The sequence below is a fragment of the Amycolatopsis sp. NPDC114484 genome, from assembly GCF_055633755.1.
On sequence record NZ_JBVKDQ010000001.1, the window covers coordinates 112119 to 154140 of the forward strand.

General features: G+C 68.4%; 38 protein-coding genes, 1 tRNA gene and 1 pseudogene. 21 read left to right on the forward strand and 19 right to left on the reverse strand.

Annotated elements, in window-relative coordinates; genetic code table 11:
* Position 1 precedes the first annotated feature (1 nt).
* The gene (locus ACZ7SW_RS00555; RefSeq protein ID WP_470228312.1) at positions 2–1018 is read left to right on the forward strand and encodes a CapA family protein; all 1017 of its coding nucleotides are present in this window, start codon (positions 2–4) and stop codon (positions 1016–1018) included.
* 378 nt (positions 1019–1396) lie between these two features.
* Here ACZ7SW_RS00555 and ACZ7SW_RS00560 read toward each other — a convergent pair whose 3' ends face one another.
* Positions 1397–2104 (reverse strand): alpha/beta fold hydrolase, encoded by a 708-nt coding sequence (locus ACZ7SW_RS00560; protein WP_470228313.1) that lies wholly within the window; start codon positions 2102–2104, stop codon positions 1397–1399.
* A gap of 91 nt (positions 2105–2195) precedes the next feature.
* Between ACZ7SW_RS00560 and ACZ7SW_RS00565 the strand changes: the two genes are divergently transcribed.
* Entirely contained in the window at positions 2196–2762 is a 567-nt protein-coding gene (locus tag ACZ7SW_RS00565) for a TetR/AcrR family transcriptional regulator (protein ID WP_470228314.1), read from the forward strand.
* Here the strand turns inward: ACZ7SW_RS00565 and ACZ7SW_RS00570 are convergent, their stop codons facing one another.
* The gene (locus ACZ7SW_RS00570; RefSeq protein ID WP_470228315.1) at positions 2763–3683 is read right to left on the reverse strand and encodes a TauD/TfdA dioxygenase family protein; all 921 of its coding nucleotides are present in this window, start codon (positions 3681–3683) and stop codon (positions 2763–2765) included.
* Between the two features lie 325 nt (positions 3684–4008).
* On the opposite strand from ACZ7SW_RS00570, the gene ACZ7SW_RS00575 reads away from it, so the two are divergent.
* Positions 4009–4299, forward strand: a complete 291-nt coding sequence (locus ACZ7SW_RS00575) for a hypothetical protein (RefSeq protein ID WP_470228316.1) — start codon at positions 4009–4011, stop codon at positions 4297–4299.
* The gene (locus ACZ7SW_RS00580) at positions 4299–4868 is read left to right on the forward strand and encodes a hypothetical protein (protein ID WP_470228317.1); all 570 of its coding nucleotides are present in this window, start codon (positions 4299–4301) and stop codon (positions 4866–4868) included. The genes ACZ7SW_RS00575 and ACZ7SW_RS00580 overlap by 1 nt, the downstream gene beginning before the upstream one ends.
* Here ACZ7SW_RS00580 and ACZ7SW_RS00585 read toward each other — a convergent pair.
* The 4 genes from ACZ7SW_RS00585 to ACZ7SW_RS00600 form a co-directional block, all read right to left on the reverse strand.
* Complete coding sequence (locus ACZ7SW_RS00585; protein ID WP_470228318.1) at positions 4865–5662, reverse strand: SAM-dependent methyltransferase; 798 nt, start codon at positions 5660–5662, stop codon at positions 4865–4867. The two genes, ACZ7SW_RS00580 and ACZ7SW_RS00585, sit on opposite strands and share 4 nt — an antisense overlap.
* A 299-nt stretch (positions 5663–5961) precedes the next feature.
* Positions 5962–6048 (reverse strand) — tRNA-Ser (locus ACZ7SW_RS00590).
* A 43-nt stretch (positions 6049–6091) separates the two neighbouring features.
* On the reverse strand, positions 6092–6532 hold the full coding sequence (locus ACZ7SW_RS00595; RefSeq protein ID WP_470228319.1) for a nucleoside deaminase: 441 nt from the start codon (positions 6530–6532) through the stop codon (positions 6092–6094).
* A 23-nt stretch (positions 6533–6555) separates the two neighbouring features.
* Positions 6556–7038, reverse strand: a complete 483-nt coding sequence (locus ACZ7SW_RS00600; RefSeq protein ID WP_470228320.1) for a tRNA adenosine deaminase-associated protein — start codon at positions 7036–7038, stop codon at positions 6556–6558.
* A 76-nt stretch (positions 7039–7114) separates the two neighbouring features.
* On the opposite strand from ACZ7SW_RS00600, the gene ACZ7SW_RS00605 reads away from it, so the two are divergent.
* Positions 7115–8344 carry a M20 metallopeptidase family protein gene (locus ACZ7SW_RS00605; protein ID WP_470228321.1) on the forward strand — a complete coding sequence of 410 codons (1230 nt, stop codon included), beginning with the start codon at positions 7115–7117 and terminating at the stop codon, positions 8342–8344.
* 32 nt (positions 8345–8376) lie between these two features.
* On the opposite strand, the gene ACZ7SW_RS00610 is transcribed toward ACZ7SW_RS00605, so the two are convergent.
* Positions 8377–8580 carry a hypothetical protein gene (locus ACZ7SW_RS00610; protein WP_470228322.1) on the reverse strand — a complete coding sequence of 68 codons (204 nt, stop codon included), beginning with the start codon at positions 8578–8580 and terminating at the stop codon, positions 8377–8379.
* A 144-nt stretch (positions 8581–8724) separates the two neighbouring features.
* Between ACZ7SW_RS00610 and ACZ7SW_RS00615 the strand changes: the two genes are divergently transcribed.
* The gene (locus ACZ7SW_RS00615; protein ID WP_470228323.1) at positions 8725–9627 is read left to right on the forward strand and encodes a dihydrodipicolinate synthase family protein; all 903 of its coding nucleotides are present in this window, start codon (positions 8725–8727) and stop codon (positions 9625–9627) included.
* Between the two features lie 304 nt (positions 9628–9931).
* Positions 9932–11266: a diaminopimelate decarboxylase gene (gene lysA / locus ACZ7SW_RS00620; RefSeq protein WP_470228324.1), complete on the forward strand. Its 1335-nt coding sequence runs from the start codon at positions 9932–9934 to the stop codon at positions 11264–11266.
* Here the strand turns inward: lysA and ACZ7SW_RS00625 are convergent.
* Complete coding sequence (locus ACZ7SW_RS00625) at positions 11263–12786, reverse strand: APC family permease (RefSeq protein ID WP_470228325.1); 1524 nt, start codon at positions 12784–12786, stop codon at positions 11263–11265. The two genes, lysA and ACZ7SW_RS00625, sit on opposite strands and share 4 nt — an antisense overlap.
* Before the next feature lie 191 nt (positions 12787–12977).
* Here ACZ7SW_RS00625 and ACZ7SW_RS00630 point away from each other — a divergent pair, with 191 nt between their 5' ends.
* Positions 12978–13475 (forward strand): Lrp/AsnC family transcriptional regulator, encoded by a 498-nt coding sequence (locus ACZ7SW_RS00630; protein WP_116202834.1) that lies wholly within the window; start codon positions 12978–12980, stop codon positions 13473–13475.
* A gap of 1570 nt (positions 13476–15045) precedes the next feature.
* On the opposite strand, the gene ACZ7SW_RS00635 is transcribed toward ACZ7SW_RS00630, so the two are convergent.
* The gene (locus tag ACZ7SW_RS00635) at positions 15046–16875 is read right to left on the reverse strand and encodes a LamG-like jellyroll fold domain-containing protein (protein ID WP_470228326.1); all 1830 of its coding nucleotides are present in this window, start codon (positions 16873–16875) and stop codon (positions 15046–15048) included.
* A 113-nt stretch (positions 16876–16988) separates the two neighbouring features.
* Positions 16989–17462: pseudogene (locus tag ACZ7SW_RS00640) on the reverse strand (DUF6328 family protein); the annotation flags it as partial.
* Between the two features lie 1162 nt (positions 17463–18624).
* Between ACZ7SW_RS00640 and ACZ7SW_RS00645 the strand changes: the two are divergent.
* Positions 18625–19212: a superoxide dismutase gene (locus ACZ7SW_RS00645; protein ID WP_470228327.1), complete on the forward strand. Its 588-nt coding sequence runs from the start codon at positions 18625–18627 to the stop codon at positions 19210–19212.
* A 14-nt stretch (positions 19213–19226) separates the two neighbouring features.
* Here ACZ7SW_RS00645 and ACZ7SW_RS00650 read toward each other — a convergent pair whose 3' ends face one another.
* Entirely contained in the window at positions 19227–19628 is a 402-nt protein-coding gene (locus ACZ7SW_RS00650; RefSeq protein ID WP_470228328.1) for a TIGR03667 family PPOX class F420-dependent oxidoreductase, read from the reverse strand.
* 193 nt (positions 19629–19821) lie between these two features.
* A complete protein-coding gene (locus ACZ7SW_RS00655; protein WP_470228329.1) occupies positions 19822–22101 on the reverse strand; it encodes a DUF2339 domain-containing protein in 2280 nt (759 codons plus the stop codon).
* Between the two features lie 95 nt (positions 22102–22196).
* On the opposite strand from ACZ7SW_RS00655, the gene dusB reads away from it, so the two are divergent.
* Positions 22197–23369, forward strand: coding sequence for a tRNA dihydrouridine synthase DusB (gene dusB / locus ACZ7SW_RS00660; RefSeq protein ID WP_470228330.1), 1173 nt, complete (start codon positions 22197–22199; stop codon positions 23367–23369).
* Between the two features lie 392 nt (positions 23370–23761).
* Here the strand turns inward: dusB and ACZ7SW_RS00665 are convergent, their stop codons facing one another.
* The gene (locus ACZ7SW_RS00665) at positions 23762–24181 is read right to left on the reverse strand and encodes an Hsp20/alpha crystallin family protein (RefSeq protein ID WP_134727607.1); all 420 of its coding nucleotides are present in this window, start codon (positions 24179–24181) and stop codon (positions 23762–23764) included.
* 164 nt (positions 24182–24345) lie between these two features.
* Here ACZ7SW_RS00665 and ACZ7SW_RS00670 point away from each other — a divergent pair, with 164 nt between their 5' ends.
* The 5 genes from ACZ7SW_RS00670 to phoU all read left to right on the forward strand — a co-directional run bounded on the left by ACZ7SW_RS00670 (position 24346) and on the right by phoU (position 31984).
* On the forward strand, positions 24346–25179 hold the full coding sequence (locus ACZ7SW_RS00670; RefSeq protein ID WP_470228331.1) for an alpha/beta fold hydrolase: 834 nt from the start codon (positions 24346–24348) through the stop codon (positions 25177–25179).
* Positions 25180–25327: 148 nt separating this feature from the next.
* Positions 25328–25891: an isopentenyl-diphosphate Delta-isomerase gene (gene idi, locus ACZ7SW_RS00675; RefSeq protein ID WP_470228332.1), complete on the forward strand. Its 564-nt coding sequence runs from the start codon at positions 25328–25330 to the stop codon at positions 25889–25891.
* A 115-nt stretch (positions 25892–26006) separates the two neighbouring features.
* A complete protein-coding gene (locus ACZ7SW_RS00680) occupies positions 26007–26666 on the forward strand; it encodes a GGDEF domain-containing protein (protein ID WP_470228333.1) in 660 nt (219 codons plus the stop codon).
* Positions 26667–29834: 3168 nt separating this feature from the next.
* The gene (locus tag ACZ7SW_RS00685; RefSeq protein WP_470229215.1) at positions 29835–31226 is read left to right on the forward strand and encodes an LCP family protein; all 1392 of its coding nucleotides are present in this window, start codon (positions 29835–29837) and stop codon (positions 31224–31226) included.
* Positions 31227–31309: 83 nt separating this feature from the next.
* Positions 31310–31984, forward strand: a complete 675-nt coding sequence (gene phoU / locus ACZ7SW_RS00690) for a phosphate signaling complex protein PhoU (RefSeq protein WP_470228334.1) — start codon at positions 31310–31312, stop codon at positions 31982–31984.
* A 113-nt stretch (positions 31985–32097) separates the two neighbouring features.
* Here phoU and pstB read toward each other — a convergent pair whose 3' ends face one another.
* From pstB to ACZ7SW_RS00720, 6 genes are all read right to left on the reverse strand, one after another.
* Positions 32098–32874: a phosphate ABC transporter ATP-binding protein PstB gene (pstB, locus tag ACZ7SW_RS00695; protein ID WP_470228335.1), complete on the reverse strand. Its 777-nt coding sequence runs from the start codon at positions 32872–32874 to the stop codon at positions 32098–32100.
* Positions 32875–32877: 3 nt separating this feature from the next.
* Positions 32878–33792: a phosphate ABC transporter permease PstA gene (gene pstA / locus ACZ7SW_RS00700; RefSeq protein ID WP_470229216.1), complete on the reverse strand. Its 915-nt coding sequence runs from the start codon at positions 33790–33792 to the stop codon at positions 32878–32880.
* 2 nt (positions 33793–33794) lie between these two features.
* Positions 33795–34715 carry a phosphate ABC transporter permease subunit PstC gene (gene pstC / locus ACZ7SW_RS00705; RefSeq protein WP_470228336.1) on the reverse strand — a complete coding sequence of 307 codons (921 nt, stop codon included), beginning with the start codon at positions 34713–34715 and terminating at the stop codon, positions 33795–33797.
* A 184-nt stretch (positions 34716–34899) separates the two neighbouring features.
* Positions 34900–36030, reverse strand: coding sequence for a phosphate ABC transporter substrate-binding protein PstS (gene pstS, locus ACZ7SW_RS00710; protein ID WP_470228337.1), 1131 nt, complete (start codon positions 36028–36030; stop codon positions 34900–34902).
* A 240-nt stretch (positions 36031–36270) separates the two neighbouring features.
* The gene (gene mshD / locus ACZ7SW_RS00715; protein WP_470228338.1) at positions 36271–37170 is read right to left on the reverse strand and encodes a mycothiol synthase; all 900 of its coding nucleotides are present in this window, start codon (positions 37168–37170) and stop codon (positions 36271–36273) included.
* Positions 37171–37192: 22 nt separating this feature from the next.
* Complete coding sequence (locus ACZ7SW_RS00720) at positions 37193–37924, reverse strand: winged helix-turn-helix transcriptional regulator (protein ID WP_354745946.1); 732 nt, start codon at positions 37922–37924, stop codon at positions 37193–37195.
* A 174-nt stretch (positions 37925–38098) separates the two neighbouring features.
* Here ACZ7SW_RS00720 and ACZ7SW_RS00725 point away from each other — a divergent pair, with 174 nt between their 5' ends.
* The 6 genes from ACZ7SW_RS00725 to ACZ7SW_RS00750 all read left to right on the forward strand — a co-directional run bounded on the left by ACZ7SW_RS00725 (position 38099) and on the right by ACZ7SW_RS00750 (position 41866).
* Entirely contained in the window at positions 38099–39001 is a 903-nt protein-coding gene (locus ACZ7SW_RS00725; protein ID WP_470228339.1) for an LmeA family phospholipid-binding protein, read from the forward strand.
* Between the two features lie 5 nt (positions 39002–39006).
* On the forward strand, positions 39007–39450 hold the full coding sequence (locus ACZ7SW_RS00730) for a thioredoxin domain-containing protein (protein WP_470228340.1): 444 nt from the start codon (positions 39007–39009) through the stop codon (positions 39448–39450).
* Between the two features lie 395 nt (positions 39451–39845).
* Positions 39846–40280, forward strand: coding sequence for a DUF4395 domain-containing protein (locus ACZ7SW_RS00735; protein WP_344266159.1), 435 nt, complete (start codon positions 39846–39848; stop codon positions 40278–40280).
* 28 nt (positions 40281–40308) lie between these two features.
* A complete protein-coding gene (locus ACZ7SW_RS00740) occupies positions 40309–41145 on the forward strand; it encodes a sulfurtransferase (protein WP_470228341.1) in 837 nt (278 codons plus the stop codon).
* On the forward strand, positions 41145–41450 hold the full coding sequence (locus ACZ7SW_RS00745) for a DUF1416 domain-containing protein (RefSeq protein WP_470228342.1): 306 nt from the start codon (positions 41145–41147) through the stop codon (positions 41448–41450). The genes ACZ7SW_RS00740 and ACZ7SW_RS00745 overlap by 1 nt, the downstream gene beginning before the upstream one ends.
* A gap of 119 nt (positions 41451–41569) precedes the next feature.
* Positions 41570–41866, forward strand: coding sequence for a hypothetical protein (locus tag ACZ7SW_RS00750; protein WP_470228343.1), 297 nt, complete (start codon positions 41570–41572; stop codon positions 41864–41866).
* Positions 41867–42022: the final 156 nt, after the last annotated feature.

Here is a 42022-nt window from a genome sequence, read left to right on the forward strand (position 1 = left end):
AATGATCACGCTCGTACTCGGCGGAGACGTCAACCTGCAGGGCCGCGCGAACCCGGAAACGGCGCTGGACCCGTTGACCTCGCTGCTCACCGGTGCCGATGTGCGGTTCGTGAATCTCGAAGGACCGCTGTCCGGCTCGACCGGCATGGATATCCCACACAAGCCGAACTGGCGGCACTCGCCGCCGGAGATGGTCGCCGCGCTGACCGCCGCCGAGATCGACGTCGTCTCGGTCGCCAACAACGTCACCTACCCGCCAGCTGCGGCGATGGCGAGCCTCGCCGTGCTGGATCGCGCCGGAATCGCGCATTGCGGCGCGGGAGCGAACCTCGCCGAAGCGCACGCGCCAGCGATCCTCGAACGTCCCGGCGGCCGGATCGCGTTCCTCGCCTACACCTCGCTGTGCTGGCCGGTCGGACAAGAAGCGACGGAGGACTCCCCTGGCGTCGCCGTGGCGAGCGCTTACACGTCGTACCAACCGGATCCGCGCGTCCTGGACGTCCCCGGCCGCCCGCCGATCGTGCACACCACGCCGGTCCGCCGCGACCTGGAGCTGCTGCTCGCCGACATCCGCCGCGCCCGTGCCGAGGCCGACCACGTCGTGGTGTCGATGCATTGGGGCATTCCCGGCGAAGAACTGACCGAATACCAGGTGACCTACGCGCACGCGATCATCGACGCCGGCGCCGACCTGGTCGTCGGGCACGGGCCGCACACCGTGCAGCCGGTCGAGGTCTATCGCGGCTGCCCGATCCTCTACAGCCTGGGCAACCTCGTCTTCGACTGGCCCGCCATGCGCGACCGGCACCGCGACGGCCTGCTCGCCGGCTGCGTCGTCGGCGAGCAGATGCGGGTCGAATTGGTGCCGATCCGTCGCGACGAAAACAACGAATGCGTACCGTTGACGGGAGCCGACGCCGACGACGCGCTGCGGCGGTTTGTGGAGCTGTCCGCGCGGCGCGGAACGAACGTGACGGTCAGTGATGGCTTCGCGACCGTCGAAGGACTTCGCGGCTGACCCGCTCCTTCCGCCGTCACTCGGACGGCGCATCTGCCTTAAATGCAGCTCAAGCCCGGGGTCGACCGGTACCGGGCGGGAGTACCTTACCGATGAGCGCGGAAACTGTGGCCCAGACCACTTTCTGGCCGCACCCCGGGCTCACGGGTAGCACCCCGCGGGGGAGGCGACACGGTCACGTGGGGGTTGACCGTCGTCGAGTGCGCGGGTGCCACCACCCGGGAAAACAGCCGCGGGCGCGGGAATTTCCGCTTCGCCCGCGACCGCGGCTCCACGGATTTGCCCCGGGGAAGCCTCGCGAGTGGCGAGGCGCCGCCTTAACCGCGCGGGGGAGCGCGGGAGGGGGAGGAAGGCGGCCGGCCTCGCCACTCGTGAGCACTATCCGTTGACGAGGGCCGACGCGACGCCATCGACAACACGCGCGCACAGCTCGCCGTGCGTGAGCGGCAGGTAGTGGCCCGCTCCCGGCACGATCTGCAGCGCTCCGTCCTGGCAGGCGGCCAGAAACCGGCGTTCGCCGAGGCGGAAGTGGTCGTTGCGGCCGTTGAGCAGAAGTACCCGTCCCGGGTACTGCGCCAGGTCGGCGAGCGGATCCATCCCGGCGGCTGCTTCCATCACGGCGGGGATGACTTCGGACGCGATTCCCGCAGCGATGACCGGCTCGGCGACTTCAGCGGGAAGAACCCGGCGAAGCAGCCACGCACTGAAGGACGCGCCGTCGTCAGCAGTCCTCGCCAAGCCGCGACGCGCGAACCGGAAACCGCCGCGCAGCATCGGACTGGGCACGAGCGAACACCCGGCTCCCACCAGGGCAGCGACCCGGTCCGGATGACGGGCCGCGGTCGCGATCGAGACATAACCGCCGAGGGAATGCCCGACCAGAATCGCCCGGCCGCCGACCTCGTCGACAGCCTCGGCGACCGCGTCCACCGCGCCGTCGAGGGTGAACCGCTCCCCGCGTCGCGTCCCGTGGCCAGGCAGGTCCGGCGCGGCGATTCGACCGCGGGCCAGGCGTTTCTGCTGCTGCCAGCACGCCCCGGACAGCCGGATGCCGTGCACGAAAACCACCGGCAGAACGTCGCTCATGTCTCCACCTTCCCGCCGAATGCAACGGTCCGTCGCATTCCACGGGTGTACCAAATGCAACGCACCGTTGCAAACTGGCTAGGATCGAGCCATGGACCGGACCGCCTCCCGTCCGCGCAAGGCGGACGCCATCTTCTCCGCGACCCTCGCACTGCTGGCTGAACGCGGTTACGACGCACTGACGATCGAAGCGGTCGCGGCGCAGGCCGGGGTGCACAAAACGACGATCTACCGCACCTGGGCGACCAAGGACGAGGTCCTCGCCGACGCCCTCCTGCAGGCCCCGGAACTGACCTTCGCGATCCCGGACACCGGTTCCCTGCGCGGCGATCTCCTCGAACTGGCGACGCAGATCCACCGGCTGCTGTCCGATCCCGCGAACCGGCGCGTCATCACGGCCGTCGTCTCCGCACTGCCGGACCGTCCCGCCACCGCCGAGGCGGCCGGACGCTTTTTCGCCGACCGCTTCGGCCGCGAGCAGGCCGTCTTCGACCGCGCCCGCGACCGAGGCGAACTAGCCGATCCAGCGGATTCCGAGATGATCATGGATCTACTCGGCGGAAGCCTCTGGTTTCACACCCTGATCCGAGCGAAATCCGCCAACGCGGCCTACCTCGAACGACTTGTCGACACCGTCCTCAGCGGAGTCGCCCGCTGATCAGTACGGCCGATCCCCGACGATCGCGACGCGCTCGGCGATCCGGACGTGCGGGTGGTAGTCGTTGACCGCGTAGTGCTGGGTCGCGCGGTTGTCCCAGAACGCCACCGAATCCGGCTCCCAGCGGAACCGCACCTGGAACTCCGGCGTGTGCGCCTGCAGGAACAGATACCGCAGCAGCCGGTCGCTCTCGGCGCGGTCGAGGCCGACGATGTGCGTGGTGAACGCCTGGTTCACGAACAACGTCCGCCGTCCGGTCTCCGGATGGGTCCGCACCACCGGGTGCTCGACCGGCGGGTACGCGTCCTGCCACTGGGCCAGCAGGTCCGGGTCGGTGAACCGGTCGAAACCGGGGATGAAGTCGTGCACCGCGGTGCGGCCGTCGATCCGCTCGCGGACGTCGGCGGGCAGGTTGTCGTAGGCGGCGGCCATGTCGGCCCACATCGTGTCGCCGCCGATCGGCGGGACCTCGACCAGGCGCAGCACCGAGCCGAGCGCCGGATTCGGCCGCCAGGTGACGTCGGTGTGCCAGATGTTTTCATACCCCGGCATCCCGGCGGTGCGGGTGAACCGCACGACCTGATCGGAATCTCCCCGCGGGATGAACGGGTTGGTTTCCAGCTCGCCCCAGTTCGCGGCGAACGCGCGCTGCTGCTGCGACGTGATGTGCTGGTCGCGGAAGAACAGCACCTTCCACTCCAGCAGCGCGCGGTTCAGTTCGGCGCGCAACGGCGGCGTCACCGGCGCGCCGAGGTCCACTCCGGAGATTTCCGCGCCGATCACCCGTCCGAGCGGGCGAAGGGTGAAAAGCTCGTAGGGCGCTTCGGCATCGGAAATCCGGCGCAGCGCGCGCGGGCCTTCGAGGATTCCGTCGTCCGGCGTGGCGGACGAGCGCAGGCGGGCAGGCAGGTCTACAGACATGGCGGTACTCCCGGAAGAATAGGCGAATTCGGCTGTGACAGCGGAAAAACACCTATGCGGGAGGAGAGCCGAGACGACCGCGACGCCTCAGGAGGGCGGCGACGCCCTCTCCGTCCGACCGCGCCGGGGCACGGCCGGCTAGCGGCACTTCCCGGTTCTCTGGCATGACTCCAATTCTGGGGGTGCGGGGAACCGCCGGTCAAGGATCCCCACGATGTGGAATCGTCGCACGCCCGGCCGAGTGACCCGGGCCGTCTCGATGGGGTTAGATCTCTCCAGAGGGTGGCGGGCCGCGGTTCGCGCTCTCCCGGAAGCGGAGGTCCCGATGGCAGGTTCGACGAGCGAGCGGCTCAACGCCGCCGCGGACGCGCTCGATCGAGCGGCTGCCGACGCGGACCGCGCGGCGGGCCGGTTCGCCGAAGCCCGTCTCGAGTCGACGCCGTGGGGGATTTCCGCGCCGGCCCGGGAAATCGCCGCCCGCTGGGAAGCCGCGCTCGCCGCGCGCGACATCGACGCGCGCATGCTCGGCGACGCCACGTCCGACCTCGCCGGCCAGCTGCGGATGGCCGCCCGCGGCCACCACCGCCCGACGATCGCGACGGCGCTGCTGAGTTGATGCCGTTCCTCCACCCGGCGCTGGAAAACGCGGCCGCCGGGCTTGCTTCCTTGGGCGCCGCGGCCGCCACGATCGGCGCACCGGATCCAGTCACCGCGCTCAGGCAGATCGACTGTTCCCCGCAGACGATCCGCGAATCGGCGCGCACGCTGTCCGGCGGCCGCGACGTTTTGGTGATGGCGCGGCTGGAGTTCGAACGCGGCGCGCACAGCGCGGAACGCAAATGGGGCGGCGAACCGGCCGCGCGATTCCGGGGCAGCGCCGACGAACTGGACGCGCACTACCGGCAGGCCGCCGAAGCCGCCGCGCGCACCGCGTCAGTCGGCTTGGATCTGGCGGATCTGCTTGACCGGCTGGCAGATCAGACAGCGGCGCGGGTCATGTTGATCGCGGAAGGGGTGTCCCCAGCGGCCGTCGCGCTGCTGGCCGGAGACCGATCCGCGGAACCGGCGGTCCGAGAGGCGTGCGGAACTATCGCGGACGCGGTCGCGCGCGGTGTCGCAACCATAGGAGAGGCAACGACTTTCCTCGACGCCTTCGGCACACCAGTGCTACAGGAAGAGAATTAGCGGGTCGCGGTCACGAATCCGCCACGCGTGAGGTCCAGCGGCTCACGTCCGTACCGGACGGCAAGTTCCGCGACAGTAACGGTTTCCGGCCGCCAGCCGTGTTCGGTGAGCCACTCCGGAGCGTCTCCGGCCAGACCGCCGCGCCAGAGCGACGTGACCCCGCCGCCGACGTTGCGAGCCCGTTCCAGCAACCCGTCCTGCTCGGCGGCAGGCCGGTGCTCGAAGGAAATCCGGCTGCCCGGCACGGACAACTCGGTGACGGTTGTGAGCAGCCGCTCCGCCTCGTCCCGGCTGAGGTAGATGAGCAGGCCCTCGGCGAGCCAGACCGTCGGCTGTTCCGGGTCGAATCCCTCGTTTTTCAAAGCAGCGGCCCAGTTATCGCGCAGATCCACCGGGACGGCCGTGCGCTCACACCTTGGCCGCGCGCCTTGTTCGGCCAGCACGGATTCCTTGAACGCGAGCACGTCCGGCAGGTCGACCTCGAACACGCGCGCGCCGTCCGGCCAGTCGAGCCGGAACGCGCGAGCGTCGAGACCGGCCGCGAGAAGCACCGTCTGCGTCCCGCCGGAGACGAAGTCGTCGAAGAACCGGGTGCGGATCGCGACCTGCTGCGCGAACACCATCCCGAGATCGCGGTTGCGCTCCAGGTCGTGCTCGAAGATCGCCCGTCCGGCATGGAAGAACGCGCCGGCATACGGATCCTCGAACAGCCGATCCGGCCGCCCGCTCTCCAACGCCCGAAGCCCAGCCACCCCGACCGCGGTCTTGCCCACCGGCGGAAGCTCCTCGCTCATGAGCCCAGCCTACGGACGAAGCTGCTTCGCCATCACCGCTTCGATCAGCTGCCGCACCCGCTTTTTCCAGAAATTGGTTCGCCACAACCAAGGCACCCCAACAACACAACGCGACCACCCCGACAACGAAGGCGACCACCCCGACAACACAAGGCGACCCCCCGACAACGAAGGCGACCACCCCTCGGGGGTCCGGGGGGCGAAGCCCCTCCGGGCGGGGCCTGGGGGTTGCACCCCCAGAAACACGGCGGGCGAGCCATGTCGACGCTTTCCGTCGACATGGCTCGCCCACTCGCACGCGGTGGCGGTGGGATTTGAACCCACGGACGGGATTAACCGTCACACGATTTCGAGTCGTGCTCCTTCGGCCGCTCGGACACGCCACCGCCGAGAACAATACCGGACTGCCTCAGCGGCTTGCGGCGGGGTCTACTCGGCTCCCGGGCGGCGGTCCGCGAAGTACGCCTCAAGCAGGGCCGCGCAGTCGCTTTCGAGCACTCCGCCGAGGACTTCCGGCCGGTGGTTGAGGCGGCGGTCGCGCACGACGTCCCACAGCGACGACACCGCGCCCGTCTTGGGCTCCCAGGCCCCGAACACCAACCGCGCCACCCGGGCGAGCACAAGCGCCCCGGCGCACATCGTGCACGGCTCCAGCGTGACCGCGAGCGTGCAGCCTTCCAGCCGCCAGCCGTCGCCGAACTCGCGAGCCGCCGCGCGCAGCGCGAGGATCTCCGCGTGCGCGGTGGGGTCAGCCAGCTCGACGCGCGCGTTGCGGGCCGCGGCCAGCGGGCGCCCGTCGGGGTCGAAGACGACCGCGCCGATGGGCACGTCAGCACCAGGGGCGCGGGCCGCGTCCAGCGCGGCCCGCACGGCCTCGATGTCGTCCGGCCGTCTCAGAGCTGGTCCAGCAGTTTCGAGAACTCGGCCTCGAACCCGCACCGCTGGGCGATCATCTGGAGCTGTTCGTCGGGGTAGAGGTCGACCTCGCCGACGATCACCTCCAGCTCGCCGCTGGGAAGGCCGAGGTCGGCCAGTATTTCGAGATCGCCCTCGGGCCAGACCGCGTCGTCGTCCTCGTCGGGCGGGTCGACGCGCAGCACGTCGAGGACGTCCGCCGCGATGTCGTAGTCGAGCGCCGCGGCGGCGTCCGACAGCAGCAGCGACGGTCCCCTCGGGCTCGGCCGGACGATCACGAAGAACTCGTCGTCGACGGCCAGCAGGCCGAACGCCGCTCCGGTCGACCGGAGCTTGCTCAGCTCGGTGATCGCCGCATCCAGCTCTGTGAGCGCCGAGGAATCGAGCGCACTGCACCGCCACCGACCGTCTTCACGGACCACAGCTATCGCGAAGCCCGTGACCGGCTCTTGCACCGCCATGCGCACACCGTATTCCGCCTCGCTGGCGAACGCACGCACGGTGCGCCCGAAGCGTGCGAGGTGCCACTATCGAGCCATGACCGGACCCACCGACCTCCCCACTCTGCCCGGCAATCGGCACGCCGGGCTGCTCGACGCCGCACGGCAGCTGCAGGACCGCACTGTCGAGCTTCGCCGCGCTGTGCACCGGCACCCCGAACAGGGCTTGCAGCTGCCGCGCACCCAGGCGGCGATCCGCGCCGCACTGGCCGACCTTCCGATCGAACTCACCGACGGCCGCTCCACGACGTCGCTCACCGGCGTGCTGCGCGGAGCCCGTCCCGGACCGGCCATCCTGCTGCGGGCCGACATGGACGCGTTGCCGCTGACCGAGGACACCGGCCTGGAGTTCTCGTCCGAGATCGACGGTTCGATGCACGCCTGCGGGCACGACACGCACGTCGCGATGCTCGCCTCCGCCGCGCGGCTGCTGTCGGAGCGCGTCGACGACCTGGCCGGCTCGGTGGTGTTCATGTTCCAGCCGGGCGAAGAGGGTCTTCACGGCGCGCGGCACATGATCCACGAGGGAGTGCTGGACGCGGCCGGCACGCGCGTCACGCGAGCCTTCGGCCTCCACACGATCGCCAACAGCCCGAGCGGCGTCCTGCAGGTGCGCGGCGGGCCGATGATGGCCTCAGCCGACACGTTCAGCGTCGAGGTCACCGGCCGCGGCGGCCACGGTTCGGCTCCACACGACGCCATCGACCCAGTCCCGGCGGCGGCCGCGATGGTCGGCGCGCTGCAGACGATGGTCACGCGCCGGATCAGCGTCTTCGACCCGGCGGTGGTCTCGGTGACCCGCATCGTGGCCGGAACGACGACGAACATCATCCCCGAGACAGCGGTGCTCGAGGGGACCATTCGCACGCTGTCGGAATCGACGCGTTCCTTCGTTCGCGAGGAACTGCCGAAGGTATGCGAGGCGGTCGGAGCGGCCCACGGATGTCGCGTGTCGGCCGGAGTGGACCCGGGCTACCCGACGACAGTCAACGACCCAGGCGTGGCGGCCGAGGTGTTGGCGCTGGGCGCGGAGCTGCTGGGGGCGGAGAACGTCGAGGAGCTGACCACGCCGATCATGGGCGCGGAGGACTTCTCGTATGTGCTGCAACGAGTTCCGGGCGCGTTCGCGTTCATCGGAGCCCGGGAGCCGGGAGCGGATCCGGCGACCACGGAGGACAACCACTCGAACCGGGTGAAGTTCCACGAACCGGCGATGGCCGTCGGAGTGGCCATGTACGCCGCGTTCGCCCTGGACGCTCTGCGCTGAGTTCCGGCCCGCCCTTGACCGGGCGGGCCGCCTCACTCGGTTTGCGCGAGGAAGACGAGTCCGCGGTCTGGGCGGTCGGGTGTTTGCCGGGCCTCTGCGACTCCGCAGCCCTGCGCGGGCAGGCTCGTCTCCACCTCGTCCTGACTGCGGAACCGGAGGGTCGAGTCCGAGGCGAGGACGCTGCCGTAGGTGTAAGTCATGCGGAACGGCACGAGCGGCAGCCGGAATTCCAGCACCCGTCGAACGTGTCATAGATCGGCGCGCGGCCGCCCTTCGCCGCCGAACTAGGACGCTCATCCCAAAGATCAGGACAAACGTCCTGGATAGCCTCGTGTTACCCTCCGTCTGACGAGACATCATATATCAGATCGGATCTGCTCGTGGCGTTCGAGAAACAGCGACAGCGGCTCGCCGGCGTGGCGGCGATCCCGGTGACCCCGTTCACCGCGGCCGGGGACGTGGACGCCGAGACGTACGAGCGGCTAGTCGAACGGCTCGTGCTGAGCGGCGTCGAGGTCGTCACGCCGAACGGCAACACCGGCGAGTTCTACGCGCTGGACGAGCAAGAAACGCGACAGTGTCTCGAAGTCACCACGAAGGCCGCGCGCGAGGCGAGCGTGCTCGCTGGCGTCGGCCATGACGTGCAGACAGCCGTGAAGGCCGCGAAACACGCGCGCGCTTCCGGAGCGGACATGGTGATGATCCATCAGCCCGTGCACCCGTACGTATCGCGCGCGGGCTGGATCGACTACCACCGCGCTATCGCGAACGAAGTGCCCGAGCTCGGGGTTGTCCTGTACGTGCGCAACCCCGCCATCGAGGGTTCAGACCTGGCACAGCTCGCCGACGCCGCGCCGAACGTGCTCGGCGTGAAGTACGCGGTGCCGGACCCGGTGCGCTTCCGCACCGTCGCGCGCGACGCGGGGTACGAGCGCTTCGTGTGGATCGCCGGTCTCGCCGAACTGTCCGCGCCTGGATACTTCGCGGTCGGCGCGACGGGCTTCACCTCCGGCTTGGTGAACGTCGCCCCGCAGATCTCGCTCGACCTGTTCCGCCGCCTGCGCAACCACGATTTCGCCGGTGCGATGGAGATCTGGGACCGGATCCGCCCGTTCGAGCAGATGCGCGCCGCGGAGGGCAACGCCAACAACGTCAGCGTGGTCAAGGACGCCCTCTCCCAGCTCGGCTTGTGCCGCCCCGACGTGCGGCCGCCGAGCAGGCTGCTGACGGCCGCCGAACGGGACCAGCTGTTCGAAATCCTGTCCTCGTGGGGGCTTTCGTAACGCGTCCGGTGGAGCGCGCTGTCGGGCGCAGGCGGTAACCGCGACCTCGGGACGCGGCGCGAGGTCGGAGTCGTGCGCGACCGGCAGATCGAGCGTCGGCAGCTCGCATACGTCGCACTGCCGGGCACCCGAAAACTCAGCAAAGCCCAGCTCAGCCAGGTTGTGGCGGAGGTTACTCGCGCGTTAAGAACGCGTCAGCACGACCGCCGGGACCGTCAGGGGCTCGTTTCCGGGACGTTCCGGGCCGGGGTCGGCGCAGTGTGCTGGCGATGTTCGCCGCGATCGACATCGACCGGAGGTAACCGTGACGCTCAGCGAGCTGCTCCCGAGTCTCGGCTGCGAAGCCGCCGACCATCTAGAACCGGGACTCTGGCCGCAAGGCACGAAGCTCGGCGAAGGCGGTGAGCTGCTCTTCGCCGGCGCGCCGGTCAGCCACCTGGCCGCACGCTTCGGTACGCCCGCTTACCTCCTCGACGAGGAACAGGTGCGCGAAACAGCCCGCGCGTACCGCCGTGCTCTGCCGGAGGCCGACGTCGCCTTCGCGAGCAAGGCGCTCTGTACGCGAGCAGTGTTGCGTTGGGTCGCTGAAGAAGGACTGTCGCTCGACACGTGCTCCGCCGGTGAGATCGCCGTCGCGCGCGCTGTCGGGTTTCCCGCGGAGCGCATCCTGTTGCACGGCAACGCGAAGACGCCTGAAGACCTGAAAGCCGCGCTGCAGTACGGCGTCGGGCGCATCGTCCTCGACTCTCTCGACGAAGTCGAACAGCTCGGTGCCCTCGCACACGGCGCGCAACGCGTCCTCATCCGGGTCACGCCCGGCGTCAGCGGCGATACGCACGCTGCGATCACAACAGGCACCGAAGGACAGAAGTTCGGCTTCTCACTACGCCCCGACGTACGCGACAACGTCGATCGCGCTGTCGCAGCAGTACTTTCGCAGCCAAGCCTGCAACTGACCGGACTGCACTGTCACATCGGCTCGCAAGTGTCCCGTGTAGACCGTTACGAAGAAGCCGCGCGAAAGATGGTCGAAGTACTCGTACGCATCCGCGACCAATACGGAATCACCTTGCGCGACTTGGATCTCGGCGGTGGACACGCGGTGCCGTACGCCGACCGTGAAGCGTCCTTCGACCTCGACGGGTACGCGCGCCGCCTCCGCGTCGCACTAGGATACGAATGCTCGTCACGCGATTTCCCCTTGCCACGCCTGACAATCGAGCCCGGCCGCGCGATCGTCGGACCGGCGGGGATCACCGTGTACCGCGTGTGCGCCGTGAAACGTGGCGCGCGCACCTTCGTCGCTGTCGACGGCGGCATGAGCGACAACCCGCGCCCCGCGCTGTACGGCGCGCGCTACACCGCGCGTCTCGTCGGCCGTCGCACAAAGGCCGCACGTACGCCGATGACAGTCGTCGGACGGCACTGCGAGTCCGGTGATGTATTGGCGGACGTCTGTCTGCCCGACGACATCCACGTCGGCGATCTGCTGGCCGTACCATGCACCGGCGCGTACCACCACTCGCTGGCGTCGAACTACAACCTCGTCGGCCGCCCACCGCTCGTCGGCGTCCGCGACGGTCACGCGACGCTCCTCGTACGCCGCGAAACCGAAGAAGACCTGCTTCGCCGCTGCTAGCTCTCGATGGTCTGACCGCCGCGGGCAACGACGCCGCGCGTCAGACGTCGCCCGGCGAAGAAGTCACGGCAGGCGCGTTGCACGGCAAACATCAACGGGAAGCCCAGAAGGATCGCTACGACACCGATCACCGCGACACCGCCGATACCGAACACAGTGGTCTCTCCGGCGTCAGGCTTCGCGTACGCGATCGCCGCGAGCACCAGTACCGCCAGGAAGAACACGCCGCCAACGAACGGCAGTAGCCCGCGAAGCAGGAAGTTGCGCACGCTCGACAACAGCGTCCGGCGAAACACCCATACGCAAGCAAGCGCCGTCACCGTGAACTCGATCGCGATCGTGAGCCCGACCGCGTCGACCGAATCAGCGAGCACGTTCCGGCTCCACAACGCCAGCAACACGTACAACGCGAGCGACACCAACCCGAACGCCCAGGTGGCCGACGGCGTCTGATACTTCGGATGCACCCGGCCGAACACCTTCGGCAGCGCTCCGTGGCTGGCCATCGACAACGTCGTGCGCGCGGCGGGCATGATCGTCGCCTGGCTCGTGGCGGCACCGCTGGTCAGCACCGACACGATCAGCAGCACTCCCATAACCTTGCCGAACCCGGACGTCCCGAACACCGCGCCGCCCAATCCGGCGAGCACGTCCTCGGCGTTCGCCTCGTTGGCCAGCCCGATCCCGTGCTCGCCCACGCCCGCGAAAGCCAACGCGGCGACGGTCACCAGCAAGTAGTTGATCACCAACAGCACGGTGGACAGGATCGCCGCCCGACCCGGCGCGTGCCGCGGATCAGCCGATTCCTCGTTCACCGAAAGCGAACTCTCCCAGCCCCAGTAAATGAAAACCGCTAGCAGCACCGCCGACACCACCGTCCCGATGCTGACCCCGCTCGGCCACAGCCAGTCCCACTGCGGCGTGGTTGCTTGCGGGCCCGCAGTGCCGCTGTAGACACGGGTAAGGGCGACGACGGAGAAGATCGCCAGGACGGCGAGTTCGATGCCGAGGAGGATCCACTGCGCCCGCGCGGACACCTCGATGCCGCGGTAGCACAGCCAGCACAGCGCGAGCAGCCACGCGCACCCGATCGCAGTCGTCACCGCGCGGTTGTTGGCCAGGTCGTCTAGACCAAACAGCAGCAGCGTGTACCGGCCGGTCAGCGCGGACTGACTGCTCATCACCAGCAGCTGCTCCACCAGGACGACCCAGCCCGTCATCCAGCCGACCCGGCTGCCGAACGCGCGGGTGGCCCAGGTGAAATTGGTGCCGCAATCCGGTTCGGCCGCGTTGAGTTCCCGGAAGGCGAAAGCGACGAACAGCACCGGGACGAACGACAGCAACACGAACGCGGCGGCCTTGAACCCCGTGCCCGCGAGCACGATGAACCCGAGTGCCGCGGCGATCGAATAAGCCGGGGCGGTCGACGACATCCCGATCACCGTGGAAGACACCATGCCGAGCGCGTTCGAACGGAGCCCCTTGGCCGGCACCACAGGCGCGGCGACGGCTTCAGTCATTGGAATATTCCTCCTCAGGATCGGCGGTTCGCGACCGTACCCGCTGTTTGCCCGAGCCCGAACGGGGACGTGCGGGAGCGCGCATGTCCGCCATCTGGAGAAGAAAACGGGAAAGGGTCTCCTGCTCTCCGGCTCCTGCCGATACGCTGCGCGTCTGACGAATCACATGCCGAAACACAGGGAGGGACGGCATGGGTGACGAAAACCGTACGAAAATCGAGGAACCGCGTGCTCCGAGAGCGCTAGACGGGACCGACCGGACGCTCATCACGCTGTTACAGGAAGACGGCAGGGCGTCGTTCACCGCACTGGCCAAGGCGGTGGGTCTTTCGGAAGGCGCGGTGCGGCAGCGAGTACAACGGCTGCTGCGAGAGGAAATGGTGCAGATAGTCGCCGTGACCTCGCCAGAACACGTCGACCTGACCCGAAGGGCCATGGTCGGCATCACGGTGGACGGAGACGCCCGCGAAGTGGCCCAGCAACTGGCCAAGGTCGCCGACGTACACCAGGTGGCACTCTGCTCGGGCCGCTTCGACCTGCTGGCAGAACTGCTGTGCCGCGACGACGACCACCTCCTGTCCGTACTCGGCGACGAGGTACGGCCAATCGCGGGAGTCGTCGCGACGGAGCTGTTCGTGTACCTGAAGCTCGCGAAACAGGACTATTCGTGGGGACGGCTCACTGCCTGATCCGCGGGTGGGGTTCGTGGCTGGGTTCACGTCTGGGTTCATGGGCTGACGTGCTCAGACCGGGTTCTCGGTGGGGTTCTCGGTCTGAGGTGCACGGCTGACCGCTGGGTCCTCGGCTTGGCGCGGACGGACCGGTTGCTTGGCCGGGTTTCTCGGCCGGGCAGATGCCTGGTTGAGTTCCTGAGCTGGGCTTTTGGTCTTGACCCTTGGGCTGGAGCAGTCGGCTTGGACTGGACTTTCGGTCTTGGTCCACGGACTGGAGCACTCGGCTGAGGCCATCGGACGATGCCCTCAGGCTGGTACTGCCGGTCCGGATCGGACCGGTGCCCCGGCCGCGTCGGCTCGCCTCCGCGGACCGGATCGGGACGGTCCGCGAGGCTGGCTCGGCTGGTTCTCGAACTGGACTGGACCACCGTGCTCAGCGGGCACGGTCCTCGGACCACCGCTCCAGGCTGGCGCTCCCAGCCTGGCGTGGCTGGCCCTCGGGCTGCGGCAGGGCACTGTCCTCGGACTGCCGATCCCAGCTGGCATCCACGGGCTGGATCGGCCGAGTCCGGGGCCGGGCAAGTCGAAGATCGGTTCAGGCGCGGTCCAGGCTTCGGGTACGGACTGGCCTCGGGTACGGCACTGGCTTCGGGTACGGCACTGGCTTCGGCGTTCCGGCCAGCACCAGCGCTGGTCCCGGGCACCGGCGCTGATCCCGGCGACGAGGTTCCGTTCCGGCGATCGGATCTGGCCCAAACGCCAGTTCCGGCACGGACCCCAGCCCTGCTGCTGGCCCAGCAACGACGCTGGCCAGCACGGGTTTCCCAACCCGACGACCGTTCCAGCAACGACGCTGGCGCGGCCCCGGCTCCAGCCCGACCCTGGCTCCAGCAACAACGCTGGCCCAGCAACCAAGCAGGCTGAGCCGCCAGTTCCAGCAACGACGCTGACCCGGCGACGAAGCGGGCTCAACTCCAGTTCCGGCAACGCCGCCGGTCCCAGCACCACCCGACGTCACCGTCGAAGACGGAGACGTCGGCCCGGCAACGGGTGACAGCCCGAGCCACCGGCAACCGTGCCGGCCAGGCAACGGGACTCCGGCCAAACACCGGTTCCGGCAACGGCACCGGCCCCGGAATCCCGGCCCAGCAACGACGCTGGCCCGCCTTCAGCCGCACAACGACGTTCCCTGCCCCAGTCCCCGGCACGGGAACGCTCGCCGAGCACATCTTCCGCACCGCGAGCCAGTCCCACTCATCGGGGCAACGCTGGCCTCGAAAAAATGGCCCCGAGACCAGCGCTCACCCCCCGACCGAATTCGCGACCAGCCACTCCGAAGCCCTAGCCGGAGAACCATTACGAACCCTTCCCCGATTAGACCGACTGGCCGAAGCCATCAGTTTTGCTAATACCTCCGAACGGCCGCCCTAGTCGAATTTGCCTACTGCGCAATCGGAATAGCACCTTGGATTCCGCATCGACCTTCCGCCAACAAGTCGCTTCCGCAATCCCCAGCCGCAGCGCCCGCCTTCCGCGAACCGCGGTCGCGAACCGCGGTTGCCGAGCAGCCAATCGGCACTGCCTATCAGCCCAGCAGAAATTCCCGCGGAGCCAGCGCCCGGTCGACCACCCGAGCCTCGCCGATCTCGCCGTAGAAGCTGCGCTCCACCTTGCCCCGGTACGACGACGCGCCGACTAGCCAGCCGCCGCTCGGATTGGCCAGGCCGATCGCCGGAGTCTTGGGGTTGCGCAGCAGCGGACAGCCGTCGACGTACAACGTGCTGCGCCATCCGTCGTTGACGACCGCGACGTGCCACCATTTCGCCAGCGGCAGCTCGTGCCCCCAGTTGGTCGAGATTCCGTTCTGGTTCAACGGGAACACCGCCCACTGCAGCTCCGCGCCGTCCGAGACGCTGAACGTCGCGGCCGATTCGTTCGGGTCGTCGCCGGACTTCCCGGCCGCGCCGCCGTTGCCGAGGCGCGCGAAGATGCCGCACCAGCCGTGGGTGCCGTCGCGGAAGTCTTCGGGCAGCCGGACGAACGCTTCGACGGTGTAACCGCGTTGGAAGGTCAGGCTGTTCATCGGTGCGCTGTCGACGGTCTGGAGATACGCGCCACGACCGGGATTGCGCGCACCGTCGAAGCGAAGGCTCGCCCGCGACGGTTGACGAGGCGCGAAATCCGCCGAGTAAGTCAACGCCGTCGGGCCGCTGCCCGGCACGGTCATACGGCGCAGATCGTTGCCGCGGCCGGTGAGGTCCTTGATCACCGCGTTGCCCGGCACCGGAGCGCCCGCGCGACCGCCTTCGAACCGCCAGTACGCGACGGTTCCCGGCACGAGCTGCGGCTTCACCGGGCGAGCCGGCGGCACCGGAACGGGCGCGAAACCGGCGAACCGCTTGTCGAAGTCGATGTCGATGCTGAAGTAGTCGACGTCGGTGCTGCGCTCGGCCTCGATCCGCTCGAGCTCGGTGAGGTCACGCCGGCCGTCGAGCCATGGCGAGAAGGTGCGGACGTCGATCACGCCGCGGGCGACGTCGAACTGGTACAGGCGGATCATGCCGCTGCCGCCGTAATAGCGGTCCTGGTAGTTCGTGAGGTGGAGGTGCACGTCGTGGCCGGCGGCGTTGCGTTTCACCAGACGGCTCGGGGGCCAGTAGTGGCCGTTGAGGGTCAGGAAGATCTGGTCGCTTTCGTTGACGAACTCGTCCCAGACCCGCTGGCCGAAGTCCGACAGGAACGCCTTGCCCTGTTCGTCGGAGTTGACCAGCTCGTGGATCGTGAGGATGGCCGGCATCCGCGGGTGCTGCGCGAGAACCTGCTTCGCCCAGGCGAACCCGCTCGCCGACGGACGCCAATCCATCGCGAGCACCAGCCATTCCCGACCGGCGGCCCGGAACACGTGGTAGGTGTTGTAGCCGTCCTTCGAAGAGCCGCGGAACGTCGGCGAGTTCCGTTGCCGCTGCGGCCCGAACGCGTCGAGGTACGGCGTGCGGCCGCGTTGGTCGTCGGTGGAGCCGTCGATGTCGTGGTTGCCCGCGAGCGTGCTGTACGGGAACCGGAACCGGTCGAGCGCCTGGAACGACCGGCTGATGCCAGCGAACTCCCGCGCCTGCCCGTTCTGGGTGAGGTCGCCGAGGTGCGCGAGGAAGACAACGTTGTCGTCGTGCGCGTGGCGCAGCACGTACGACAACGACGCGTCCACCGGCGTCGAGTCGCCCCGGTCCTCGTCGAACAGGTACTGGGTGTCCGGCATGACCGCGATCGTGAACCGCGGACTGTCACCGTCCGGCCGCCGAGCGACGCTGGGATCAGCCGCGGCGATCCCGTTCAGACCAGGAAGCGCGGACACCGCCGCGCCGGCACCGAGGATTCCGGCACCACGCAGGAAGTTCCGCCGTGAAGAGTCAGTCACGAGCAGGAAGCTACGGGCCAGCCCCAACCGCCACGGCAACAATTGCCGACGGCTCGATGAACAGCTCCGTTTCTGTCCCGCGCAGGACAAACGCCAGCGCGCACCGACGCCGCTCAGTGACCGTCGCGTCGCCTTTGGTCGCCGACAAGCATGCCCGGCACCGCGAACCACAGCAGCCCGAACAGCAACACCGCCATCCCTCCGACGAGCCCCATCGCAACCGGTCCGAAGGAGACCTTCGCGATCAGCGCCACGGTTACCGTGATCGCCGCGGCAAGGCACCCGAAGCCAACGAGCACGACCCGATTGCCGGCCCGCAGGATCTCCTCCCGCCGCCCAGTCCGGAACAGCATGCGGTGCCAAGCCGCGGGCGCGATCAGCAACGCCGTCGCCGCGACGGTGAGCAGCACCGCGAGCAGGTGCAGCGTCTTCTCGAACCCGCTGGCGTCGTGGAACCGGCCCGTGAAGACCACCGACAGCAAGAATCCGAAGAGGATCTGCACGCCCGCCTGCGCGACCCGCAGCTCCTGCAACAGCTCGCCGACGTTCCGCTGCAGCATCTGGTTTCGCGTCTCGCCAGTGTGCTCGACGTCGTCGCCGACCTCAGCCGACCCAGTGCTCTGCGCCGTTTCGCCGACCTCGGCCGACCCAGTGCCCTGCGCCGTCCCGCCGACCTCAGCCGACCCAGTGCCCTGCGCCGTCCCGCCGACCTCAGCCGACCCAGTGCTCTGCGCCGTTTCGCCGACCTCAGCGAACCCGCGGCTTTCCGACGATCCGGCGACCTGCGCCGATCCACTGGCTCCTGTCGGCCCGCCGACCTCCGCCGACCCTGTGAGCTGCGACGATCCGCGGCTTTGCGCCGCCCCAGCGACCTGCGGCGACCCGCTGGTGTCCGCCGGACCGATCGACTGCACCGGCCCGATGACGGGTGACGACCCGCTGGATTGCGTCGGTCCGCCTCCAGCCGCCAGCCCACCGTCGGTCGGTCCAGCACCGCCGACCTGACTACCGTCAGCCGGTCCGGCACCACTGGCCCGTCCACCGTCAGCCGGTCCAGCACCACTGGCCCGTCCACCGTCGACCGGTCCAGCACCACTGGCCTGCCCACCACTGGCCTGCCCACCAGCGGCCGGTACGACGCCGCTGGCCTGCCCGCCGGTACCCGCAGGTCCGCCACTTTCCGGCGACCCACCGTCCGCGACCGGCCCGCTGGAACCCGCCGGTCCGTGGGCGTCCGCGCGACGGCCGTCAAACCCCATGGTGCCGTTCGGGTCGTCAGGCATGTCAGGCTCCACCGGTGCTCGCCGAAGCACCGCCGGGCAAGTCCGACGCTGCCACGCTGCCAAGTACCCACCGCGTCAACGACCGAAAACTCGCCCAGGCCAGTCGAGCGACCTCCGCCTCCGTCGAAGCCGCCACCCGAGCCGGATCCGGCCCATCGGCCTGCTCCGGTACGCACCAAGGCTCCATCGCGGCTCCACGACCAGCCCTGGCGGCAGTTGTGGTCTCACGACCCGCATCCGGACAAGGACCCGCACCCAGCCCTGACCCAGCCTGACCTGCCTACCGGCACGGCACGACATGGCCGCAATGGCCCACATCGGAATCTGGCCAATCCCAAGGCCGTCACCATCCAGCGACCCAGCGCACCCCACACCCGCCTGGAAAGCCATCCCGAGATCCGGGCGACCTCCACACGTTCGAGTGGAGAACATGGCACGGCACGCGCCGACTGGTTAGAGAAGTTTCATGCGTTTCCTCCCTAAGTTCCTTTCCGCGGCCCTCGCCGCCGGTCTCTCCGTCACGAGCCTCTCGGCCACTACCGCCGCAGCAGCTCCGGCTACGACCTCACCACTGCACTTCACTGCCGCCCACGGCACATTCGCGGCATACGCACCAGGCGGCCAAGCCGTCACCTACCGCCCGGATCTCGTGCCCGTCGGGGCCAGGGCACACGTCTCGGCCCTGTCCGCCAGTCGCGTCGGCACCACCACCGTGCTGGTGATCAGCGGCCTCCTGCCGCAGCACGAATACGGTGCGCACGCGCACGTGAACTCCTGCGGCACCACCGGTGACGCCGCGGGCGGACACTTCCAGCACGTGCCGGACCCGGTGAAGCCTTCGGTGGATCCGGCCTACGCCAACCCGCGCAACGAGATCTGGCTGGACTTCACCACCGACCGCTCAGGCATCGGTCACGCAACCTCCATTGTGGACTGGACATTCGACGGACGACGGGCGAAGTCCGTGGTGATCCACGAAACCCACACCCACACCAACCCCGGGCACGCCGGAACCGCGGGTGGACGGCTGGCCTGCCTGGACGTCGGCTTCTGAACCCGGAGCGCCCCTTAGAATCCCCAGGACTTCGCGGGCACGATCCGGATCCGAACCGAGTAGTCGGCGTCGAAGGCAGCCGGATCGGCGAAACCGATACCGGCGTAATGCCGCTGGTACTTCGCCAGGTAACCAGGTGCTTCAGAGGCTTTGGCCTCGTCGATGTGCGCACGCCCGTTGACGACGATGATGCTTCCGCCGTGTTCGTCGCTGTTCAGGTGGAAGCTCACCTCCGGATTGGCGGCGAGATGCCGGAGTTTGGCCGTACCGGGCCGGCTGAAGACCACGATCTCTTCGCCGTCGAGTACAAACCAGACCGGCCTTGGCGCGGGGCGACCGCTCGGAGTCACGGTGGTGAGCCATGCGACGGATTCGCCTGCGCGTTCGATGAGTTTCGGGTCGTGGGTGTAGGTCATGGTCGGATACCTCCTCGGTAGGTTTCCCAGGTAACCACGAGCCACCGACAGTTCCGCGCCGCCAGCCCGAACCGAGGACGTCTCAAGCCATCTCCGACCGTCGCGTCTCCAACAAGTTTTTGTTGCTAAAAAAGGGAAAACCCCCGATCCGAGGTCATTCTTGATTCCCCGGATCGGGGGACTTCTCGCAAGTTCAGCGTGACGCGACGACTCGCGCGTACCGCGCCCCCGCCACGAGCAGGATCACACCAGCGCCAAGGAACGCACCCACGCGCGCCAACCCGTCCAGCGCGGAAAGGTCGAACAACACGAGCTTCGCCACCGCAGCGGCCACCAGTACCAGCCCGGTGATCCGCAACGCGACCACCTCGATCCCGCGCAGGAGAAGGACGAACGCCACAACCGTCCACGAAACCGTGACGAGCGTGTGGCCGACCAGGAATCCGCCGCGGCCGGGGGCCACGAGCATGGCCGCGGCGAGCACCAGCCCAGCAGCGCCGTAGAGCGCGCACAATCCCGCGGGCACCCAAGGCGCAAGGCTGGCCGATTTCACCACATTGAGCCGAATTGCCGCCCATGGCAACACAATCGCGGCAGCGAGGAGAAGCGCAGCCGACACCAGTGCAGCGAGAAGAACATCCCGCGGATGCCAGTGCGGGAGAACCAGCATTCCCAGCGTCAGCTCCGACACGAGCACGGACAGCCCGCCGACCACCGCAAAGGCAAGCGAACCGCCTAGCGCGAACCGGTTCCGAGTGAACTTCGCCGCGAACGCGAGCACAACCGCTTCGCCAAGCAAGACCGCTCCGCCATCGAACTGCGTGACAGTCGCTTGCATCGCGGCTACGAGACCAGCGATTCCCGCGACAGTACCGGAATTCCCCCGCACGATGGGCCAGGTCGCGATGAGCACGACCGCCGTTCCGCCCGCCAGAAGCACGGATTCCGGCCGGTGCAGAAGAAGCGCGGCCACCAGGACCGGCAGCGGCGCAACGGCGAGCACGGACAACGAGTAGGGCTCATTGTCATTACGCCGCAACGTGATCAGCGCCGTCGCCGCGCTGATCACACCCGCGGCAATCACTGCCCACACCGGCAAGGTGCGCAGCCCGATACCGATCAACGCTGTTGTCAAGGGCGGAATGGCTGCAGTAAACGAAAGGGGCGACCATGACCGTCGAAGCTGGACAGGAACGGTCGCGATCTGGATCATGAGAAGGAACGTCACGAGTTCGTAGGTGAAGCCCCAGGTGATCAGGGGCGCACACACTCCGCATCCTCCCACCACGGCATTCGCCAGGAGAGAGGAATCCCATTTGACCGCAAGCAAAAGCCCGCCCACCGCGATCACCAAGCCGACCGCGAGCCCGGCGGGAACAGGCAGGAAATCGTACAAGGAGGTGGCAGCGACAGTGTCGAGGTAAAGCGTCGCGATCCCAGTGGCGACAAGGGCGAACGCGCCGGTGCGCGCAGTCGGCTTGCGGTGCAGCCAAGCACCCGCGCCGACAAGGATGCCGCCGAACACAGCGCCGACCGCCACCCGCGGCAATGGGGCGAGCCAGCCGCGCTGGATGGCCAGAATCAGCAGCAGGACGACCCCGAGCAACGTCACCGCACCGCCGATCCACGCCAACAGTCGCGAACCGGCACCTTCGCGACCGAGTCGTTCACGGAGCGTCGGAGATGGGGTGTACAGCGGCGGAGCATAGGGCGGCTGGCCGTACGGCGAGTTCTGGGCAGTTGCCTGCGGGTGTTGGGCTGCCTGTCCAGTGATGAACTGGTCGGCGGCGGGCTGTTCGTGGCCTGGCTGGGCGGCGAACTGTCCGGCTGCGACATCGTCGGCGGCCTGTCCGGTCCCGGGTTGCGGCATCTGCGGCTGGTTCGCACTGGCCGCGGGTTGGGCGGAATACGGTGCTGCGTATGGGTTGTACGGGTAGTAGCCCGGGTGGGGGTGGTACGCCGCACCGTGCGCGGTCGAGTAGGCCGGGTGCAGGTACTGACCCGCGCCCTGCGCAGCCGGGTAGCCCGGGGCGGGCGAATGGCCTGGAGCAGCCGGGTAGCCCTGCGCAGCAGGGTGGCCAGGTGCAGGAGGCTGGGCTGGCCCAGCGGAGCGGCCTGGCTCAGCGGCTTGGCCCGGTGCAGCGGCCTGACCCGGTGCGGCGGAAGCGCCTGTCACGTCGAGAGGGCCCTGCGCGGGTGAGTCAGAGCTGACCGGCTGAGCACCGCCGGGCGGGCTGGCCGCCTGGGACGCCTCCTCGGCCGACGCTGCTGGCTCGGCGTGGCCGCTCGGATGGTCCGGCGTCGGCTGGGAGGCCGCCGCTGCGCCCGGAACGGGTGCCTCGGCGGGCTGGTCGGTGGCCGGCTCGGGCTGGAGGTGCACCGCGCGGAGTTCGGCGCCTACGTGGGTCAGGCGGCGGCCGAGGTCGTCCAGTTCGCCGGCGAGGCGGTGGAGCGTTGCAGCTTCCGTGGTCATACCGGACATCGTCGGCGAAACGGCGCGATGATCGGATCCGTAGCACTACTCAAGGATGGAAACGAGATGGTCTCGGGACCGTCGGAGCTGCCCGGATGCGTGTGCCGCACGTCACGGGCGACAATGGAAGCGTGACTGCCACGTTGAGCGCGCCCACGTTGAAGATCGGCCCCTACCAGGTCGATCCTCCCGTCGTGCTCGCTCCGATGGCGGGGATCACCAACGTCGCGTTCCGGCAGCTCTGCCAGGAGTACGGCGCGGGCATCTACGTGTGCGAGATGATCACCGCTCGCGCGGTCGTCGAGCGGCACCCCGGCACGATGCACATGATGACCTTCGGCGAGCACGAAAAGCCGAGGTCCATGCAGCTCTACGGCGTCGACCCGAAGACGATGGCCGAAGCGGTCCGGATCATCGTCGGCGAAGGCCTTGCCGACCACGTGGACAGTAACTTCGGTTGCCCTGTCGCGAAGGTAACGCGGAAGGGCGGCGGCGCGGCGCTGCCGTTCAAGCGGCGGCTGTTCGCGGACATCGTGCGCGAGTCGGCGAAGGCGGCGGCGGAGGGCGGCGTGCCGTTCACCGTGAAGTTCCGCGTCGGCATCGACGACGATCACCAGACGTTCCTCGACGCCGGACGCATCGCCGAAGCCGAGGGCGCGGCCGCTGTCAGTCTGCACGCGCGCACGGCCGCGCAGCGCTACTCGGGTCAGGCCGATTGGTCGAAGATCGCCGCGCTCAAGGAGGCCGTCACCAGCATCCCGGTGCTGGGCAATGGCGACATCTTCAGCGCGGACGACGCTCTGCGCATGGTCGCCGAGACCGGCTGCGACGGCGTCGTCGTCGGGCGCGGCTGCCTCGGTCGGCCGTGGCTGTTCGGCGAGTTGGAAGCCGCCTTCCAAGGCCGTGACATCCCAGCCGGGCCGAACCTCGGTGAGGTCGCGCGTGTCCTGCGCCGTCACACTGAACTGCTCATCGAGCATGACGGTCACGACAAGGCGATGCGCGACATCCGCAAGCACATGGCCTGGTACCTGATGGGCTTCCCGGTCGGCTCCGAGCTGCGGCGCGGCTTCGCGATGCTCTCGTCGATGGACCAGCTCGACGACCTGATCGCCCAACTCGACCACGACGCCCCCTTCCCGGAAGCCGCCACCGGCCCGCGCGGACGCCAGGGCTCGCCGGGCAAGGTCACGCTCCCGCACGGCTGGCTGGACGACCCGGACGACGACTGCGTCCCCGAGGCCGAGGACATGCACTCCGGCGGCTGACCAGCAGCTCGGCACCCGCTCAACCCGGCGATCGCCTTGCGCTGCTTGACGATCGTGCTGCCCGCGAGCCTGGTGCTGCTGATCGGGCCGTTCCAAATCGCCGCAAAACTGGCGCGACCGACGGCCGAAGCCACCGTGTGCTCGGGCGGATCTACGTGGTGAGCATGATCTTCGCCGCGGTCGCTGCAGCCGTGGCGGGCGACGTTCTCGGTCGACGGCATCTCGGCGCAAATCGCCGACACCTTCATCCGGCAGGACCAGACCGCATCTGGACGCTTGTCGGCAGCCAGTCGAACGGGCTGACACCACAGCTGACCTGCATAGATATCAATTGTCCCCAGGTTATCCACAACCCACTGTGGACAACCTGGGGACAACTTGGGCTCACGGCCTCAGGCGTCGATCTCCTGCGGCGCGCCGCCGACGGTGATCTTGCGCGGCTGGGCCTTCTCGGCGACCGGAATGCGCAGCGTCAGCACGCCGTCGACGTAGTCCGCGGCGATACGCGTGGTGTCGAGCGTGTCGCCGAGGAACAGCTGGCGCGAGAACTTGCCGCGCGGCCGCTCGGACACCTGGACCTGCGCGTCCTCGACCGCGACCGGGGTGCGCTCGGCGCGGACGGTGAGCACGTTGCGCTCGACGCTCACGTCAATGGAATCGCGGGCGATCCCCGGGAGATCGAACTGGATGACGTACTCGTCGCCGGCGCGGTAGGCGTCCATCGGGACGGACCGCGGCGCGGTGCCCTGACCACCGAAGAACTGCTGGGTCAGGCGGTCGAACTGGGCGAACGGGTCGGTGCGGATCAGCATGTCGAATCCCCTTTCGGACAACTGCGGCCAGCTGCTGGGGCGCTGACCAAGCTTTGCAAAGTTGCCAACGATCGACTCAACTTATTTGTTCCCGTGTAGCTCAGACCACAGTGACAGCGAGAGACCGGCCGAAACTGTCGGTGCCTGTCCGTAGAGTGCGTCTCGTGATCGACCAGCTGACCATCCCGACCGACGCGGGATCCTTCGACGCAATCGCTGCCGGCCCCGAAGACGGCCGTCCGGTACTGCTGCTGCACGGCTTTCCCCAGGCCGCCGTGGAGTGGGAGCACCAGGTGGCGACGCTCGGCGTGCTCGGGTACCGCGCGATCGCACCGGATCAACGCGGTTATTCGCCGGACGTGCGGCCCGAGCGCCCGGCCGAATACGGCATCGCGACGTTGGTGGCCGACGTCGTGGCCATGGCCGACTCGCTCGGCTGGAGCAAGTTCGATCTGGTCGGCCACGATTGGGGCGGCGCGGTCGCGTGGTGGACGGCCGACGAGCACCCCGACCGGCTGCGCAGCCTCACCGTGGTGTCCACGCCGCACCCCGGAGCACTCGGCGAAGCGATGCGGACGGACGAGGACCAGCACCTGCGGTCGGCCTATATGACGGAGTGGCGGCAGACGCCCGCGACCGAACGGCGCATGCTGGCCGACAACGCCGCGGCGCTGCGCGAAATCTTCGACCGGCGCATCCCGCCGAGCAAGATCGACGAGTACGTCCAGCGGCTGTCCGAACCAGGCGCGCTCACCGCCGCGCTGAACTGGTACCGAGCCGGACGTCCGGGCGGGAAGATCGGCAAGATTTCGGTGCCGGCGATGTACGTGTGGTCCACAGAGGACGTCGCCTTCGGTTCCACCGCCGCGCTCGGCACGGCGAATTGGTGCACCGGGCCGTACCGGTTCGAGATGCTGGAGGAGGTGTCGCACTGGGTAGCGGAGGAAGCGCCGGAGGCCTTGACGTCGTTGATCGTCGAGCATCTCGGCAGCCGGTGAGACCCGGCCTCGCCCGCGCCGTCGTTCGGCTGGGTGTCCGACGGGTTGGAGATTCGAGCGTTGCGTGAAGACCCGACACTCGAATCGGGCGAAACGGCTACCCGGCTCGCGGTATCGGCCGGTAGGTGCGTGGTGTTCAGTATCCGGAGTGGACACCAGCACTGAAGCCGAAACCGAACGCGTCGTCTTCGTGACCGAGGACGGCGCGCCCACCGGGGAGACCGGGCCGAAGCTCGCCAGCCATCACGCCGAGACGCGGCTGCACCTCGCGTTCTCCTGCTACGTCCTGCGCCGTTCGGACAACGCCCTGCTGATCACCCAACGCGCGCCGCACAAAAAGGTGTGGCCGGGAGTGTGGACCAACAGCGTGTGCGGTCATCCCGCGCCCGCCGAAGCGTTGGAGACCGCCGTGCGCCGGCGGGCTTCGTACGAACTCGGGCTGCCCGCGCTCGAGGACCTCGAGTGCGTGTTGCCCACGTACCGCTACCGCACGCCGCCCTTCCAGGGGATCGTGGAGAACGAGTTCTGTCCGGTGTACGCCGCGTGGACGGACGTCGATCCGCGGCCGAATCCCGAAGAAGTGGGCGACTGGCGATGGATTTCCTGGGCCGATTACACACAGTGGATCACAGATCCGGCGACTGACGCGAGTTACTGGGCCCGTGATCAATTCGCGCAGCTCAAGGACAAAAAGCCCTTCTCCGTGCTCTGAGCCGAAGAACTCCGCTGCGTGACATCAGCGGAAGTCCGTCGTCCACTTGAGCGTAATTCACCTTCGTACGTACCGATGACTCAAGCCGCCGCTCCTTTACGACGAAAACGATGGAGTGGCGGAGGTCAGAGTGTCGGCGGACGACGAACTCGGAACAGGGGAGACCACGCCAGACTTGCTCACGTTGCACGAGTCCATCGCGGACCTGTTCGCGACGCGCGGCGATTGGCGGCGGGCCTACCGGCACCTGCGCTCGGCCCTCGGCATCGCGCGAGCGGGCAGTCTGCGCGACCCGCTCACCTCGAGCTACAACCGTCGTTACCTCGACCAGCGGCTGCCCGAACTGCCGGCCGCGGTCGCCGTCGCCCTGGTCGACCTGGACCGGTTCAAGTCCGTGAACGATACGTACGGTCACCTTCTCGGCGACCGCGTCCTCTGCCGGGTCGCCGATCTCCTGCAGGAGGGGCTGCCCGCCGATGCGTTCTGCGCACGGTACGGCGGCGAGGAATTCGCTCTCGTCCTGCCGGGAATCGATCACCGGGGAGCCGTCCGGGTCGCCGACGCCGCGCGCCTGCGAGTGGCCCGTCATCCCTGGTCAGAACTCCAGCCGGGCCTTCGGGTTACGATCAGCGTCGGCCTCGCGCACGGCACCGGATCCGGGCCGCGGCAACTCCATCGAGCCGACAATCTCCTTTACGCCGCGAAGCGGGCAGGCCGCAACAAGGTCGCTTTCCATGACCGCGAGACCGCGCAGGTAATTACGCACTCTGAGTAACGCGGGTCTGCGATTACTCCATTCACCGAACCCGAACTTCACCTGTTCGTCCGCTTCAGTGCGCCTTAGGGCGACGCATGGTGAAGAAATTCGCGGGAGGGTGTCGTCACGAACGGCGGGTATCCGTACGATAACGAAAAGCTCCCCCGGTACGACGAGTCCTGGGAGACCCGGCGAGGCCGCCGGGTGTTCAAAGGTAAGCCGCCCCAGCCTGGCGCCTGACGTGCGAGAGGAGACCGAGTGCCCGACGAGCGCAACACCCCCGGCACCGGTCGCCATTCCGACAGCACAGCCCGCCCGCGTGGCGGACGCCGTCGTTCGATGGACACTCACGGCGGCATCAGCGTGTCCGACGTCGTCGCGCGGCACACCGGGGAACGACCCGCCTTCGCCGAGGATCCCGGCACGCAGCTCTCGGAGCCAGTGAGCCGGCTCGCGGAACCGGGTGCCCGCCGAGCGGAGCCGGGCCGTCGTCGAGCGGATGCCGAGCGACCCGAACCGGGGCGACGGCGGGCGGAGCCAGACGCTGGCTACTTGGGTACGAATGGTCTCGCTGGGTTGCCCGCCGAACCGGGCCGACGGCGGGCGAATGGGCACGCGAACGGAGTCGGAAGTCGGCACGCTGAGCCGGGAGATGCCTCGGAGCTGGGCGGCGATCGGGCCAATGGGCAGGTCAACGGGGTCGGCGGTCGGCACGGCGGGGCGGTTGAGGACGACGCCGCACCAGCGGGCGGACGCGGCGGCGAGCTGGCCGGAGGGGGCATCGGTGCGTCTGGCAGGCGGGCTAACGGGCGCGGCAGTCGGCACAGCGAGCCGGTGGAAGACGATCTCGCATCTGGTGGACCGGCGAACGGCCATGTCAATGGGGTTGGTGGCCGGCACGGGGAGCCAGCGGCGGACGCCGCACCAGCGGGTGGCCGGACGAACGGTCGCGTCAACGGAGTCGGCGGTCGGCATGGGGAGCCTGCGGCAGACGACATCCCGCCAGCTGGTGGACCGGCGAACGGGCGCATCAACGGGGTTGGCAGCCGTCACGGCGAGCCAGCCGGGAATGACGACTTAACCGGCAGCCGAGCGAACGGGCGCGGCAACCGACACGGTGGTGTGGCGGAAGACGACGCGGCCTCGAGCCCTGGCGGGGCGAACGGGTGGGTCAACGGCGTCGGTAGTCGGCACGGTCGAGAGGTTGCTGGCGGTTCCGGAGCCGACGGGTCAGCAGACGACGTCGCCGCGAACGGTCAGGTCAACAGCGGTGGCAGTCGGCGCGGTGGTTCTTCGGGCGATGACGATGGCCTTTCCGGAGGCCGTCGGGCGAATGGGGACCGTCGTGGTGGGGTTTCGGACGTCAACGGAGGGAATGCTCCGCGAGTCGGCGGGCGTGCGCTTCTCGGCGGCGCGGTGCCTGATGGCAATCGCCACGGTGCTGCCGGTGGACGTCCCGACGAGACGGGTTTGGCTGAGGGGCCTGGCGAGGTAGCTGGGCGAGCACGTCGTGGGGAGCCCGGGGTCCGTCCGATGGGGTCGGGCGACGCTGACGGTCGGTCCGCGGAACTGGGCGCTCGTTCGGGCGAAGCCGGTGGGCGGCAGGGAGAACCGCTGCGTCGGCGTGCGGCTGGGGCTGAGCCTGCGGACGACGGGAGCGCCGAACAGGATTTGGGGTCTCCGGAGCCGGGGATGCGGCCACGGCGTCGGCGGGCGGATGGGCTTCCGCCCCGGCCTCGGCAGGGGGGCGGGGTCCCGGTTCCGCCGGATCCGCCAGGGCCTCGGCGGCCGCACGGTGCGGAAAATACTTCTGGGCAGCGGATGCCCGGTCCGGACTCTGGCGGGCATCGACTGCCGGGTCCGGAATTGGACGGGCCGCGGATGGCTGGTCCTGGCGGAGCGCGGGCGGCGGGCTCGGGGGTCAGTGGGCAGTCTGGCTCGGCCGCGCAGCGGATAGCTGGTCCTGACTCGGCGGCGCTACCGACGCCCGACGAGCACCGGATGGCTAGCCCCGACTCCGCTCAGCGGATGCCTGGTCAAGACTCTGGCGGGCACCCGGTACCTGGGCCGGAATCGGGCGGGCAGCGAATGCCCGGTCCGGCACGGCGACGGGTGGCTGGTCCGGAGTTGGGTGGTCCTGAGTCGGCAGCGATGCCCGACGGGCCGCGAACGCCTGGCCCCGCACGACGACGCGCCGCAGGCCCCGAATCCGCTGGGCAGCCCATGGCTGGCCCCGAATCGGCGGCAATGCCCGGCGCACCCGACCCCGCACGGCGACGCGCGGCAGGTCCTGAGCCCGTTGGTCAACCGATGGCTGGCTCCGAGTCAGCAGCGATGCCCGGCGCACCCGGCCCCGCACGGCGACGCGCCGAGCCCGCTGGGCAACCGATGGCTGGCCCCGAGCCAGCAGCGATGCCCGGCGCACCCGACCCCGACGGACCGCGCCCGGCACGACGACGTGCGGCAGGCCTCGAGCCGATGGCCAGTCCCGCATCGGCGGCAATGCCACTGCCGAGCGGGCCTGACGGGCAGCGCGCGACTGGGCAGGACTCCGGTGGGCACCGGGTGCCCGGTCCGAACGCGCCAGGTCGGCGGGCAGCGGGTGCTGGGCGGCGACCCGGTGGACCTGGTGGACCTGGTGGCGTCGACGGAGTTCCCGCGGAAGCCGGGGACGAGTTCGAGCGGACCCAGCTCACTCCGGCGCTCGAGCCGGATCGGTTGCGGGGCAAGCCGGGCCAGGGGCGGAATGGGCAGGCGCCGCGCGGGGGTTCGCGGGGGCTCGAGCAGACTCAGCTCAGTCCGGCGCTGGACGGTGACGGTTCCGCGATCGACAGCGCCAGTCCGCAGGGTGGGCCCGAGCGTCAGCGGCCGCGGCGTGCGCCGGTCGCGGCGCAGGATCCGGAACGTACTCAGCTCGGCCCGGCGCTCGACGGGAAGAGTGATCGGACGCAGTTCACGCCGGTCAAGGGGCTCAGTCTCAGCCCGGCTCAAGATCCGGAACGTCCCGTTGATCTGGAGCGGACTCAGCTCAGCCCCGGCATCGATCCGGAGCGCACCCAGCTCAGCCCGGCGGTCAAACCCGACGCTGATCCGGAGCGCACTCAGCTGAGTCCGGCGGTCGAGGGGCCGAACGGCAAGCGGCCGCGGCGTGCTCCGGCTAAGCCGGCCGCGGCGGTGCGTGCCGAGATGGATCCGCTCACCATGACCGACGAGATGGAGGTGATCGACGAGGCGACGCAATACCGTCGCAAGATCGATCACAGTCTCGCCCGGTTCTCGGCCGCGCATGACGACGCGGCGGCGGAAGAGGCGAAGCGCCGGGAGCGGCGGGAGCGGCTCACTACCCGGTCGATGGCGTTGTTCGAGCAGACTCGCACCGCCTTGCAGCGGGTTGTTTTGCTCGACAAAGAAGACGAAGAGGAAGAAGAAAAACCCGCCGAGCAATCCGAGCAGACGCGGCTGCAGGAAAAGAAGCAGCGGCATATCGCGCGCAACGTCCGGATCGGGCGGATCGCGTTGGTCGTGGTCGTCGTGCTGATCTTCGTCGCCACCGGAGTCGCTTGGGGAGCGGTCACGTGGTTTGACGCCAAGTTCGCCTCGGTCTCCGCACTGGACGAGAACTCTTCCGACATTCAGAACGCCGACGCGCAGGCCAACGACGAGAACTTCCTCATGGTCGGCTCCGATTCCCGGGACGGGGCCTCGTCGGAGGAAAATGTCGGGGACGCGGCCAATATCCCCGGCGCGCGGTCGGACACGGTGATGGTGGCGCACGTTCCCGCGGACCGGAAACGGGTCGTCGTCGTCTCGTTCCCCCGGGACCTCGAGATCGACCGTCCGGATTGCAACCGGTGGGATCCGGCCAAATCGCAGAACACCGACGAGGTCGTGCGCGAGCAGAAGATCGCGAAGCTCAACACCGCCTACGCGGTCGGCGGGCCGCAGTGCATGACGAAAGTGATCCAGAAGATCACCGGACTGCGGATCAACCACTTCGTCGGCATCGACTTCAACGGATTCAAGGAAATGGTCGACGCGGTGCACGGGGTGACTGTGCACAACGAGAAACCGATCGACGACACCACGCTCGGCAAGGTGCTGACCGAAACCGGCGACGTCACGATTTCCGGCGAGCAGGCGTTGAGCTACGTGCGCGCCCGGCACGTCATCGGCGACAAGACCTCCGACTACGGCCGGATCAAGCGGCAGCAGGCGTTCATCGGCGCACTGCTCAAGAAGGTCATGTCTTCGGATGTCGTGCTGGATCCCGGAAAATTGTCCGGCTTCATCACCGCGTTCGCGCACGCCACGTTCGGCGACAACCTCGGCGTGCAACAGATGATGACGCTCGCGCAGTCGATGCGCGGGCTGGACCCGGCCAACATCAACTTCCTGACCGTGCCCACCGTCGGCCTGCCGAACAAGCGCGGCAACGAAGTACTGGTCCAGGAAAAGACCAAGAGCCTCTTCGACGCGTTGCGCGACAACACGCCGCTTCCCGGCAACCAGCCCGCCGGAACCGCGGCCAGCGCACCGCCGGCCAACGCCGATTCGCGCAAGAACACCAACACGGGCTGATCATTCGGATTCGTTAGGCGGGGTTCACATGCGGTTCACCCAGCGATGCGGTATTCGGCCAGTCCACGTCGTAGGGTGTGCTCATGCGTGAGGCCTACCATGTCGAACTCGATCAGCTCGCCGAAAACCTGGCCGCGATGTCGGTCCAGGTTGCCGACGCCATGGAGCGGGCCACCAAAGCACTGCTGGAGGTCGACCTCGGCCTCGCCGAGCAGGTGATCAGCGACGACGCGAAGGTCGACGACGCGCGCGCCGAATGCGAGGAGCAGGCGTACGCGCTGCTCGCGCTACAGGCCCCGGTCGCGACCGATCTGCGCACCGTGCTCGCCGCCATCCACGCGGCGGAAAGCCTGGAGCGCATGGGAGATCTCGCCCTGCACGTCGCCAAGGCCGCCCGCCGCCGCCACCCCGATCCGGTGCTGCCGGAAGCGGTCAAGCCGTACTTCGCCGAGATGGGCAGCGCCGCGGTCGGGCTCGCCCGCCAGGTCGAGGCGATCATCAAGACCAAGGACGTCTCCGCCGCCAAGGATCTCGAGGCCGCGGACGACCAGGTCGACGACCTGCACCGGCACCTGTTCACCGTGCTGATGGACCGCGAATGGCCGCACGGCGTCGCGTCCGCCGTCGACGTCACGCTGCTCGGCCGCTTCTACGAGCGCTACGCCGACCACGCGGTGTCCGTCGCCAAGCGGATGATTTTCGTGGTCACCGGCCGGATGCCGGGCTACGGCACCGACGACGAAGACCTGACCATCTGAGCTACCACCAGCGAAACCGCCACCCGGGCCAAGCGCGGGTGGCGGTTTCTTAATACCCGAAAGTAAAACGGCCGCCCTGGCGAGGAAAACCAGGGCGGCCGTCCACAGTGGAATCAGCCGAAGCGGCCGGAGATGTAGTCCTCGGTGGCCTTCTCGTCCGGGTTGGAGAAGATCTTCTCCGTGTCGTTCAGCTCGATCAGCCGACCGGGCTGGCCGACGCCGGCCAGGTTGAAGAACGCGGTCTGATCCGAAACCCGCGCCGCCTGCTGCATGTTGTGCGTCACGATGACGATCGTGTATTCCTTCTTCAGCTCGCCGATCAGGTCCTCGATCGCGAGCGTCGAGATCGGGTCCAGCGCCGAACACGGCTCGTCCATCAGCAGCACGTCCGGCTGCACCGCGATCGCCCGCGCGATGCAGAGCCGCTGCTGCTGCCCGCCGGAAAGGCCACCGCCCGGCTTGTTCAGCCGGTCCTTGACCTCGTTCCACAGGTTCGCGCCGCGCAGCGCCCGCTCGGCGATGTCGTCGAGCTGCTTGCGGTTCTTGGTCCCGCCAAGGCGAAGCCCGGCCACCACATTGTCCTTAATGGACATCGTGGGGAACGGGTTCGGCCGCTGGAACACCATGCCGATGGTGCGGCGCACCTGCACCGGGTCCACCGCCGAGGCGTAGATGTCCTCGCCGTCGAGCAGCACCTGCCCGTCGACCCGCGCACCGGGAATGACCTCGTGCATCCGGTTCAGCGTGCGCAGCACCGTCGATTTGCCACAGCCCGACGGCCCGATGAACGCGGTCACGTTCCGCGGCGGGACGTTCAGCGTGACGCTGTCCACCGCGTGGAACTTGCCGTAGTAGATGTCCAGGTCTTTGACGTCGATTCGCTTGGCCATGACTCACTTCTTCTTCGGGGCGACGATGCGGGAAAGGACCGTGGCGAGCAGGTTGATCACGGCGATGATGAGCACCAGGGTGAGCGCGGCTCCCCAGATCCGGTCGAAGCCGACGCTGCCGGGGTCCATCGAGTTGGTGGCGCGTTCGTTGTTCATCACCAACGGCAGCGACGCCTGCTCCCCGCTGAAGATGTTCCAGTTGACGTAAGACGTGTAGCCGACGAGCACCAGCAGCGGCGCGGTCTCGCCCATCACGCGGGCGAGCGCCATCATGATGCCGCCGAGAATGCCCGACAGCGCCGTCGGAAGCACGATCTTCATGATCGTCTTCCACTTCGGCACGCCCAGCGCGTAAGAAGCCTCGCGCAGGTCGTCCGGCACGATCCGCAGCATCTCCTCCGACGAGCGGACGACCACCGGAATCATCAGCAGCACCAACGCCAGCGACACCGCGAACCCGCTGCGCGGCAGGCCGAGCGTGGTGACCCACAGCGCGTAGATGAACAGAGCGGCCACAATGGACGGAACACCGGACAGGATGTCCACCATGAACGTGGTCGCCCTGGCCAGTTTCCCGCGGCCGTACTCGACGAGGTAGATCGCGACCAGCAGGCCGATCGGCACCGAGATGACCGCGCACACCACACCCTGCAGCAGGGTGCCGATGACCGCGTGCAGCACGCCGCCGCCGACCTCGTCGCCGAGCACCGAACCGAAGTCCTGGCCCCACCAGTTGCTGTACGGGATCCGCTTGACCCCGTTGGCGATCACCGTGTACAGCACCCACACCAGCGGGATCACGGCGACCAGGAACGACAGCCACACCAGCACGGTGGCCACGCCGTTTTTGACCTTGCGGGCCGCGCTCACCTGCTGGAAAGCCGGTGTCGTCGCGGGCCGTTCGAGGGTGGTCGACACGGTCACTCCCCCTTCTTGCCGACGATCGAGCGGGCGGCGAAGTTGACCAGGAACGTCAGCACGAACAGCACCAGACCGGCCGCGATGTAAGCGCCGGCCGAGGTCGGGTTGTTGAACTCGCTGTAGTTCTGGGCGATCTTCGAGGCGAACGTCGCGCCGCCGTCGAAGAGGCTCCAGTCGAAGTTGCGGCCCTGCGGGATCAGCAGAATCACCGCCAGCGCGATGGTTTCACCGAGTGCGCGGCCGAGACCGAGCATCGACGCACCGACGAAACCGGCCTTGCCGAACGGCAGCACCGTGGTGCGAATGACCTCCCAGCGCGTGGCGCCGAGCGCGAGCGCGCCCTCGATCTGCGCGGTCGGCGTGCGCTCGAAAACCTCGCGGGTAAGCGACGTGATGATCGGCAGGATCATCACCGCCAGCACGATTCCGGCGGTGAAAATGGTGCCGCGCACGTTCGGCGCGATGTTGCCCGGCGCGAAAATCGGAATCCACGAGAAAGTGCTGTTGACCCACTCGGAAAACGGCTCGATCGCGGGCGCGAACACGAGAATGCCCCACAGGCCGAAAATGATCGACGGCACCGCGGCGAGCAGATCCACGACGTAGGCGAACGGCCGGGCCAGTTTCGACGGCGCGTACTGGGTGAGAAACAGCGCGATGCCCAGCGAGATCGGCATCGCGATGATCAGCGCCACCAGCGAGGTCGCCACGGTGACCTCGGCGAGGTCGGCGATGCCGAACGCCATGTTCGCCGGGTCGTTCGTCGACCACCCGTGGTTGAACAGGAAGTTGACCTTGTCCGCCTTCAGCGCCGGAATCGCCTGGACAACCAGGAAAATCCCGATCAAGGCGATCAGGGCGACGACGAAAATCCCGGCCCCGGTGGTCAGGTTCTGGAAGATGCGGTCACCGGCTCGCACCTTCGTCGGCTTCTTCCGCGCGGGGGGCGCTTCGGGCGCCGGCGCGGGTGGCTTGTCCGAAATCGGATCCTCCGGGAACGCTCGGGCGGACGACGAACGCCCACCGGGGTCGCCGGTGGGCGTTCGCGTCGAGGATTGGTCGCTCATCGACAGTCTCTGTCAGCCTTCGTACCAGTTAGGCGGTTCAGGAAATTTCCTTGACGGCCTTCAGCACCTTGTCCTGCAGGCTCTGCGGGATCGGCACGTAGCCCTTGGCCGACAGCGGCTGCTGGCCGTCGGTGGCGGACACCGTCAGGAACGCCTTGACGGCCTTCGCGACGTCCGGGTTCGAGTACTTCGAGCACACGATCTCGTACGTGGTCAGCAGCAGCGGGTAGGCGCCCGGCACGTTGCTGGAGTAGATGCCGTTGAGGTCCATCGCCAGGTCGTTGGTGCCCGGGTGGGCGAACTTGGCGGCGTCCAGCGACTTGGCCACGTTCTCCGCGCTCAGCTCGACGCCGCCGGAGCCGCTGTCGATCTTGGCCGGGGTGACGCCGTCCTTGGCGAACGCGCTCTCCACGTAGGTGATCGAGCCGTCGGCGCCCTTGACGGTGCTCGCGACACCGTTCGAGCCCTGCGCACCGTTGCCGACGCCGCCGGCGAACTTCTTGCCCGCGCCCTGGGTCCAGACGTCCTTCGCGGCCGCGCCGAGGTACTTCTGGAAGTTGTCGGTGGTGCCCGACTCCTCGGAGCGGGAGACGACCTGGATCGGCTTGTCCGGCAGGTTCAGGCTCTCGTTGCCCTTGACCGCTTTGATGGCCGGGTCGTTCCAGTTCTTGATGCCGCCGTTGAAGATCTTGGCGATGACCTGCGGGGTGAGCGTCAGCTTGTCCACCCCGGACAGGTGGTAGCCGACCGCGATCGGGCCGACGACCAGCGGGATGTTCAGCGCGGGCGAGCCGCAGCGCTTGGTGGCGGCCTCGAGGTCGGCGTCCTTGATCGGCGAGTCCGAGCCGCCGAAGTCGACCTGATTGGCGTTGAACTGCTTGACGCCGGCGCCGGAACCGGTGCCGTTGTAGTTCACCTTCTGGCCGGAGCACTTCTTGGCGTAGGCCTGGTTGAACACCTCGATGGCGTTCTTCTGCGCGCTCGAGCCCTCAGCGGACAGCGGGCTCTTGCCCCCGCAGTCGACGTTGGCGGTTCCGGTGGCGGCGGGAGCGGCGGAGTTCGAGCCCGAGCCGCTGTTGGACGCCGAAGGGTCGGAGCCACAAGCGGCGAGGACGAGCGCGGCGCTCGCCACGATGCCGACGGCACCCAGGGGCCGCATGATCTTCACTGCATTTCCTCCACTCGGAGATGTGCCTTTTTGAATCCGGTCGGGATTGGCGGCGGGTTGAGCCGCACCGGAACCGGACACTAGGCAGCCTCGGTGGACGGTCGTCCTTGGTTGTATGAACGGAAGGTGAACAAGTCACCGTTTGTGAGCAGGACTACTACCCCGAACGGGTGCCGTGGCCTGCTCGTGACCTGCCAGTACGCAGAAAGTAACACGGGTCACCGGAGGCGTCGACCGTGATCACTCACCGTACTGGACGTCGGTCTCGAAACACTGGAACCCCAGCTTGTTGTACACAGCCAAGGCCGCGGCGTTGTCGCCCTCGACGTAGAGGATCACCCTCGGTAGCCCCCGAGAGCGCAGGTAGCGGAGTCCGGCTAAGGTCAGCGCCTTGCCTAGGCCGCTACCCTGAGTAGCAGGATCGACGCCGACTACGTAGACCTCCCCGACCGGGTCTCCGTCGAACCGGCCGGGCACCGGGTCGTGCACCTTCGTCCAGTGGAAGCCGACGACCTCGCCGCTCTCGTTCTCCGCGAGGAAGAATCCGGCCGGGTCGAACCAGGCCAGCCGTTCTTCGGCGCGCACCTCGTCGGCGGTCAGCGCGCCCTGTTCCGGATGCCAGTCGAACGCGCGCGCGTTGACCGCGACCAGCGCGTCCTCGTCCTGTCCGGGAACGAAAGCGCGCAGCCGGAAACCGTTGTGCAGCACCGGTTCTGGCCAATCCGCGCCCGAAACCTCGACGTGCAGGATCAGCAGTTCACGCTGCCGGCCGAGGCCGAGTTTCGCCGCGATCGCCGCCGCACCAGGGTGATCGCCGTGCGCCCACACCCGGAATCCCGCGTCGGCGCGTTCGGCCAGCGCCCGCGCGAGCGCGGTACCGACGCCGCGACGCCGGAAATCCGGGTGCACGAAAAGCTCCGCGACCTGATGGCCGTGGGAATCGCCTTCGGTATCAAGGTGAACGTATCCGGCTGGCGCGCCGTCAAGGCGGGCGAGGAGGTGCAGTCCGCCCTCGAAGTCGTGCGGCAACGGCCCGGTCGCGTCGACCTCGGGACGTCCGTCAGTCGCTTTGGCCGCGAGCAGCACTTCGCGCACCGCGTCGTCGGGATCGGTCGTCCAGTCGCCAAGGTCGATAGCCACGAACCGACCTTACCGGCGAAAGTCAGCGGGAGGTCAGCTCCGAAGCGTCGGACGGAACGGCGACCACCGGCTTCGCGCCCTTCGCCGGCCGCTCGAACTTGTAGCCGACGTTTCGCACAGTGCCGATCATCTGCTCGTGCTCCGGGCCCAGCTTCGCGCGAAGCCGCCGTACGTGGACGTCGACCGTGCGCGTGCCGCCGAAGAAGTCGTAACCCCACACTTCCTGCAGCAGCTGCGCGCGGGTGAACACCCGGCCGGCGTGCTGGGCGAGGTACTTAAGGAGCTCGAACTCCTTGTACGTCAACTCAAGCGTGCGACGACGCAGCTTCGCCGTGTACGTCGCTTCGTCGATGACAAGATCGCCTACGCGCAGCTCGGCGTCCGCCTGCAGGCCGATGCCGTCGCGAGTGGTGGCGAGCCGCAGCCGCGCGTCCACCTCCGCGGGACCCGCGGTGGGCAGAAGAATGTCGTCAGTGCGCCATTCGGCGTTGACCGCGACCAGACCGCCTTCACCGACGACCGCGATGACCGGGGTGCCCGATTCGTCCTCCGCGCCCTTCAGCAGACGGCACAGGCTCTTCGCGGAGGCGAGGTCGCTGCGCGCGTCGAGGAGGATGACGTCCCGGTGGCCCGCGTCGAGCAGGGCCGTCACTTCCGGTTCGCGTACGCGTACGGTGTGCGGCAGCAGGTCCAGCGCAGGTAGTACGGAGGTAGCGTCGAGTTCCCCCGTCAGCACCAGCAGGTCCAAGCTCATGATCCGCACCGCCTTCAGATTCGTCGCCTCGAACGTGGCGTCGGTCGGTGCTAAGTGAGAATAGCGGGTGAACACCCCGGCACCTAGCTCGTGCTGGATCGATCACACCTGGCCTAACAGCCAGGGCGTGACCCGCACCACGACGAAATCCACCCGAACAGGAGAACCGAGGCGATGGCGAGCAGGCCCGTGACCCGGGACGACCGACCGGCCCCGAACCCCGGCGGCGGCCGCCGCGGCAGGCGCGTGCGACGGTGGCTCATCGTGCTGGGAGTGCTGGTGCTCCTGCTGGTCGGTGCGGATTTCGGAGCGGCGGCCTTCGCCGAGCACACGATCTCGCAGAAGGCCCGCGCACAGCTCGGGCTGAGCGACGATCCGTCGGTCACCATCCACGGCTTCCCGTTCACCGTGCAGGCGCTCTCCGGTGACTACAGTCACATCACCGTTTCCGCCGACGGCGTGCCGGTCGGCAGCGAACTTCGCGACCTGCGCGTGAGCGCCGAACTCGAGGACGTCATCGCGCCGCTGTCGGACCTCACCTCCGGCAACACCAAGGCGGTGAAGATCGGCAAGCTCACCGGCGCGGTGACGATCAAGGCGGCCGACCTCGCCCGGGTCTCGCCGCTGAACAAGATCCAGAACCTGAAGATCGAGCAGTCGACCCAGGCGTATGTGAAGTACGGCGACACCGAGCAGGGCAAGCAGCCGGACCCGACGCCGACCAACGCCGACGGCGAACCGGCCGACGGCACCAGCGCGGGCCTGCGGATCTCCGGCGACGTGCAGGTGGCCGGGCAGAAGGTCGAGATCTTCTGCTTCGCGCTGATCCAGCTCAAGGAGAAGTCGATCTCGATCGTGCCTTACCGGTTGCAGTTCGGGAATGACCAGAGCACCACGATCGTTCCGGAAGCTGTGCAGAAAGCTCTGTTGCCGAACTTCCGGGCGAGCATCAACACGGCCCGGCTGCCGATGTCCGTCACTCCGACCGCGGTCCGCGTGGACAGCGGTTCGGTGACGCTCAAGGGCGAAGCGCACGACGTGAACTTCTCCGACCTGTCCACCAACCACGGAGGCTGATCCCGGTGACCGGAGTGTGGGTGCTGCTGGCGACGCTGGTCGTGGCGACGGCCGCGGGCCTGGTCCTGCGCGCCCGCAACGGCCGGATCCGCGCGGCCAAACCGGCCGCCGCGACCCGCACGGCCAGCACGCTCCCCGCTCCGGTCGCCGCGGCCCTTGATCCGGAATCCGCCGTCACCCTGGTGCAGATCTCCACCACGTTCTGCACCCCGTGCCGGCACACGCGGGCGATTCTGTCGTCGCTCGCGGAGAAGACCGACGGCCTGCACCACGTCGACCTCGACGTCACCGAACGTCCCGAGGTCGCGCAGGCACTGTCGGTGCTCAGCACGCCGACCACGCTCGCGCTGGACCCGGAAGGCCGGGAACTGCTGCGCGTGGGCGGCGTGCCCAAGGGCCCTGAGCTGCTGGAAGCGCTCCGCCCGCATCTGGCCGCCGCTCCCCGCTGAGCCGCGCCGCCCGCACACCGCTTCCGCAAAGGTCTGTCAGGGGAACCCTCTCGGACTCTGAGTCCCGCACGGCCCCGCGCACCAGGCCATCGGTCCTGGGAGCGAGCGCTGCTCGGCTGGCCGCGGCGGTTGATTCTCAGGATCCGGACCTCGTCCCAAGGAATGAACATGGTTCCGAGAGCGAGCGAGCCTGGGTACCCTCCCCCCTGTGGACGAGCTGCCCATCACCCTCCTGACGCAGCGCCGCGCGGTCGATTTCTGCCGCGTGCGCAGCAGCTTGTGTCTGCCTTTTTCCGGCCGGCGCTGAAGCACGTCTCGCGCCGTTCCCCAGCTCCATCCGTCTTCGCCGCGTGCTGTCCGCACGCCCTTCCCCTCGCACCGAGCAGGAGGAACCCATGTCCGCCGGACCGGCCGTAGACCCGCGAGGTCCCAGGTTCGCCGCGATCGTGACCACGGTGGTGCTCGCCGTCGTGCTCGTCACGCAGTGGTGGCCGTTGCTCGCACTGCAGACCGTGGTCTTCGCGATCGGTGCGTTCGTCGGGCTCAAGCCCGCGCCGTACTCGGTGCTGTACCGGCTCGTGGTCGCGCCGCGGCTCGGGCCGCCGACCGAACGCGAGGACGCCGCTCCGCTGCGGTTCGCCCAAGCGGTCGGGTTCGTGTTCGCGCTCGTCGGCACGATCGGCTTCGCGACCGGCGTGACGCCGCTCGGCGTCGTCGCGACCGCGTTCGCGCTCTTCGCCGCGTTCCTCAACGCGGCGTTCAACTACTGCCTCGGGTGCCAGGTGTACCTGCTGATCAAGCGTTTCAGCCCCGCGCGGGCGTCCTCGTAAAACCCAACCCAGAAAGAGAGTCCGCTCCATGAGCCGAGAAGACGTCCTGGTCACCACCCAGTGGGCCGAGGAAAACCTGGACACCCCGGGCGTGGTGTTCGCCGAGGTCGACGAGGACACGACCGCCTACGACAACGGGCACATCCGCGGCGCGGTGAAGCTCGACTGGCGCAAGGACCTCCAGGACGGCGTCCGCCGCGACTTCGTCAACAAGGAAGGCTTCGAGAAGCTCCTGTCGGAGAAGGGCATCTCGAACGACGACCGCGTGATCCTCTACGGCGGCAACAACAACTGGTTCGCCGCCTACGCGTACTGGTACTTCAAGCTCTACGGCCACGAGAACGTACAGCTGCTCGACGGCGGCCGCAAGAAGTGGGAGCTCGACGGCCGCGAGCTGAACTCCGACGAGGTCAAGCGCGAGGCCACGACCTACCAGGCCAAGGAGCAGGACCTGTCGCTGCGCGCGTTCCGCGACGAGGTCGTCCAGTCGATCGGCGCGAAGAACTACATCGACGTGCGCTCGCCGGACGAGTTCTCCGGCAAGCTGCTCGCCCCGGCACACCTGCCGCAGGAGCAGTCGCAGGTGCCGGGCCACATCCCGGGCGCGCTGAACGTGCCGTGGGCGAAGGTCGCCAACGAGGACGGCACCTTCAAGTCCGAGCAGGAGATCAAGGACCTCTACGCCGAGGCCGGTTACGACGAGGGCAAGGCGACCATCGCCTACTGCCGCATCGGCGAGCGTTCGTCGATCGCCTGGTTCGCCCTGCACGAGCTGCTCGGCCAGGCGGACGTGAAGAACTACGACGGTTCGTGGACGGAATACGGTTCGCTGGTCGGCGTTCCGGTCGAGTTGGGAGCTAAGTGATGGCAGACGGCTGCAGCGCACCTGTGCAGGAAGCGACCCCGGCGGACTTCGACACCAACGGCCAGGTCGTGCTGGCGGGCAAGGTCACCGGCACCGAGGGACCGGTCGGCGGCGCGTTCGTCCGGCTGCTCGACGGCGGCGGCGACTTCGCCGGCGAGGTCGTCTCCTCGGCCGACGGCGACTTCCGCTTCTACGCGGCCGCCGGGTCCTGGACGGTGCGCGCACTGCACCGCACGGGCAACGGCGAGGCCAACGTCACCGCGGAAGGCCCGGGCCTGCACCAGCTGGCCATTTCGGTCGCCTGACAACGCCTGATCTACGGTCCGTGAAGGGCCCCTTGCGGGAATCTGATTCCCGCAAGGGGCCCTTCACGGCTTTCCGGACGCTTGACCTCAAGGCGGCTTGAGGACCCAAGCTCACGAGGGTGTCCCAAACGAAAACCGTTGTGCGGAGCCCACTCCTGGCCGTCGCCGTGTTCGTCGGCAGCTTCATGGCGTTGCTCGACGCGAGCGTGGTGAGCGTCGCGCTGCCGACCATTCAGCGCGAGCTGCACGCCGAATTCACTGACCTGCAATGGATTGTCGTGTTTGATGGCGCCGGCTTCGCCGTCGCGGGCGGGATCGCCTGCAAGTCGGCGTTTGGCGGGCGCGGCGCACCCGGCCGGGGGCCGGTCACACCGCCCCCGCCAAACGCCGACACGATCCCGCGGTCGGGTGAGTGAGGTTGCCCGGCTTGGGTCGCCTCGGGCCCCGACGGGACCCAAACGCGGGATCGCGTCGGGGGGGTTGGGGGGGGGGTAGCCCGGCGCCCGGGGGGGGGTTGTGTTCCCCCCCCCCCCAACCCTTCGGGGAGGCCCCCCCCCCCACCCAACCCCAAC

Excerpts from the sequence above, each read along its gene's own strand:
- ACZ7SW_RS00605 (WP_470228321.1), top strand. The coding sequence starts at position 7,115 with ATGACCGGACCCACCGACCTCCCCACTCTGCCCGGCAATCGGCACGCC.
- ACZ7SW_RS00725 (WP_470228339.1), top strand. The coding sequence starts at position 38,099 with ATGGCGAGCAGGCCCGTGACCCGGGACGACCGACCGGCCCCGAACCCC.
- pstB (WP_470228335.1), bottom strand. The coding sequence starts at position 32,874 with ATGGCCAAGCGAATCGACGTCAAAGACCTGGACATCTACTACGGCAAG.
- ACZ7SW_RS00555 (WP_470228312.1), top strand. The coding sequence starts at position 2 with ATGATCACGCTCGTACTCGGCGGAGACGTCAACCTGCAGGGCCGCGCG.
- ACZ7SW_RS00740 (WP_470228341.1), top strand. The coding sequence starts at position 40,309 with ATGAGCCGAGAAGACGTCCTGGTCACCACCCAGTGGGCCGAGGAAAAC.
- ACZ7SW_RS00665 (WP_134727607.1), bottom strand. The coding sequence starts at position 24,181 with ATGCTGATCCGCACCGACCCGTTCGCCCAGTTCGACCGCCTGACCCAG.
- ACZ7SW_RS00625 (WP_470228325.1), bottom strand. The coding sequence starts at position 12,786 with ATGACTGAAGCCGTCGCCGCGCCTGTGGTGCCGGCCAAGGGGCTCCGT.
- ACZ7SW_RS00655 (WP_470228329.1), bottom strand. The coding sequence starts at position 22,101 with ATGACCACGGAAGCTGCAACGCTCCACCGCCTCGCCGGCGAACTGGAC.
- ACZ7SW_RS00585 (WP_470228318.1), bottom strand. The coding sequence starts at position 5,662 with ATGAGCGAGGAGCTTCCGCCGGTGGGCAAGACCGCGGTCGGGGTGGCT.
- ACZ7SW_RS00685 (WP_470229215.1), top strand. The coding sequence starts at position 29,835 with ATGGATCCGCTCACCATGACCGACGAGATGGAGGTGATCGACGAGGCG.
- ACZ7SW_RS00565 (WP_470228314.1), top strand. The coding sequence starts at position 2,196 with ATGGACCGGACCGCCTCCCGTCCGCGCAAGGCGGACGCCATCTTCTCC.
- ACZ7SW_RS00735 (WP_344266159.1), top strand. The coding sequence starts at position 39,846 with ATGTCCGCCGGACCGGCCGTAGACCCGCGAGGTCCCAGGTTCGCCGCG.
- ACZ7SW_RS00645 (WP_470228327.1), top strand. The coding sequence starts at position 18,625 with ATGCGTTTCCTCCCTAAGTTCCTTTCCGCGGCCCTCGCCGCCGGTCTC.
- ACZ7SW_RS00600 (WP_470228320.1), bottom strand. The coding sequence starts at position 7,038 with ATGGCGGTGCAAGAGCCGGTCACGGGCTTCGCGATAGCTGTGGTCCGT.
- ACZ7SW_RS00720 (WP_354745946.1), bottom strand. The coding sequence starts at position 37,924 with ATGAGCTTGGACCTGCTGGTGCTGACGGGGGAACTCGACGCTACCTCC.
- ACZ7SW_RS00580 (WP_470228317.1), top strand. The coding sequence starts at position 4,299 with ATGCCGTTCCTCCACCCGGCGCTGGAAAACGCGGCCGCCGGGCTTGCT.
- ACZ7SW_RS00575 (WP_470228316.1), top strand. The coding sequence starts at position 4,009 with ATGGCAGGTTCGACGAGCGAGCGGCTCAACGCCGCCGCGGACGCGCTC.
- ACZ7SW_RS00745 (WP_470228342.1), top strand. The coding sequence starts at position 41,145 with ATGGCAGACGGCTGCAGCGCACCTGTGCAGGAAGCGACCCCGGCGGAC.
- ACZ7SW_RS00630 (WP_116202834.1), top strand. The coding sequence starts at position 12,978 with ATGGGTGACGAAAACCGTACGAAAATCGAGGAACCGCGTGCTCCGAGA.
- ACZ7SW_RS00570 (WP_470228315.1), bottom strand. The coding sequence starts at position 3,683 with ATGTCTGTAGACCTGCCTGCCCGCCTGCGCTCGTCCGCCACGCCGGAC.
- ACZ7SW_RS00560 (WP_470228313.1), bottom strand. The coding sequence starts at position 2,104 with ATGAGCGACGTTCTGCCGGTGGTTTTCGTGCACGGCATCCGGCTGTCC.
- dusB (WP_470228330.1), top strand. The coding sequence starts at position 22,197 with ATGCGTGTGCCGCACGTCACGGGCGACAATGGAAGCGTGACTGCCACG.
- ACZ7SW_RS00650 (WP_470228328.1), bottom strand. The coding sequence starts at position 19,628 with ATGACCTACACCCACGACCCGAAACTCATCGAACGCGCAGGCGAATCC.
- phoU (WP_470228334.1), top strand. The coding sequence starts at position 31,310 with ATGCGTGAGGCCTACCATGTCGAACTCGATCAGCTCGCCGAAAACCTG.